The organism is Oceanimonas baumannii (assembly GCF_002245495.1).
Taxonomy (GTDB): Bacteria; Pseudomonadota; Gammaproteobacteria; order Enterobacterales; family Aeromonadaceae; genus Oceanimonas; species Oceanimonas baumannii.
Genome location: NZ_NQJF01000016.1, coordinates 1 through 57671, shown reverse-complemented (window position 1 = coordinate 57671; position 57671 = coordinate 1). Strand labels below are relative to the sequence as shown.

The following is a 57671-nucleotide window of genomic DNA, read 5'->3' as shown; positions in this document are numbered from 1 at the left end:
CGTCGACCAGCTCCAGCTCGCCGCCAATCGGCACGCCGTGGGCAATACGGCTGACCGACACGCCGTGCTGGCGGGCAATATCGGCAATAAAATACGCGGTGGCTTCGCCTTCTACCGTGGGGTTGGTCGCCAGGATAAGTTCATTAAAGGGCTCCGAACTCAGCCAGCGCTCAAGCACATCCAGCCCCAGATCTTCCGGCCCGACCCCGTCAAGGGGAGACAAATGCCCCATCAGCACAAAATAACGCCCCTGATATTGCCCGGTTTGCTCAATGGCCACCACATCGGCGGGACTTTCCACCACACACAGCTGACCACTCAGTGCCCGTTTGGAGCTGGAGCAAATAGCGCATACGTCTTCTTCGGTAAAAGTACGGCACTGGCGACAATGGCCGATGTTATCCAGCGCCTGCTCCAGAACATAAGCCAGTTTACGGCCACCGGCCCGCTGCCGCTCCAGCAAGGCAAAGGCCATGCGCTGAGCCGACTTGGGCCCCACACCAGGCAGTACCTGCAGGTTTTTGATTAATTCATCCAGTAACGGACTGAAACGCATGAAAAGACTCTTGAACGGAAACTGAAGCTGAAACGGTTACTGGGATCCGTACTTCACCCCAGCCGACGCAGATGGGGAATGTTGCCCCCATGTGCCCCCCGGTGAAACAGGGGCTGGTAAACCCCTGTCTCTAAAGGTAAAAAATGCTTAGAACGGCATTTTGAAGCCCGGAGGCAGTTGCATGCCACCGGTGAGCTCGCCCATACGGGTTTTGTTCTGCTCTTCCACCCGGCGCACGGCGTCATTCACAGCTGCAGCCAGCAGATCTTCTACCAGTTCCTTGTCATCTTCCAGCAGGCTGTCGTCCAGCTCTACACGACGCACCGAGTGGCTGCCGGTCATGGTAACCTTGACCAGACCGGCACCGGCCTCACCCACCACTTCCATCTGGGCCAGCTCTTCCTGCAGCTTCTGCATTTTTTCCTGCATCTGCTGGGCCTGTTTCATGATATTGCCAAGTCCGCCTTTACCAAACATAGGTTGTCACTCTTTATTGATGGATTAAATACGTTAACGCTTACTGCACCATGGGCTCGATGCTGTCGGCATCCAGCTCAGCTGCAAAGCGCGAGATAAGGAATTGTACCGCATCATCGGCTTCAATTTCATCTTTGGCACGCGCGCAGGCGGCCTGATACAACTGTTGCTCTACATCCGCCGGGGTTTCTCCCTTTTCTCCCAGCTCCACCCGGACCCCGACTTTCCGGCCCAGGTGATCACTGATCAGCGCTTCGAGCTCCCCCTGTGTTTTTTCATTCAACAGGTGCTTTTGCGCCGGTCTGAGCCACAGTCGCCATTGATCCTCCTGCTGCTCCAGGGTGCTGTGCATGGCCAGTTGACGCAACAGCCCCCCCAGCGGCAACTGAGAAACCAGTTTGGCCCAGTGATCCTCTGCCTGAGGTAACAGCTGAGACGGCTTCAGGGGCTCTGGCTCGTTTTTCCAGCTGGTTTTCGCCGTCGGCACCAGCACAGATTCAGGCACAACCTGGGCGCGGGGCTGAGCCATCACAGAGGGCGTTGGTGCAACCGCCTGCATCGGTGCCTCGGAGGCCGGTGTCACCGGCGCAAATGCCGGTTCGCCATCCTGAGTCCAGGGCGGAGCATCGCTATCATCCCAGCTCATATCCTGATAAGCATCCAGCGGCGGCAACTCGCTTTGCGGCTGTGCGGTGGCTGCCGGTGCCGTCACCGGAGCAACGGGCCGCTGCTCAGGTTTTGCTACCTGCCGGGCTGTTGCCTCAGGTTTCGGGGCCGGTTCAGTGCGTTCCTGACTCAGCAGCCGGTTGCGGGTCTGTAGCAGCCGGCGGATGCGCGCCGCCTGCTCTGCGGCTTCATCCACCAAAGGCTCCGGTGCCGGGGGCATTGGTGGTTCCGGCGCGGTTTCAGGGGCGGCCGTTAGCGGAGACTCTGCACTCTGTTCGGGCATCGCCACCGTGCTACCGGCTTGCCCGGACGCGGCCTCTGGCATTTTGCCCATGCGCTCTGCTTGCTGCCAGATCTGCGCCTGCTCCTGCTCCAGACGGGCAGTTATGTTCTCCTCACTGTCAGCCGGTGCGGTCACCGGCTCCGGCTTTTTTTCATAAGCTGGATCCATCTGACCGGCGCTGCCCGAAACGGACCGGGTCTGCGGCGAAGAAACTGCCGGCTCGGCGGCGGTAACATCCCGGGGTGCAAACGCCAGCGTCCGCAACAGCGTCATCTCCAGTGCCGAACGACCATCGGGCGCAAACGGCAAATCTTTTCGGCCCTGCAGGCAAATCTGATAATACAGCTGTATTTGATCCGGACTGACCAATGGAGCCAGCCGGTTCAGTTCACCGGCGTGAGGCATGCCCTGTGCCGGAACCACCTGTGCCAGTGCCAGCTGATGCCAGAACGCGATCAGCTCTTTGTGAACATGGTCGTAGTCCGGCCCCAGGCTGGCCAGGCCAGCTACCCGGGCCAGCAATGCGGCCCCGTCACCGGCCAAGATGGCTTCCACCAGTGCCAGCAGTTGCTCCCGGTTAAGGCTGCCGAGCATGCGCTCCACCTGTGCCAGCTCAAGCTGTCCATTACCAAATGCCAGCGCCTGATCGGTCAGGCTCAGAGCATCACGCAGACTGCCATCAGCGGCACGGGACAAGGCCGCCGTTGCCTCGGGCTCAAACGCCATTTGCTCCTGCTGCAGAATGTGCTGCAGCTGATGGTCAATCTGGCCTGGCTCCAGGCTTTTAAGATGAAACTGCAAGCAACGGGACAGGATGGTAATAGGCAGCTTTTGCGGGTCCGTGGTGGCCAGCAAAAATTTCACATGAGGGGGCGGCTCTTCCAGGGTTTTCAGCAAGGCGTTAAAACTGTGCCGCGACAGCATGTGCACCTCATCGATGAGATACACCTTAAACCGGCCCCTGGCCGGCTGATATTGCACGTTATCGAGCAACTCACGGGTATCTTCCACCTTGGTGCGACTGGCAGCATCAATTTCAAGCAGATCAACAAAACGCCCCTGCTCTATTTCCAGGCAGCTGTCACAGCGGCCGCAGGGATCGGCAGACACGCCGGTTTCGCAGTTGAGTGCTTTGGCCAACAGCCGGGCAATGGAGGTTTTGCCAACCCCCCGGGTACCACTGAATAAATAAGCATGGTGCAGGCGGCCCTGCTCCAGTGCATTGATAAGGGCGGTCAGCACATGCTGCTGCCCCACTACCTCACTGAAGCGGCGCGGACGCCACTTGCGGGCCAGAACCTGATAACTCATAAGCTCAATGGCCGTCAAATTCAACCAGGCTGGTCACGCGTACACCCAGCTTGTTCAGCCTCTGTATACCTCCCAGCGCCGGCAGGCCGATCACAAAAGCCGCTTCCTGAACTTCACCGCCACAGCGGCGCACCAGTTTGACCGCCGCTTCCACAGTGCCGCCGGTCGCCAGCAAATCGTCAATGATCAACACCTTCTCACCGGGCTCAATAGAGTCGGCATGGATCTGCAGCACATCAGAGCCGTACTCCAGCTGATAAGCCGCTTCCACTACATCACGGGGCAGTTTGTTGGGCTTTCGGGCCGGAATAAAACCCACCCCCAGTGCGGCCGCCACCGGTGCACCGAAAATAAAACCCCGGGCCTCGGTGCCCAGTACTTTGCGTACACCCGAGTGCCGGTAATGCTCGACCAGGGTTTCGATGGTCAGACGAAAAGCCTCCCCGTTTTCTACCAGACCGGTAATATCGCGGAACACGATACCGGGCTTGGGGTAATCGGGAATGGAGACAATACTGTCTGCAATCAGCTTGAGGGTGTCTTGTTTCATGGCGTCTGGCGGCCTCACTGAACCCGGCAGCTGCGGGCATGGCATTGAATTAAGGTGTGAAATCTTAGGGCCTCGTCCGCTCCATTGCAACCATGCTCCGCTCAGGCACTGCCGGCAATCGCCACATCCAGCAGGCCAGCGCCATAAAGGTCAGCACCAGGGCAATACGCACCCACCACAACGGCACCAGATAAACAGAAAATGCAAAACTGGCCGCCATCACAATGAGTGCCCGACGCTTTACACGCGGCCTGAGGCCTCTGTGCTCCTGCCAGTCCTGGATCATGCCGCCAAACCAGGGGTGGTTGACCAGCCAGGCATGCACAGTGTGGGAAGACTTGCCGAAACAGCAGGCAGACAACAGAATAAACGGAGTGGTGGGCAGCACCGGTAAAAAAGCCCCCAAAATGCCGAGCCCTAATGATATGCCGCCAAGCAGGGCAAATAAGAATCGCATTGCACTCTCCTGCCAGTGTTCAGTCCTGTACCGACTATAGCAAAATACGCTTTTAAAAACCCGGGGCGATGCATACCATGGCACTTTTAAACCGGCGCGGTTACACTGCCCGCTTTTACCAAGACGGTCATTGACATGCGCCTTATCCTGGCCCCGATGGAAGGGGTGCTCGACCATTTAATGCGGGACCTGCTGACCCGCCTTAATCCTTATGATTTATGCGTGACCGAGTTTGTGCGGGTGGTCAATATGCGCCTGCCGCCCCGCGTATTTTATCGCTTATGTCCCGAACTGCACCATGGCTGTAACACGCCTGCCGGCACACCGGTTCGCATTCAATTGCTGGGCCAGGACGCAGACTGGCTGGCGGAAAATGCCGAGCAGGCCTGCCGGCTGGGTGCCAACGGGATTGATCTTAACTTTGGCTGCCCGGCCAAGACCGTCAACAAACACCGGGGCGGCGCCGCCCTGCTGGCTGACAGCGAGCAGCTTTACCGTATTGGCCGCGCGGTGCGTGCCGCCGTGCCCGCTCACCTGCCGGTCAGTGCCAAAATTCGTCTGGGGCTGGAAGAACGTAACAGCTATCTGGAAAACAGCCAGGCCCTGGCCGAAGCCGGTATCAATGAACTGACGGTCCATGCCCGCAGTAAAAAAGACGGCTATCGCCCGCCGGCTTACTGGTCGCTGGTAACAGAAATACAACAACGGCTGACCATTCCAGTGGTGATTAACGGCGAGATCTGGCACGCCGATCATGCCACCCAGGCCCGGGCCCAGAGCGGCTGCAGCGACATTATGCTGGGCCGTGGTGCCCTGGCGCTGCCCAATCTGGCTGACACCATTAAAACCGGTGCCGCCCCCATGTCCTGGCAGCAGGTAATTGCACTGTTACTGGATTACTCAGCGCTGGAAGTAGAAGGCAACAAAGCCGTCTATTACCCCAACCGCATCAAGCAGTGGCTGAATTACCTGAAATTACAATACCCCGAAGCCCGGGAGCTGTTCACCGCCATTCGAACCCTTAAACATACAGAGGAAATCCGGCAGGAGCTTGCGCAGCAAGCGCCCCTTCGGGGAGCTGTAAGCGATCAGCGTTAAGCTGTAAGTCGTCCGGCTTGGCCGGTGGTTATTGTGTTATACCCGCAAGTTTTCGGTGGCAAGCAGACAACCCTAAAACTTCCAGCCCCCGCCACTTATCGCTGACGGCTCAAGGCTTATAGCTCCCCGTAGGGGCGGGTTATTGATTTGCATCATGATGATAACAAGTCGCCAATCTTATACTGGCCGACATACTTCACTGAATGGATGTCATCATGAGCAGCAAGACAACCCAAAGCGAGCTGGAACAACGGCTGCTGGCGGTGGCGGACGACTGCCGCCGGAGCTTTTTGCACTCGGTAGGTACACTGGACACCACGCTGGCCGCCCGGCTATCCCGCCTTCCCCCGGATGAATGGGCTGATGATCCCGCCCTGGCTGCCTGGCCACAACTGCAACCACAGCTGAAAAGCCTGCGCCGGGCAGATGCTGCCCTGTGTCAGTGGCAGCTGGGGCTTTATGGCCTGTGCAGCGACTGTGAAGCCGAGCTGAGCCACGCCCAGCTATTGGCCGATCCCTGCCGACAGCGTTGTGATCATTGCGAAGAAAAATATCAAAAGGCACAACATGCCAGCTGGACGCTGTAAGGGATATCGCCGCCAGCCATAAACCCGGTAGCGCCAGTATTTCTGTTACCCCCGCGAAGGAAGGTCACCCCCGCGGAGGCGGGGGCCACAGGCAGACAACGCCAAGCCCTGAGCCCGCGCACTCCCCCTGGATGCCCGCCTGCGCGGGCATGACGATTATTTCTGTATTTCTGTCACCCTCGCAAAAGCGGGGGACAGGGGGCCATAGGCAGACAACGCCAAGCCCTGAGCCCGCGCACTCCACCCCTGGATGCCCGCCTGCTCGGGCATGACAGCTATTTAAGTATTTCTGTCACCCTCGCAAAGGCGGGGGTCCACAGGCAGACAACACCAAGCCCTGAACCCTCGCACTCCGCCCCTGGATGCCCGTCCCCGCCTGCGCGGGGATGACACTCTCGTGCAGACATAAAAAAGCCGGCTTTCGCCGGCTTTTCGCTTCTGTATCAGCTAATTTAGCTAATATTAGAAGTTGTACTGAATACCCAGACCGTAGCGGTCATCACGGTTCAGATCGTCATCGTTGATTTCGTACTCAGCGTACAGCTTGGCTTTGGAGGTCAGGTCATACTGAACACCCAGGGTCCAAGCATCAATGCTGTCGAAGTCGCCAGCGCCTTTCAGGTCAGTTTCTTCATAAGAGTACTGAGCCAGCAGGGTCCAGGCGTCAACGTTGTAGGTACCGGTTACTTCAACGCCGTTGGTTTCAACTTCGTTCGCGTTGTTTTCAAACTGCTGCTGGGTGTAGGCAACGGCAGCGTAGAAACCGTCGAGGGTGTAGTTCACGCCAACGATCCAGGCATCCAGGTCGTAGTCGCCGTTCAGGCCACCCATGTTGCCGTAGTTCTGCTGCTCGTAAGCGGCACCAAAGCCCAGACCCATCGGCAGGGTGTAACCGGCGGCTACTGACCACTGGTTTTCTTTGTTTTCGTTGCCGTCGATTTTGTTGTCGTCAGCAAAGGCGTAGGCAGCGCGCAGGTCCAGACCGTTGTTGGCGTAGCTTACACGGATTTGGTCGTCAACTTTGTCGTCTACCAGGCCCAGTGAGCCGTAAGTAGTCTGAGCGCCAAATACGTTAAAGATATCGTGGTGGTAAACTACCAGCGCATACGGGTCCTGGCTGCGACCGAAGGTCAGCTCGGTGGTGTCCATGAAGCGGAAACCGGCCCAGGCATAACGGGTATCGATGCTGTCGGAACCAGTGGCGTCGTCGGCTTCAGCAGTAACCTGCCATTCCAGCTTACCGATCAGGTCAACATCGTTGTTCAGCATGTACTTAACGTTCACACCCAGACGCGCTTCGCCTTCACCGCCGAAGTCGTTAGACTTCTGGCCATTCTGGAACTTCATTTCACCGGCTTCGTACTGAATGCGGCCGTAGATGTCTACCTGGGCGCCTTCATCGGAGTATACGGTTACGGCGCTGGCGGAGGTCGCGAACAGCGCAGGAATGGTCAGTGCAAGAATCGTTTTTTTCATGATTTTGTATGCCTACTGTAATTAAACACTAAGTCTTTGTTATTCCCTGTGTTAGCAACGCTAGCGTTACTATGCCGAGCAGACTATCACCGGTATTTTGACCTTGCAACAAAATCACGGGAACTTTTTATGACACTTGTGCTCGGTACGCGCGCAAGTGTGATCTGTGCCGGCTTTTCTGAACGGCCTGCCGGCGCTGGTATATAAACGCCCGGCAGATATAATTGCAGCCGCATTTTATACCGGAAACCCCTTATGTCCAGCACCGATTACCGCACTCTGGTGCGTGCCAATTACCGGAAATTAAGCGAGTCAATTCAAGGTTTTAAACCAAGGCGGGAGCAAAACTTCCTGGTGGCGGAAATAGGCAAGGTGCTGCTGGGGCAATACGACTTATCCCGTCGCATTCTGGTGGCCGAAGCCGGCACCGGCATTGGAAAATCGCTGGCCTATTTACAGGCCAGCATTCCCTGGGCCCGGTTAAATAATAAAAAGGTAATTATTTCTACCGCGACCCTGGCATTGCAGGAACAGCTGATAAATAAGGACCTGCCACTTTTTCAGCCACACTGCCAACCTTCTTTTACCTATACCCTGGCCAAAGGCCGGGCTCGCTACTGTTGCCGGCAACGGTTGCAGGATCTTCTCCAGGGCAAAAGCCAGATCGGCATGTTTGATACCGCCGATACACTGACCCCGGCACAACAGAATCAGCTGGCAACACTGTGGCAGGCTCTGGAGCAGAACGACTGGGCCGGTGACCGGGACAGCTGGCCAGAACCTATCGTTGATGCCCTCTGGCAGCAAATTCAGACCGAACGCCACAGCTGCCAGCCTCAATTAGGCCATACCCACTGTCCGTTTCATCAGGCCCGGGCCAGCCTGGATAAAGCCGATGTGATCGTGGTAAACCACGCCCTGCTGCTGGCAGATTTGTCGATGGGCGGCGGCATTATTTTGCCTGAACCGGAAACCTGCATTTACGTGCTGGATGAAGCCCATCATATTGCTCATATTGCCCGGGAGCAGGGATCGGCGCGGCTTTCTTTGCGCAGCGCCCGACGCAACCTGGAACAATTCAACAAACAAGTACCGGCCCTTGCTGCCACACTGAAAGATGAAGGTCAGAGTGCCATTACGCGCAGCCAGCAGGCACTGCAACAGCTGATCCCTTCCTTAACCGAACTCTACAGGCAATTACAGGCCGCACAGCGTGCCGGTGACTTAATACCGGATGACCAGGGGTGTCTGCGCTTTGCTGCCGGCGAGTTGCCCGAACTGCTGAGCCACTCTCTATCTACCCTGAAAGATGAACATAAGCAGCTGGCCCAAGGCCTGACCCGGCTGCAAAATGAGCTGGCTGAAGCGCTGAAACGCCAACCGGGAAACAGCTCGGTTTCCGGGGCCATGGCCGCAGTGAGTCTGCAGCAGCTGCACACCGATGAGGCCCTTGGCCTGTGTGAACTGATGCTGAAAGCCATCGGCCCTGGCCACACGCCACCGGCGCGCTGGCTGGAACAGGGCAAAAATGACATCACCTTATGTGCCACGCCACTCGCTGTGGGACATCTACTGGAACAATGGTGCTGGTCCCGGGCTGCAGCCGTGATCATGGTATCGGCCACCTTTACCGCCCTGAATGACTTCAGCTATTTTCGCCGTGCCGTCGGCCTGCGCCATGATGATGGCAGCCAGTATTTGCGGCTGAACTCCCCCTTTGACTATCCGGGGTCAAAGCTGATTATTCCGCAATTATCCTGTGAACCGCAGGATCCCGGCTTTGATGAGCTGCTGGCAACTGAAATTCCCCGCTGGCTGGAGAATGCAGGGGCCAGTCTGGTCCTGTTTTCTTCCTACCGGCAAATGAATACGGTCGCGGGGACTTTGCGTGACAAAGGTCATTCGCTGCTGGTACAGGGAGAAGCGGGCCGTCAGGCCCTTTTGGAGCTGCACCGCATGAAATGCGATGGCGGCCAGCCCAGCGTACTGTTTGGCACCGGCAGCTTTGCCGAAGGGCTTGATCTACCCGGACACTACCTGACCAATCTGATTATTACCAAGCTGCCCTTTGCGGTGCCAACCTCACCGGTGGAAGAAGCCATGGCCGAATGGATTACACTCAGCGGCGGTAACCCCTTTATGCAGCTCACCGTGCCCGAAGCCTCACGTAAACTGATCCAGGCCTGCGGCAGACTGCTGCGTACCGAAACCGATCAGGGCCGGATTATTGTGCTGGACCGGCGACTGCTTACCCGCCGCTATGGGCCGGCGCTGCTCAGCGCCCTTCCCCCTTTTACCAGGGAAACGTGAGCCTGGGTGGTCTTTGCCAATTGCGTCTGGTTTTAATAGTTGTCACAATTTGCCGGTTTACTGAATAAAAAATTCATTGATAAAACGCCCTCAGGGGCAACAGGCTCAGGAGCCCTGATTTATGAAACTGCGTGTTACTCTTGCCGCTCTGGCCACCGCCAGCCTTTGTTTTGGTGCCACTGCTGCCACCTTTGAAGCACAGCGACCTTATCAGATTTATCTGATTAACGGCGAAAAAACCGCCAATACCATTACCAAAGACATTCATCAGGTTACTCTGAATGAAGGTAAAAACCAGGTGGCCATTGGCTACACCCATGATTACTCCAACCGCTCTGAAGTGCGGGTGCTGAATGGTAACCCCGTTATCATTGAGCTGGATAATGTGCCTGCCGATGCCGAACTGACTATCGACTTTAAAAAACCGCTGAACTATCAACTGGCCCGCCAGTTTTTGCGTGAGCAGGACAGCCGCCTGACCGTGATAGACAAACGCACCGGCCAGGCTGTAGATGCCGAACTGTCCATTATCCCCATGCCCGCCGGCCTGGATACTACCGGTGGCATTCAGGCACACCTGAAGGAAAACCGCCAGGCCTTTAACGGCCGTACCGAAGCCGCCGTGGCTGCCGCCAAAGAGAAGTTCGGCGAGACCGTGGTAGATGCAGATGCCATGGAAATGCTGCAGCATTGGTGGAACGCCGCGGATGCCGACACTCGCCGCGCCTTCCAGATCTGGATGATCCAGCAGCAGTAATAAAGCTATAAGAAAGGCCGGCGTCATTGGATAAATGACGCCGGCCTTTTTTTGTTTCAGAAGCCCGAGCCCGGCTGGGTCAGAAAAGCCAGCTCTTCAGGAGTGGATGGGCGACCAAGAATCGCATTACGGTGGGGGTAACGACCGAAACGGGCAATAATATCCCGGTGCCGGTATTCAAAATCCAGGCTGTCAGCCAACCCCAGCCGTTCAAACAGTGGCATTCCCTGATCATGTACTTTCAGTGACTCACTGTGCATAAAGGGCATATACAAAAACAACCGCTGATAAGGCGTCAGTTCTCGTTCTGCTCCCCCGCTAATGGCCTCCTGCGCCAGTGCCAGCGCCATACCATCGGCGGCAAACGCCTCTGCCCTGCCCCGGTATATATTGCGAGAAAACTGATCCAGCACAATAATTTCGGCCAGCCGCCCAAGGGCCTGCGCACGCCACTCAAATAATTCACCTTTACACGCCTGCGTGTGCAACAGGCCAAAGCGCCGGCCAATATCAGTATCCAGCGCCTTGTCCTTTTGCCACCATTCGGCTGGTTTCAGGCTTTCAAACCAGAAATGCAATACTCCCTGATACATAAGTGCTCCCATCCATCCTTGTTTAGCCGAAGTATAGAAGCACCGCTGCTATCAGAATACCAGATGGGCAACCATGGCAATAACCGGCAGGGTAACCAGGGTACGCATCAGGAAGATGACAAACAGCTCAAGCAGGTTGACCGGTATTTTACTGCCCAGCAACAGGGCCCCGACTTCCGACATGTAAATCAGCTGTGTCACCGACAGCGCAGCAATCACAAAGCGGGTCATGTCGCTTTCTATCGAGCTCGCCAGAATGGCCGGAATAAACATATCGGCAAACCCCACCACTATGGTCTGAGACGCCGCGGCCGCCTCGGGAATACCCAGCAGTTCCAGTAGCGGTACAAAGGGAACGCCCAGCCAGCTGAACAGTGGCGTGGTTTCGGCCACGACCAGCGCAATAGTGCCGAACGCCATCACCACCGGCAGCACCCCCAGCAGCATGTCGAGTGCATTATGCACACCGGCGCGGACAACCTGTCCCAGGCTTTCCACCTTACCGGCCCGGGCCAATGCCAGACTGATACCATGCTTCAGCCGCGAGTAACCTTCAGGTGTCACTTCGGCATCTGCAGGGCGGGATTCACCATTAATAAAGGTGTCTTTTTTCCAGCACAGCGGCGGCAACCGCGGCACAACGATGGCTGCCACCACCCCGGCCAGACAAACGGCACCGTAGAAAGGTAAAAACATGTGTTCCAGCTTCACCTGCGCCAGCACTACCAGGCTGAACGTGATGGATACGGCAGAAAAAGTGGTCCCGATAACGGCCGCTTCCCGTTGTGTATAGTGATGACCTTCATATTGTTTGCTGGTCAGCAAAATACCGACACTGCCGTCCCCCAGCCAGGATGCCATGCAATCTACCGCCGAGCGCCCGGGCAAACGGAACACAGGTCTCATAATGCGGGTCAACAAGGTTCCAACCAGCTCCAGCAAGCCAAAATCAAGCAACAACGGCAATAACAGGCCGGCGAAGATAAATACCGAAAATAACACCGGCAGCAGATCATTCAGCACCAGGCCACCGGTATCGCCGCTGTATAACAGCTCTGGTCCGATCTGAAAGTGCACCAGCAGCACAAACAGTGCCCCCAGCAGGCGGCTGACAAGCCAGACGGGACGCACATTAAACAGTGTATTCAGAAAAGCACTGTTCAGCAGCCAGACTGGTTTCATCAGGCTGCCCAGCAGCGTCAGCAGGGCAGACAATACGATCAGTCCGGTAACTACCGCAGGCAATTGCTCAGCCAGCATTCCCTGCACGCTCTTGGCCAGCACCGCAATCATAATGGTAATGTCCCCCTGCCAGGCAACGGGTGTCATAAACAACAGCAACCCCGCCAGTGATGGCAGTAAGAACATCAACCAGTTACGAATACTACTACTACTCTGGCCCGCCAGCGCTTTTTCCATAAAAACTCCTTGCCTCCCGGCTCTGCCAACGGCAGTTAATGCATAAAAAAACCAAACCAGCGCATAACATCTCACCGAAGATTGCGCATGATGAATGGTTATTTTACAGATAAAGGTTTTGCACGGAAAGAACAAGGCAGAGTATTACACTACCAAATACTCAAAAATCGGGGCAATGTCACATCTCGTTAACTGATTTGTCATAATAGTGAACAACTGCTCAGCGTCGTGTCAGCAAATAACACAGTTCATCAAAATAGCTGCATTCACCCGAGGCTACCCGACGGTGCAGCTCGCCGGCATGCGTTTGCTCCAGAACCTTCAGTTCAAAATACGGCTCGAACAAGGCCCTCACCTCAGCCTCGGCCACCGCAAACGGAGGGGTCTGATCCTGCTTTGAATCGTGATCCACCGTCACCAGCAGCACCCGTCCCCCTGCTGCCATTAAGCCTGCCATCAGCTCAGCATATGCCGGGCGCATATCCGGCGGCAGGGCAATCAGTGCTGCTCTGTCGTAAGCCAGCTTAAAGGTCAGTCCAAGCTGTCCGGCCTTAAAAAAATCCCCTTGATAAAGGCTGAAAGGCCCCTGTTGCCAGCATAAAAGAGGGCCTTCTTCTTTACAGGAAGGCGTTAATCCGGCTTCAGCAAAGAAGTCATTTACCGCGACCGGTGACAATTCAAATCCGGCCACCGCATGCCCCTGCTGCGCCAGCCAGCGCATATCGTGGCTCTTGCCACACAGGGGCACCAGCACTTCATCGCCGGCTTCGGCGTCAGTATGTTGCCAGTACTGTTGCAGGTGCGCATTAATGTCCGCCTGATGAAAGCCAATACGTGCGCTCTGCCAGCGCTCATGCCAGAAATCTGCGTCCATTATTTTCTCCTGAAAACAAAAAACCGGACTATGACAGTCCGGTAGGATCAGTGCAAGATCATGCCCCGGGTTTACTTTCCCGCACTACGGAACTGATTACTGTGGCTGTCATAACGGTAACCAATCATCGCCATCCGTGCTGCCAGCCAGCCACCATCCAGCTCATAGCGTGCCAGCAATGCATCCAGGCTGTCGCATTCAATACGCAGCTTTTCATTGACAATACTCAGCACCATATGAATATCCATGCGTTCCAGTTGCGTTCTGTCCATTACGCCTCCAACACTGTAAATTTATACAGTTAATTATTGACCAATCCGCCTTTGGTGAATACTGTATATATAAACAGTATCGCAACAGGCAGGGCCGTACCATGATGAACTTTTCATTAACCCGCAAGCAGGCACTGATCTCCCGGCAAGACACACTGTCTCCCCGCTGTGCCACACCCGCCATGGCTGTACAGACCGGTGTGCTCGCACGCCTTTCTGCCCTCAGCCGGGCCAACACCGGCTGGATTGTTGTCGCCAATGCCCCGGGCCGGCTGTGCCGCCAGACCATGATTGCCGCCGGCCTTGATCCGGCCCGCATTATCGATGCGCACCGGTTAACAGCCGCCCAGCTGCAGCGGGCACTCAGCAGCCCGGCAATCGCCGCCGTGATCTGCTGGCAAGAGCAAGATGGAACCTTTTTGAGCAGTCGGCAAGCAAACGGACGCCTTTTTGTGATCGGCCCGTCAGCACCTGCCAGCCCGTTGCATTGATATTAAGGTAATAAAAAAACCGGCGCTGCAGCTAAGCAACGCCGGCTCTGGGCCAGGCTTCACCCCGTTACCGGGAGCAAGAAGTAGCAGACAAGATCAGGTTTACGCCAGCTCCCGGCAAACCAGATCCACCATCATTCTGATATGGGCCTGATTATCGTTCAGGGCAGGAATGTAATGATACTGCTCTCCCCCCGCCTTGAGAAAAAGTTCCTGGTTTTGCTCGGCGATCTCTTCGAGCGTCTCCAGGCAGTCGGCAGAAAAGGCCGGGCAAATCACATCCAGCTTTTTAATCCCTTCCTGCGGCAGCTTTTCCATGGTTTTATCGGTGTAGGGCTTTAACCATTCTTCCCGGCCAAAACGGGACTGAAAGGTTGTGCGCCACTGGTGAGGCTCAAGCTCCAGTGCCTGCGCCAGCAACTCGGAGGTACGATGGCATTGCTGACCATAGGGATCCCCCTCATTTTCAAAACGCTTGGGGATACCATGGTAAGAAAGCAGCAGCATGTCGCCACGGCCATGGGCCTCCCAGTGAGCCCGTACTGAATCGGCCAGCGCCTGAATATAGCCGCTGAAGTCATGGTAATCATGCACAAACCGCAGCGCCGGCATCCGCCGCTCTTTTTTCATCAGTCTGGCCCAGCTGTCAAATACCGATGCCGTGGTGCTGACAGAGTATTGCGGATAAAGCGGCAACACTATCACTCTGTCTGTACCTTGCTCTTTAAGCTGCTGCCAGGCCGAACCGATGGACGGTTCGCCATAACTCATACCCAGCGCAACCGGCATATCAATGCCCTCATCCTGCAGTGCCTGCTGTAATGCAGCCTGCTGGCGGCGGCTGACAACCATCAAGGGGGAGCCATCAGGCCACCAGATAGACTGATAGAGCTTGGCAACTTTGGGAGCGCGAAACGGCAGAATAATGCCATGCAATAAGGGACACCACAGCGAGCGGGGTAAATCCACCACCCGGTGATCGTGCAGAAACTGACTGAGAAAAGCCTTTACCGCAGCAGACGTCGGAGCGGAAGGCGTTCCCAGGTTCACCAGTAAAACACCTGTTTTCACCTTGTTACCTGCCTTTTATCAACAACAAAAAGCCGGACCTTAACAGGTCCGGCTTGCACAATAAAAGCTTAAGCCAGAATATCGGTCAGTTCGCGGCTTACCGCTTCTACTGACTGGGTACCATCCACCTTGTGGTGCTGGGTACGGCCAGCTTCAGCTTCTTTCTTGTAATAATCGATGAGCGGTGCAGTCTGCTCATGATAAACCGCCAGACGCTTGCGCACGGTAGCTTCTTCATCATCGGCTCGAATGACCAGCTCTTCGCCGGTCACATCGTCTTTGCCTTCCACTTTGGGCGGGTTGTACACCAGGTGGTAAACCCGGCCAGAGCCCGGGTGCACCCGACGACCACTCATGCGCTTAACGATTTCTTCATCGGGAACGGCAAATTCCAGCACATAATCTACCTCTACACCGACTTCCTTCATGGCGTCAGCCTGAGGAATGGTGCGGGGGAAACCGTCCAGCAAAAAACCCTTGGCGCAATCATCCTGACTGATGCGCTCTTTAACCAGACCAATAATGATGTCATCAGACACCAGCTGGCCATTGTCCATCACTTCCTTGGCCTTGAGGCCCAGCGGAGTGCCGGCCTTGATCGCGGCACGCAGCATGTCGCCGGTCGAGATTTGCGGAATACCGAACTTCTCCATGATGAACTGAGCCTGTGTTCCCTTACCCGCGCCCGGAGCACCCAGCAAAACGATGCGCATAACAGCGTCCTCTTTTTGATTAGTCATTCATAAATTGCGCTCGATTGTGGCATGACACCGGCATAGGAACAAGTAACAGCAAAGACTGTTAGACCTATTGATTATATAAGCAGCAAAAAAACCCGGCTCAGGGCCGGGTTTGCTACTAACAGAAGTCAGCTGTTATCAGTCAAGCAGCAGGCGGTTAACCCGGGCCACGAAGGCAGCGGGGTCTTTCAAGCCTCCTTGCTCGGCAAGCTGAGCCTGCTCCAGCAGAAGTTTGGACCATTCGTTAAACTGCTCACCCTCGCCCAGGCTTTCCAGCTTTTTCACCAGGCTGTGCTCGGGATTCAGCTCCAGAACGTATTTCTGCTCCGGTACCGGCTGACCGGCGGCACGCATCAGCTTGATCATCTGGGTACTCATGTCGTGCTCACCGGCCACCACACAAGACGGGGTGCTGGTCAGACGATGGGTCAGACGCACTTCCTTCACTTCGTCACCCAGCGCCGTCTGTACCCGCTCCAGCAATGGCTTCAGCGCTTCTTTGGCTTCTTCCTGGGCTTTTTTGGTTTCTTCGTCATCCAGCTCGCCCAGATCCAGCTCGCCTTTGGTCACGGAGACAAATTGTTTGTCCTGGAAGTCGCTCAGGTGGTTCATCAGCCACTCGTCCACCCGCTCCCACATCAGCAGCACTTCAATGCCCTTCTTGCGGAAGATTTCCAGGTGCGGGCTGTGGCTGGCGGCGGCATAACTGTCGGCGGTGATATAGTAGATCTTGTCCTGACCTTCCTTCATCCGCTCAAGGTAATCGCTCAGCGACACGGTCTGAGCGTCAGAGTCGTTATGGGTGCTGGCAAAACGCAGCAGACCGGCAATTTGTTCCCGGTTGCCGTAGTCTTCCGCCGGGCCTTCTTTCAGCACGTTACCGAACTCTTTCCAGAAACCCTGGTATTTGTCGGCATCGTTTTTGGCCATTTGCTCCAGCATGCTCAGTACCCGCTTGGTGCAGGCCTTGCGCAGCTGCGCGGTAACTTTATTGTCCTGCAGAATTTCACGAGACACGTTCAGCGGCAGATCGTTGGAGTCGAGTACCCCTTTTACAAAGCGCAGATAGGTGGGCATAAACTGCTCGGCGTCATCCATAATGAACACCCGCTGTACATACAGCTTAAGACCGTGACTCTGCTCGCGGTTATACAAATCAAACGGGGCCTTGGCAGGCACATAGAGCAGGCTGGTATATTCCTGATTGCCTTCTACCTTGTTATGGCTCCAGGCCAGGGCATCCTGCCAGTCGTGAGAAATATGCTTGTAAAACTCCTGATATTCCTCATCACTGATGTCCCCTTTGGCACGGGTCCAGAGCGCGGTGGCCTTGTTCACCTGCTCCCACTCGCCGTCGGTGGCGGCAGCGGTAACATTACCTTCTTCGTCGGTCTGCTCCGGCTCACCGTCTTTCCACATTTCCACGGCAATGCTGATGTGATCCGAGTATTTCCCGATAATGCTGCGCAGACGCCAGTCATCGAGAAACTCTTCTTCCCCTTCGCGCAGATGCAAAATCACATCGGTACCACGGCCGGTTTTTTCAATATCGGCCACGGTAAAGCTGCCATCACCATCGGACTCCCAACGAACTCCCCGGTTGCTGTCTTCTCCGGCAGCACGGGTTTCCACAGTAACCTTGTCAGCCACAATAAAGGCGGAGTAGAAGCCCACACCGAACTGGCCAATCAGCTGGGAATCTTTGGCCTGATCGCCGGACAGCTGACTGAAAAAGGCCTTGGTGCCCGACTTGGCAATAGTACCCAGGTGTTCAATCACATCATCACGGCTCATGCCGATGCCGTTATCAGAAATGGTCAGGGTTTTATTGTCTTTATCGATTACCAGGCGTACCCGCAGGTTGCCATCGTTTTCGAACAGCTCACTGTTGGACAGTGCCTTGAAACGGAGTTTGTCGGCCGCATCGGCGGCGTTCGACACCAGTTCACGCAGAAATACCTCTTTATTGGAATAGAGGCTGTGCGCCATCAGGCTGAGCAGCTGTTTAACTTCGGTTTGAAAACCATGAGTTTCGGTGTGCACGGCTTCGGTCATCTTGATGTTCCTTGCTTGGGTTAACCTACAGCCAGAAAGATGGGGGTGCCGTACCGGATTTCAAGCCCCGGAACAGAAAAAGGGGCCGAATGCCGACCCCTTTTCATCAGATGCCCACGGCGAACTTAAGAGCAAACAGCACCGCCAGGGCCCAGACTACAGGGCTGACTTCACTGGCACGACCAGACAACACCTTGACGCCCACAAAACTGATAAAACCAAAAGCAATGCCGTGGGCAATGGAAAAGGTGAAAGGCATCATCACCAGTACCACCACAGCGGGCACGGCTTCTGTGATGTCATCCCAGTGCAACAGCGCCAGCTGAGCCATCATCAGCACCGCCACATATACCAGTGCACCGGCGGTCGCATAGGCAGGTACCATGCCCGCCAGCGGAGAAAACAACAGCGCGGCAATAAACATCAGGCCAGTCACCACCGCCGTCAGACCACTGCGACCGCCCACGGCCACGCCGGCGGCGCTTTCCACATAAGAAGTGGTGGTGGACGTGCCCAGAACAGAGCCGGCAATGGAAGCACTGCTGTCGGCCAGCAATGCACGGCTCAGGCGTGGCAGCCGGCCTTGTTCGTCCAGTAGTCTGGCACGCTGGGCCACAGCAATCAGAGTGCCGGAAGTATCAAACAGGTCTACAAACAGAAAGGCAAAAATAACCGACAACATACCCACATTAAAGGCACCGGCAATATCGAGTTGCATCAAGGTAGGCATAATAGAAGGCGGTGCCGAAACAATGCCTTGATATTCCACGTCACCAAAAGCCAGCCCCAGGCCGGTGATCGCCAGAATACCGATCATCACGGCACCACGCATGCCCCGGGCAGCCATGCCGATAATCAGGAAAAAACCGAGCACCGCCAGCCCTGCCTGCAGACCGGTAATATCCCCCAGGCCAACCAGCGTGGCAGGATGATCCACAATAATACCGGCACTTTTCAAGCCTACCAGCGCCAGAAACAGGCCTATGCCGGCGGCAATGCCCAGTTTGAGCGGCGCAGGGATCGCGTTGATGATCCACTCCCGCACCTTGAACAGACTGAGCAACACAAACAAACAGCCGGAGAAAAACACCGCACCCAGCGCACTTTGCCAGCTGTAGCCCTCGGTCAGCACGACCGTATACGTGAAAAAGGCATTCAGCCCCATGCCGGGTGCCAGGGCAATGGGATAATTGGCCGCCAGCCCCATGATAAAACAACCAAACGCCGCCGCCAGACAAGTGGCCACAAACACGGCACCATAATCCATGCCCGCTTCCGACAGAATGGCCGGATTCACGAAAATGATATAAGCCATGGTCAGGAAAGTAGTCACACCCGCCACCACTTCCTGACGTACATTGGTGTTGAGTTCTTTGAGCCGGAAATATTGTTCAAGCATGAGGAAACAACTCTAAAGGGGGGGAAGCCAAAATTATCGGTTCAATTGGCTCTTTTGGCAACGCAGGCAAGATTTACCGGCATGAAAAGCAAAGCGTGGAGAGGCGCGCTACGGCATGATACCTATGTGCCCTTCGAGCGCTTATTATTCATTTTTCATACTCATGTTTCGTCAGCGAAAGTTAGGCATAGATAAAATGAACAGGAAGCAGAAAGCCATGCCTGAATGCAGGCAGCAGTAGAAAATTGGAATTCATGGTATTTCCTCGCTGCCTGATTAAAAGCAATGTCAGATCGCTGCCAGCAGACCAACACCCGCTACAGCAAAACCAAATACTCGCAACAGAACATCGTGCCAATGGCGGGCGGCAAGCCAGCCAACTCCATGTAACAGGCCGCTAGTTAGCACAAAGCCACTGATAAACGACACCACCGAGCCGGATGCTGGGGCTTCCAGACCATGAGCATTGCCATGAAACAATCCAAACAAGGCACATAGCAGTACCAAACCGTTGCCCGTATTAACCATACTTGCAGCAAGCAGGCCACCCAACACCACCATGGAAGCCAGTATCACCGGCTCTACCACCGGCAGAGCCAGGCCAGCTATGCCCAGCGCAGCCCCCGCTACCATGGCCACCACAAAGGCCAGCGGCAGTCGCCAGCCCGCCTGACTTTTGCCAGCCATGGCCAGCATGCCCACGGCCATCATGGCCAACAGATGATCCCACCCCGTCACGGGGTGCAGCAGGCCGGCGGTAAGACTGGCCTCACCATGGCCGGGGTGAGCAAAGGCGGCGACCGGAGCTAAGGCGGCCAGGGCGGTCAGGGTCTTGTTCATGCGGTTTCTCCGGTAGTGACAACATCGTCGGGCAGCGCACGCAGCATGCCTTCCTTTTCAATAAAACGAATGATCTCGAGCAGGCCGTCGCCCCGCATCAGGTTGGTAAACACGAAAGGCCGATCGCCGCGCATGCGTTTGGCATCACGGTCCATCACCTCCAGCGACGCGTTTACCATAGGTGCCAGATCGGTCTTGTTGATAATCAACAAGTCCGACTTGGTAATACCGGGGCCACCCTTGCGGGGGATCTTGTCGCCGGCACAAACATCAATCACATACAGGGTCAAATCCGACAACTCGGGGCTGAAGGTGGCGGACAGGTTATCGCCACCGCTTTCCACCAGCACCAGCTCGAGGCCGGGGTGGCGCTGTTGCAGGGTGTCAATGGCTGCCAGGTTCATGGAGGCGTCTTCGCGAATGGCGGTATGTGGGCAGCCACCGGTTTCCACACCCAAAATACGGTCTTCTTCCAGGGCCTGATGGCGCAGCAGGAACTCGGCGTCTTCCTTGGTGTAAATGTCATTAGTGACCACCGCCAGATCATAGTGCTGGCGCAGGGCCGCACACAGCTGGCGCAGCAGCGCCGTCTTGCCGGAGCCCACCGGGCCCCCTACTCCAACTCGCAAACATTGTGTCGTCATATTGTTAACTCCGGAACAAACGGGAATATTGGGTTTCATGCAGGGCACTGGCCTGCACCTGACCGGGCAGCCCCAGCCCCAGCTGGTCGTCATCAAGGCTGGTGGCCAGGGCCAGTGCTCGAATTAACTCCGGCTTTAGCGCCAGCAGCAGCCGCTGGATCGAGGTCTGCCCCAGTGGCAGGGTCTTGGCGGCCACCGCCAGCTGGTTTTCCAGCCAGCTCCAGGCAAAGCCGAGGGCAGCGGTGTAAGCACTCAGCCCCCAGCTTTGCGCCGCCAGGGCCCACACGCTCATCAGTGCCGGCGGCTCAGGCAGTCCGTTCACCTCAATTCCTTGCCCTTTCAGCAATCGCACCAGGGCCAAGGCCTGCTGTTCGTCTTCAAACAACAGCTCCCGGGTTTCACGGCTGGCACGTATAAAGTCACTCCAATAGGCCACCACCTCGTTCTGACCGGCCTTTTGTGCGTCGTACAGCCGCAGCAATACCGGTAGATCGAGATAGGCCAGCCCCTGCAGCATGGTGAGCAGCCAGTGTTTGAGCTGGGCGTCATTCTTGACCCAGCCCAGCTCAATGGCCGACTCGAGCCCGGCGGACCAGGCAAAGCCACCAATGGGCAACGAGGGGCTGGCGAGCTGCAACAGACCCAGCAGTTCGTTGTCAGTGGTCATGATGATGACCGCCCAGGCCGTGGTAGGCTCCGGACTCGGGATTGAACGGGGCGCTTTCACGCTCAAGGCGCAGCCCCAGATGTTCGGCCAGATGCTCCAGCACATGATCCGGCGCAAAGCGCAGCCAGCGTTCGCCAATTTCCAGCGTGACGTGGCGGTTGCCCAAGTGATAGCAGGCCCGGGCAAAGCCGGGCCAGTCAGGCGCATGGGCGGTGATCACCGGCTCCACTCCGACGCGCACCTCAAACACCCGGCCGCATTCACTGACCAGCCTGTCGCCGTTCATCAACACCTTGCCCCGCTCCAGAAACAGGCCGAGCTCCACGCCACCGTCGCTGACGGCTCGCAGCCGGCCCTTCTGCCGTAACTCAAAGGTCAGGGTCAGGGTGTCCTGAGCCGGTTCATCGGTCTGGCCCAGATTTTGGGTGATTCTCAACATCAGTTTCCTCCGGATTTGAATCTTACTTTTCGCGCATCCGTTGCCTCCGGCCCTGGATTCCCGCCTTCGCGGGAATGACGTTCCTTTGCAGAAATGACGCGATAGCCAAAAACAACATCAGTCCTCTTAAAACAGGGAATACAGCTGGGCCAGGGGCAATACCGTGGCCGGCTCGCAGGTCAGCAGCTCGCCGTCACACAACACCTCGTAGGTTTGCGCATCCACCTCGATTTTGGGCGTGGCGCTGTTGTGGATCATGCTGGCCTTGGTGATGTCGCGGGTATGCTCGCAGGCCACCAGCCGGCGTTTAAGGCCGAGCTTGCCGGGCAGGTCATGGGCCAGCGCCGCCTTGCTGACAAAGGTCAGGCTGCCGGCGGCGGCCGCATTCCCCAGGGCACCGTACATGGGCCGGTAATGCACCGGCTGGGGTGTGGGAATGGAGCCGTTCACATCACCCATGGGGGCATAGGCAATGGCGCCGCCCTTGATGATCAAGGCCGGTTTGATGCCGAAAAACGCCGGGCTCCACAGCACCAAATCCGCCAGTTTGCCGGTTTCTACCGAGCCCACCTCATGGGCCACGCCATGGGCAATGGCCGGGTTGATGGTGTATTTGGCGATATAGCGCTTGACCCGAAAGTTGTCGGCACCGGCAATGGGCTCTTCCGGCAAAGGGCCGCGTTGCACCTTCATTTTGTGCGCCGTTTGCCAGGTACGACAGACCACCTCGCCCACCCGGCCCATGGCTTGGCTGTCGGAAGACATCATCGAAATCACCCCCAGATCCTGCAGAATATCTTCAGCGGCAATGGTTTCCTTACGGATGCGCGAATCGGCAAAAGCCACGTCTTCGGGAATGGCCGGATCCAGGTGGTGACACACCATCAGCATGTCTAAGTGTTCGTCCACCGTGTTAATGGTGTAGGGACGGGTCGGGTTGGTGGACGACGGCAGCACATTGAGCAGGCCGCAGGCGGTAAGAATATCGGGCGCATGACCACCGCCGGCCCCTTCGGTATGAAAGGTGTGAATGGTGCGCCCCTTGAAGGCACCCAGCGTATCTTCCACAAAGCCCGACTCGTTGAGGGTGTCTGAATGAATGGCGATCTGTACGTCATACTCTTCCGCCACCGACAGGCAACAGTCGATGGCCGCCGGCGTGGCGCCCCAGTCTTCGTGGATCTTGAGCCCCATGGCGCCCGCTTCCAGCTGCTCGCGCAGCGCCTCGGGCTGGCTGGCGCAACCCTTGCCGAGAAAACCAAAGTTCATCGGCAGGCCGTCAGTCGCCTGCAGCATGCGGCCAATGTGCCACTCCCCCGGGGTGCAGGTGGTGGCCTTGGAGCCGGTCGCCGGCCCGGTGCCGCCGCCGATCATGGTGGTCATGCCCGAGCACAGGGCTTCTTCGGTCTGCTGGGGACAGATGTAGTGAATGTGGGTATCCACACCACCGGCAGTCAGAATATGGCCCTCGCCGGCAATCACCTCGGTGCCCGGCCCCACGTTGATGGTAATGCCATCCTGTATGTCCGGGTTGCCGGCCTTGCCGATGGCATGAATGCGGCCGTCCTTCAGGGCCACATCGGCCTTGATAATGCCCCAATGGTCCACAATCAGGACATTGGTGATCACGGTATCCACGCTGTCGGCGCGCACCGCCTGGCTCTGGCCCATGCCGTCGCGGATCACCTTGCCGCCGCCGAACTTGACCTCTTCCCCGTACAGGGTGAGATCCTGCTCCACTTCTATCCACAGCTCGGTGTCGGCCAGGCGCACCCTGTCGCCAGTGGTGGGGCCAAACATGTCGGCATAGGCCTCGCGGCTGATCCTGCTCATTGCTGCTCTCCTTCAAGCGGGCCCATCACATCGCCGCGACATCCATACACATGGCCCCGGCCCCCCATGGCCACCAGGGTGACGGTGCGATGCTGGCCGGGCTCAAAGCGCACCGCGGTGCCGGCAGAAATGTCGAGACGAAAGCCGCGGGCCCGGACTCGGTCAAACACCAGCGCCGGATTCACCTCGGCAAAGTGATAATGAGAACCCACCTGAATGGGTCGGTCACCGGTGTTGGCCACGGTAATGGGTCGCCGCTCGCGACCGACGTTCAATTCAATGTCGCCGGCGGCCAGTTGCAGTTCTCCGGGGATCATGGCTGCTCCTTACTGAATGGGATCATGCAGGGTCACCAGCTTGGTGCCGTCGGGAAAGGTGGCTTCAACCTGCACCTCCCGCACCAATGCGGGCACCCCGTCCATCACCTGCTCCCGAGTCAGCCAGGTACGGCCTTCTCCCATCAGCTCGGCCACGGTGCGCCCGTCCCGAGCCCCTTCCATCACCGCCGCCGACAGGTAGGCCACCGTCTCGGGGTAGTTGAGCCGCAGGCCCCGGGCCAGCCGGCGCTCGGCCAGCAGGGCGGCGGTAAACAGCAGCAGCTTGTCTTTTTCTCTTGGACTGAGCTCCATCTTGAATACTCCACTTACAAAAATTCAGGTAAACCAGATTCGGGGAAAGCAGGCCGGACGCCTCAGCACCACTGGTCGGATCAATTCCCAGGCCTGCCACATGCCGGCGCGGCAAACCGTCATGTCGTTGCCGAGAAAGCGAACCAGCAGCACCCCCAGCCGCTCGGTAACCGCAAAACCATCGGGCAGCGCCTGCCGCAGCCTGGTTATCAGCTCATCATCAAGCCCGGGCCCCGCCGCCACCAGGGTGCCAAACACACAATGGCCGTTAAGACCCGCCCGCCCCAGGTGCGCCTCGTCGCCGGCGTTCAGTTGCAGGCGCTCGTTCAACAGCAAACGGCCGTCTCGCCACAGTTGCAGTCGCTGACTCAGGCTGCCGGCATCAAACCAGTGTTCACCGGCGGGGCGACCCAGACATACCAGCTCCCAGCCAATAAAACGGGCCTGCGGCGCCAGCTCGATATGCAGGTCAAGCCCGGCGTTGGCGCCCCGGTAAATGATGGTTTCCTGCGGCAGCCATTCCAGCTCGGCGTGTTGGTCCAGCCGCAGCGTCACCCGTTGGCCCTGGGCCACACCGGCGCTGTCCTGACGGTACACCTTGCCTGCAGAGGGAGTGGTCAGCAGGCTCTGGCTATGGGGCTCTGCCTTAACCGCTATGTACAGACGATCTCCCGATACCAGGCCACCAGGCGGGTGCAGCAGGTAAAGATGGCAGGGTTTTCCTTCAGGATAAAACGGCCGCTGAATACGCAGCGGACCGCTGAAAGCCATATGCTTTACTTGCGTATGGCGAGGGCCACAGAACAGCTCCAGTTTGAGGTTCGCCGGCCAGTTGCGTTCCACACCATAGCCGGCAGCAGGAAAAGGCAAGGCTTCATAGCACTGATACATAAGCTGGCTCGCGCCGTTATAAGTAACAGAGCTAACTGCATTAATCGGGCCAAAAATAAAAAGTCATTTAAAACAATAAATTAAAAGTTTCAGGTGAAGTTTCGACCAACCAAGACCAGTTTCAGTCAGACCCTCTTCACCAAATCGGCACAGCATCCCGGGCAGAGGCACCAGTCTGGTGCAATATATTTAAAAAATAGTGGCACTCGCTGTTATTCCAAAAGACGCACGCTGATGTGGCATACCACCTTGATTGGGATCAAATGACATATAAAAACAGCACCTATACTCAGGTTGGCCTCTGCCAAAGTACTGCGGCTCGCCAATGAGTCCCTGTAAAAACAATCAAGGTACCCACCATGAAAAACACACCCACCGACGGTACACACACCAAAGGACGGGAATGGTTATCACTGCTGTTCATTACGCTGGTGTTCTTTCCCGTACTCAGCATTGTTTGTGTTGGCGGTTACGGCTTTGCGGTATGGATGCTGCAGCTGATTTTCGGTCCTCCCGGTCACGGTTAACCCGCCACCTGTTAATAACGATTAGAGTAAAGCGAGCAGAACCATGAAAAACCTTATTTGCAAACTCTGGAATACGCTCAGGCGGCCTGCCGTTCATCTTAGCCTGGGCGCTGTGACCCTGGTGAGCTTTGTGGCCGGTATCATTTTCTGGGGTGGCTTCAATACCGCTTTGGAAGCCACCAACACCGAGCAGTTTTGTATCAGCTGCCACGAAATGCAAAATAACGTCTATCAGGAACTACAAGGGACCGTGCACTGGTCCAACCGCTCAGGCGTACGAGCCACCTGCCCCGACTGTCATGTGCCCCACGACTGGACCGACAAGATTGCCCGCAAGATGCAGGCAAGCAAAGAAGTCTGGGGCAAAGTGTTCGGCACTATCGACACCCGGGAAAAATTTCTGGAGAAACGGCTGGAGCTGGCTCAGCACGAATGGGCACGGTTTTCCGCTAACGGCTCGCTGGAATGCCGTAACTGTCATGATTACAACAGCATGAACTGGGAGGTAATGTCCGACAAGGCCAAACGCTTTATGAAACCCGCCGCCGAGCGCAATCAGAGTTGTATTGACTGCCACAAAGGCATTGCTCACCAGTTGCCCGAACAAATGGTCTTTAAGGACCCGGCACTGGATCAGCTGGAACAGCGCGCTCAGAGCCTGAGCCCGGATGAAGGCTCAAGTTATTACACCGTCAAGGCCATCACCCTTTATCTGGACGAGGAACGAACCCAGCCAGCTGGCGAACTGGAAGCGGCCAGCCCGGTGACGTTGCTGGAGCAAAACGGCAACAGCGTGAAACTGCTGGTCCCCGCCTGGCGCAAGACCCGGGGCTTTGGCCGGGTACTTTATGAAGACTTTGGCATGAACATCACCAGCCTGGTACTGGAAAAGGAGATCGCCCAGGATAACGCTCTGGTCAAGGTGCAGGATGAAGCAAAAGTGGATGAACTGACCGGCCTGCCCTGGGAACCGGTAGAGATCGCACTGTGGGCTGAACAAGGTGCACTGTTGCCGGAAGCGGAAGACATCTGGAGCTACGCCCGGGATACCTACCGTACGGCCTGTAGTGTCTGTCATGCCCAACCCGCCGAGGCACATTTTGATGCCAATACCTGGCCTGGCATGTTTGCGGGCATGGTGGGCTTTACCAATATGGATGCCGATACCCAGGCTCTGGTACTGAAATATCTGCAGAAACATTCGTCCGATTACGCCGATGGCGCGCATTAAGGGGAGAACAGCAATGGCAATTTCAAGAAGACGTTTTCTTCAGGGAATGGCGGCAGGCTCAGCTGCGGCTTTGATCGGACCCGGCCTACTGATTCGCACCGCTGGAGCCGCCGTCACCGCAGAAGGCAGCTGGAAAATGGCCGGCTCTCACTGGGGTGCGTTCAAGGCACTGATAAAGGGCGGCGTAGTAACTGAGGTCAAACCCTTTGAGTTGGATCAGCATCCCACCGATATGTTAAATGGTATCAGAGGACTGATTTACAACCCCTCACGCATTCGTTACCCCATGGTGCGCCTTGACTGGCTGAAGAACCGCCACAAGAGTGATACCAGCCAGCGTGGCGACAACCGCTTTGTCCGGATCACCTGGGACGAGGCTCTGGATTTGTTTTATGAAGAGCTGGAGCGCATTCAGACTCAGTATGGCCCCTGGGCACTGTACGCCGGCGCTACCGGCTGGCGCCAGACCGGCCAGTTCCACAGTTGCGGCAGTCATATGCAACGGGGAATTAACCTGCACGGTAATTTTGTCAACAAGGTTGGCGACTATTCTACCGGTGCCGGTCAGGTGATCATGCCCTATGTACTGGGGTCTACTGAAGTGTACGATCAGGGCACCTCGTGGCCACTCATTCTGGAGAACACCAAAACACTTATTCTGTGGGCCAATGACCCCTTCAAGAACCTGCAGGTAGGCTGGAACTGCGAAACCCATCAGTCTTACGGCTACCTGGCACAGCTGAAAGAAAAGGTCGCCAGCGGTAACATCAGGGTTATCTGTGTGGATCCGGTGCGTTCCAAGACCCAGCAATATCTGAACTGCGAGCACCGGTATATTCATCCGCAGACCGACGTGGCTTTTATCCTGGGACTGGCCCATACCCTCTACACCGAAAAGCTGCACGACGAACAATTCCTCGGAACCTATACCCTGGGCTTTGAACCTTTCCGGGACTACTTGCTGGGTAAAACCGAAGACATGGTCGAGAAGACACCGGAATGGGCCGCTTCCATCTGCGGCATAGAAGCAGGTGCCATTCGTGACTTTGCCCGCCTGCTGGCCTCGGGCCGTACACAATTGATGTTTGGCTGGGCCATTCAACGTCAGCAACACGGTGAACAGCCTTACTGGGCTGGCGCTGCCTTGGCCGCCATGCTGGGCCAGATTGGTCTGCCCGGCGGCGGTATCAGCTATGCCCATCACTACAGCTCCATCGGTGTGCCGGGCACCAGTGCCAGCGCTCCCGGGGGCTTTCCCCGTAACCTGGATCCGGGTAAAACACCGGTGCACGACAACAACGACTTTAACGGTGCCAGCCGTATCATTCCGGTGGCCCGCTGGATTGACTGCCTGTTGGAGCCCGGCGGCAAGATCCAGTATAACGGCGGTGAAGTCACCTACCCCGACATAAAAATGTGTGTGTTCAGCGGCTGTAATCCCTGGCACCACCACCAGGATCACAACCGCATGAAGCAGGCATTCCGTAAACTCGAGACCGTGGTGACCATCGATTACTCCTGGAATGCAACCTGCCGCTTCTCGGATCTGGTCCTGCCCGCCTGCACCCAGTTTGAACGTAACGATATCGACATTTACGGCTCTTACGTAAAACGCGGCCTGCTGGCGATGCACAAACTGGTAGATCCGCTGTTCCACTCTCGCAGCGACTTCGACATTTTCACCGACCTGTGCCGCCGCTATGGTCGTCATGAGGAATACACTCAAGGGAAAGACGAGCGCCAGTGGCTCGAGCAACTCTATAACGAATGCCGAGAGGCCAACAAAGACAACTACCCGATGCCGGAATTCGATGAATTCTGGAAAACCGGCTACGTCGACTTTGGCGAGGGTAAAAACTGGGTACGCCATGCTGATTTCAGAGAAGATCCTGAGGTGAACGCCGTGGGCACCCCCTCTGGATTTATCGAAATAAGCAGCCGGAAAATTGGCAGCTACGGCTATGACGACTGCAAATCTCACCCCATGTGGATGGAGAAGGCAGAGCGTTCTCACGGCGGTCCGGGATCAGACAAACACCCACTATGGCTGCAGTCAGTGCATCCTGATCAGCGTCTGCACTCTCAGATGTGTGAGTCGGACGAATATCGCGCCACCTACGCAGTGCAGGGACGGGAGCCCATTTATATCAGCCCGGCGGACGCTGCTGCCCGCGGCATTGCCGACGGCGACCTGGTGCGTGTATTTAACGACAGGGGACAATTGCTGGCTGGTGCACGTATCTCGGAGCTCTATCCCAGTGGTGTAGTGCGTATTCATGAAGGAGCCTGGTATGGCCCTGTTGATGCCAGCATCGGAGCACTGGATACGTATGGTGATCCCAATACCCTGACAATGGATGTGGGCACCTCAAAACTGGCCCAGGCTCCCAGTGCCAATACCTGCCTGGTAGAGATAGAAAAATTTACCGGCGTAGTGCCGGCAGTCTCTTCCTTTGGCGGACCAGAATTAGTGGAGATTTAATGACACAATCGATGAAGACAGACACTGCCCTGCCCATTTTCTCACACGAGTACTGGCAGCGACAGGCCGTGTTGTGCCAATGGTTTGCCAACCTGCTCATCAAAGAGCTGGACGAACCCGCCCTTACAGCTTACCGGGCCGGCGACGCCGCACCTCTGCTTGGCTGGTTGAGTGAAGATGGCCTTGGCCAAGAGGCAGAAGCATTGCAGTCTGCCATTGCCGGATTCACCCTGCTTGAGCACCCCCGGCTAGAGCTCGCGGCGGACTTCGCCACGCTATTTCTGAGTGATGCCCGCCACAGCGCCGCCCCCTATGCATCATGCTACTTGGGTGAACGAGGCAGTTTTATGAAAGAACCAGCGCAACGCATGGCTGAGCGCCTGCGTAATGCCGGTGTCATCCTGCCCGCCGATGTTAACGAGCCTGCTGATCATCTGGCTGTCATGCTGGATTATCTGGCCGGCGCTTATCGCCAGCTGAGCGAACAGCCTCTTACAGCTCAAAGTGAGCCCTTGACGGGTATCAGTCAGTTTCTGCAGGAAGAACTATGCAGCTGGCTGCCAGCCTTCAGTCAGCGCTGTCTGCAAACTCCCGTGGTCAGCCCCTTTTACCCCACTCTTACTCAACTGATTAACAACTTTTGCCGGCAACGTCTGCAGGAAGCCAACAGAGACTGAAGCAAGCCACCTTTAACAGCATGGACCAAAAAGGATCATGCTATCCCATCATAAAAAAGACCCCGCACAGCGGGGTCAAAAGCACACGATTAACAACGGTGAAATAATCAGGACTCTGTGGCTGACGTTGGTTCTGCGGCAGGTGTTGCAATGGGTTTCATCAGCAGGGTGTAGCCCACCACACTGATTACCAGGCCCACAAAGAACGCCATGTCCATGAATACCAGGCTGCATACAAAGGACACGCCGTATACCAGGAAGGCGCGCAGGTTATAGTTGTTCTGGTATACAAAGGGCCCCTTGGGATCATAGAAGTCTTCCACCCGGATGCGACCACGGCGCAAAAGATAGAAATCGGCCAGCATGATGCCTGCAACCGGCCCCAGCAGACCGGAGGTGATCACGCTGAACCACAGCAGATTGTCGGCAAACAGCCAGGGCATCATCAGCAGACCAATAATGCCGGAGATGGACACCCCTTGGGCGAAGGTCATGCGCGGGAACACGTTCATCAGGATCAGCGCCGACGGCATCAGGTTGGCCACAGTGTTGGTAGACCACTGGGCAAAGGCGATGGTCAGCATGCTCAGGATCAGCACGATGGGTGAACTCATGGAGTTCAGCACAATTTCAATCGGATCCCAGGTACCGGTGAGAATACCGCCAATCATGCCCACCATCAAAATGCCGGAGCCAATGATGATCAGGCCGCTCAACTGGGCAATAAACGGTTTGCGGTTACGCACGAAGAAGTTCTTACTGCTGTGATCCCGGGAGGTTTCCAGCTTGCGGGTCAGATCCGGACTGTTCAGGCCCATGGTGATCCAGATACCGGCAATGGCCATCACCGCAAACCAGAAAGAGCCGTTGTCCAGAGAAGGGGCCGCCAGCACATCGCTGATAGTGGCGTTGTTGGTTTGCAGCAGCCAGAAGGTCACCAGGCCGATCAGAATGGTCAGCGCCGGAATGGCCACCCAGTCAAACTTGGCCATGGCTTTCATACCGTAAATGGCATTAACCACCTGCAGCACCCCGAAGATCAGGATAAGAATGGTGGTATTGGAGTAGCCGACCCACATTTCCAGCACCTTGCCGATGGCAACAGCCGCCACCCAGGTCTGGAAACCGAACCAGAAGCAAGCTGGAATGGCACGGAAGGCGGCCGGTATCTTGGCACCCTTGTAGCCGAAGCAGCCCCGGATGTAGACGGTAAAGGGAATGCCATAACGAATACCGATATCACCGGCCATGATCAGAATGGTGGTAACGATGGCATACGCCACCAGGATAGCGCCGATAATGGTCCAGGGGGACAGGCCCGGATACAACTGGGCCCCCATGGTAAAGGCCCCCATATTGATAGTCATGCCCGCCCAGAGCATGGTGAAATCCCAGATATTGATATCCCTGTCCTTCTCGGTGGACGGCATCAGCTCCGGGTTGTTCATTTCATGTACAGCCATTGGACACTCCCTGTTAACTGCTTAATAAAGGATGTTACAAACCATGAATTAATTTGTAATTAATCATGAAAACCAAGATACACAAAGTAACACCAAAATCGTTAACAACATTAGCAATTAAATGATCACAAAACAAAAGTGTGACATAGGTCACGCCAAGAGTTTATGGATAAAAAACACTCAGCAAAGGCTGAAAAAAGGATAATGCATACTCAAATGACAGGAAAAATCAGCATTTCAATAGGTTAAACACCAAAATTGTTAACGGTAAACCGAAAATTAAATAGTAATAATCGTTAACAAATATGCAGAGTCACTGACTTTATACTACTCACCGCCCCTAACTTAGCCGGACTACAGCATGCCTGTAGCCAGAAAGAAGGAAAAATGGCCTGACGGCTGAGTGCCAGAAGATGCTGGAAGCATCCCTGCAGGAAACGGCTTACGGGAAGGAAGTGTTTATGCCGGAGGGTGTTACCCGAAAGAAAGTAAACGATGGGAAGAGACGCGCCTTTTGGCTTACATCAGGTACATTAACCTGACCAGTCTCGGAAGAATAGTCTAACCGGTGGGCGCGGAGTGCCGTACCTGCCAGTTTTTGGTTAGCCAGTCTGCAACCTGACAGGAAAGAATAGGCCTGGCCAGCAAGTATCCCTGACCATGAGCACAGCCCAGTTGCTGCAGCCGGTCTCTTTGTTCAGGCAATTCGATCCCTTCAGCCGTTACCGCCATGTCGAGGCTGTCTGCCAGACGAATAATGGCATCCACCAGATCGGCCGCACGTTGATCCGTCGTCAGATCCGAGACAAAAGATTTGTCAATTTTCAGTTTATTAACCGGTAACTGGCGCAGATGGCTGAATGATGAATAACCGGTACCAAAGTCATCCAGCGCAATTTCCACTCCCAGCTGGCGCAAAGCATGCAGATTATCCACCGAGCTTGCGGTATCCCACAAACTGGTGTCTTCCGTGATCTCCAGTACCAATGAAGAAGGCGGCAGCCCAACACGCTGTAAAATCGCTTTTACTGTACTAGCCAGCTCTCCGCTCATAAAGATTTCCGGGCTGATATTGATGTTTATTTTGAGGAATTCATACCCTTGCCGGTGCCAGCCACGTAGTTGCTGACACGCGGACGATAATACCCACTGATTGAGTAAATGCGCCAGTCCATGGTGTTCGGCCACGGCAATAATTTCCAGCGGACTGATCTGTCCATGTTCCTGAGAATTCCAGCGCAGTAAGGCCTCAAAAGATTCAATACTGCCATCTTTAAGACAGAAAATCGGCTGATATGCCAGATCTAATTCATCGTTTTCAATGGCTAGCTGTAAGGCCACAGCCAGCTTCTGACTGCGCAGCCGTCGTTCATCCATGCCTGATTCAAATAACTGCACCGATAGCCTGGGGTTATGCTTGGCATAATACATGGCAGTATCAGCATGGCTTAACAGTTCGGCCATGGTGGTGCCATGCTCAGGATACAGACTGGTGCCAATGCAGGCCCGGGGAGACAGGCAGCCATCAGGCAGCCTGATTTCTCCCGACAGCGCCTGCAATATACGCTCTGGAGAGCGCCGGGCATCTTCGCGCCTGAGGTAAGGTTGAATGACCACAAACTCGTCCCCTCCCAGGCGGGCCACATGGCCCTGACCATTGAGGGCAACTCGCAACCGGGAAGCCACAACTTTGAGCACCCTGTCACCCACATCATGCCCCAGGCTGTCGTTAATTGCCTTGAAGCCGTTAAGGTCCACCATATGTATGGCCAGCATGGTGCCACGGCGCTCAGCCTGGGTCAGCGAACGCGCCATCATCTGGTAGAAATTCATGCGATTGGGCAGGCCGGTGAGCATATCATGGTACGCCATATAGCGATTATGCCGGTTTTCCCGGATCACCAGCCAAAGCATCAGCATGCCGCTGAGCAAGAGCCCTCCCAGATAAATGGTGGAGCGCAGACGAATATCACCAATAATGTCGAGCTGCTGCCAGACACTGTTGCCGGCAAAATTTTCTACATTGATCTCACGCACACGTTGCAGGTAGGGGCTCAACTCTTGCTGTAGTGCCAGCACCTCTGCCCTGCTGTCCGAATCAAGCTGATAGATACGGTCTTCCCAGCGTGCCAGTTGCTCAAGAAACTGCTGTAACATTAGCGAGACTCCGGGCTGTTCACGCACCGGTCGACTTTCATCCCCGGAGAGCAGGATCTCCAGGCGGCTCCACAGCAATTCAAAACGCAGCTGCACATAGTGTGCATCCTGAGTTCCTGCCAGCAACGCAGTCAGTGCGTGATCAAACTTGAGCACTTCGCTTTCCAGCTCCGAGCTGGACCAGCCCACCGTTTTAATGGTGGCCGATACATAGCGCACCACATCCAGGTCACGGTTATAGCTGTACAGCGAGCTGGCACTGAACAACAAAGCGGCAATGGTGAGCACCACCATTTTAATGGTGTTCACCGTCACCGAATATCCAGTGTTTTAAGTTGCCACGCCAGTAACTCATGATAACGTTTGGTGTCGTAACTTTTATTATCGGACAGTGGCAGCATCAGCCAGATTGGTCCTTTATCCCGAATTTTCATGGTTTCTCCATCCATACGGGTGGCCAGCAGCAAGGGATGCTGACTGGCAACCTCAATATCGATATCAACATGATAGTCGTTCAGCGCGACAACCCGGACCGTTTTTCCTTCTGCTCCCACATATTTCAGCAATTCACTGAGCAATACGCCGCTGAACAGATGCTTTCGCTCGGTCCAGGGGGTATCCGTGCTAAAAGACTGCTGAGGCAGCTTATCCAGCATACTGAGATCGAACAGCGCCTTCTCATCACTGTTGGTACGATGGATTTCTCCGGTGACGGTCAGCACAACAGGATGTTGCGGAGAAAGCAGAGGCTCTGCTGCACTGGCCGGAAACACAGCAACACCTGCCAGCATCAGCCAAGGCATAATGCCGCCCAAAAAATAAGCCAACTTAGCGCGCATAACGGAATCCTTTCACAAAAGCAGACTCAAAAGAGTATAGAGCAGCAAAACTGCCGGCACCCGTTTGAGTGTTGCAAAAATTAAAGAAGGACCAAAAACAAGTTGATAATAAATATTTAAAATGAACTGTAATGGCCCCAACTATGTGACAACTCTTGTCTCACCCTGCACTGGACGATACCAGCGGTACCATCCTGAGTAACCGTTAGTCCATTCCTGTCCCCAGGTCCACTTTTCACCAAAGAAATAGCCTGACACAACAAAAGCTGACTTTGCGGCAGATGAGCGTTAGATCAACATGGCGATTATTGCAGCCGGTTAAGGGTCACGCCGGTGTCATTCAGTGGACTCAGTAGCGGACGCTGGTCCCGGACATATTCCACAAAGGCGCTGGCATCAGTGTTGCATTTCACTCCCCGAGTCCGGCAATTCAGCGGTTGATTAATATAATGCACCTGAATAGCACCACCACCGGTTTTATCCAGACGCGCTACCGGGAACGCCGTTAACTTGCCATCCACCCAGGCCAGATCAATCCGGTCAGTCAGCACCTGCTGGGTCTTAAACAGAGTATTCCAGCCATCGTTGCCTGACGCGCTGTAACCGTTCATCACCACAGTATAGCTGGCATTGGCATCCACCTTTTCCCAGCCATCAGCCTTGCGTACTTCCAGCGAGCGCAGAAAACCGGCCCCTTTACGAGTTTCATCAAATTCAAAACGAAGCCCGGCGGCGTACGGGAAACGGCCAGTATGCGCCCCCTCCGGTAACGAGGCGTTGATGGTTTCGAGCAGCAAAGCGGCAATCTGACGACCGGTCAGCGATACCATACTCAGAGGATTGGCAAACGGCAGCAGCTCAAGAGAGACATGGCCTTCCTTCAGCTCCCCCGGCTCAACAGCAGCACGCACCGAACCCGCATTCACCAGGGCAATGTCTGCCTTGCGGCCGGTCACCGCCTGCACCGCGGGCGTGTTAACCCAATAAAGCTGGCTGGCTGCCACCAGGGGGGCGACGTCCGACTGAGCGCCATCACGCCCGGGCAGACGACGATGGCCGAGGGCGGCGGGCACATGACCAATCACCTTGCCGTATGCGGCATTCAGCACGGGGCGATACTGTTCGTCAATATGCCGGCGCAGCGCCTCATCTTCCTTGATCACCGTAATACGTTCGTCGCTGGCAATCAGCTCATTCAGCCCCTGCTGCTGTGCCTCACTGACCCTGTGTTGTTCACCACGGCGAATATCACGATAAAAAACGCCGTCGGTCAGCAGGGTATTACCTCCTTCACAACGGCTCACCCGACCGTCAGGCGTAAAGGTGACCGTGACCTTACCTATGGCCTGGGCATATTGACCAGCCTGCACCACACAGGTTTTGGCCCGGCCGTCAGGATTGCTAAACAGCTGTGCATAAGCCGGCTGCTTGCCCATCCCCAGATCAGAAAAGTCTCCCAGCAGGCTGTGCGAATGTCCGCCCACAATGACATCAATCCCGTTCACACCTGCCGCCAGACGCTGATCCCGCTCCAGCCCCAGATGGGTAACTGCCACTATATGTTGAACGCCCTGTGCACGCAGTGTATCTACGGTGCGCTGGGCTGCGGCCACTTCCTGCTCAAACCTGAGTCTGCCGGTCTCGGCAACCATCTCGGGCATGTCCTCCAGCACCAGGCCGATTACCGCAACCACCGCATCACCGCCGGCGTCTTCCATGCTCTCCAGGCGTTCCTTATTGTGACCATCAAAGGCATACAACACATAAGGATAAAGGTTCTCCGCCCCTTTCAGGGCCGGTTCGCGGCGGGTATCCAGGTTGGCAGCGACCAGCGGAAAATTCACACTCTGAATAAACGTCGCCAGGTGCTGTTGGCCAAGATCAAATTCATGGTTACCAAGTACCATGGCATCAAGCCCCAGCCGGCTGAGAATATCTGCATTCATGGCGCCTTGGTTCAGTTTAAAATAACCAGTGCCCTGCCAAGCATCTCCGCCGTGTACAAACAATAACGGCTGCTTGTTCTGCCGGGCCTGCTCACGCAGTACATTGGCCTGGGACAGCAGCCGCGGATGCCCGCCCAGACGGGTGTAAAGCTGATGGCCATCCAGCATAAGCGGAGCATCACTGGCATCAAAGTGTGAATGGGTATCGTTAATATGCGCCAGCGTCAGGGTAAAAGGCATATCCGGCTGCTGACTGGCGCAGCCGGATACCGCCAGCGCCAGCGCGCCGGTCAGCAATGGTTTATTCATTCGCAATTATGCTCCGTTAACGTTATTGTTCCGGGTGTGCTCAGCTGGTAAACACCACGGTTTTTCCGTTGTGCAGAAACACCCGTTGTTCAATATGGTATTGCACCGCACGAGACAGGGTAATGCACTCAATGTCTTTGCCCTTGGCGATCAACTGCTCTGGATAGTGGCTGTGATCCACCACCTCCACCCCCTGAGTGATGATGGGGCCTTCATCCAGATCATTGTTAATGTAATGCGCGGTTGCTCCCACCAGTTTCACCCCCTTGTCATAGGCCTGGTGATACGAGTTGGCCCCCTTGAAGCCGGGTAGCAAGGAGTGATGAATATTGATGGCCCGACCGTTAAGCTCCGCACTCAGGGCAGGACTCAGCATTTGCATGTAGCGGGCCAGGACGACCAGATCAGCATCACACTCTTTAATGATGCCAAGCACCTGGGCTTCCTGCTGCTCACGGTTATCATCATCGACCGGCAGATGATAATAAGGAATATGATGCCAATCGGCCAGCCGCTGCAAATCAGGGTGATTGGAGATAATGGCCGGAATTTCCATCGCCAGCTGACCGGTACGGTAGCGGTACAGCAGATCGTTAAGGCAGTGATCCAGGCGCGAGACCATCACCACCACATTAGGCCGGTAATGACTGGCGGTCAGTTGCCACTGCATATTGAAACCGTCGGCCCGGGGGGCAAAGCCGTTACCAAAGGCTGCCTCATCAAAAGGCTGGCCGGCCGGCGGACGGAATTCGGCACGAATGAAAAAGTGGCGACTCAGCACATCATCAAAGGTCTGCATCTCTACCACATAACAACCCTGCTCTCGCAGATAACGGGTTACTACATCAACGGTGCCCAGATTCCCCGGACAATGAGCGGTGAGATAGTAGGTGTCTTTTGGCATGGCCACGGATGTTCTCCCGGTTGCTGAATAACATGTCGCCTGGCGGCGGCGTTATTGTGCGGTAAAGCCGGGCGATACGCCAGCAGAGGAAAGACGCGTCAGACCAGCTTTTTTTCCATAATAAAACGGGTAAAGGTCTGCCCGGCCTTACACACTTCCTGCTGTTCGGTCAGCACAAAGCCCCGCTGCTCAAACATGGGCCGCGACAATACACTGGCATCAGTGCCAAGACAGGCCACACCTCGCCGGCGGGCTTCCTGTTCTATTTCTTCACACAAACGGCCGGCCAGGCCCCTTCCCGAGTGCTGTTCCAGCACATACACCAGGGCCAGATAGTGATCGGGATTCAAGGTGGCAAAGGCCACCGGAATATGATGCAACGTCATCACCCGGGTATAACCACTGCGGATCAGACGGCTGAAATTATCCCGGTAAAGGTAAGGAAACGCAGCCCATACCTGTACTTGTTCGTCGCTGTAGCCTCGACGCCCCTGCCCCATCACTGCATCGTGATAGATCAGCTCCAGGCTGCTGAAATCGGTTTCCTGGTAGTCTCTGCTTAAGTACATGACAACTCCGAATACAAACCCATCACCCTAATTTGCGTTTGCAAGGCTGCCCCTGCTGTCGCCGTTATCATAACAAAGCCACATCGGAGGATCTGCGCCTCCGGCCGGATTTACGTTATTCTATCTGCTTTCAATTATTTATCGATTCGATAAGCTGTTGCCTATCAGTCACACGGGAAAATATCATGCTCAAAACCTCACTCGCAGCCAGCCTGCTCACCGCCGCTCTGGTTGGCGGCTGTGCCAGTCATGCCAGCCCCTCGCAGCAGGCTGCTCCCGCCGCCGCACCGGCAAAACCCTCTCAGGCCGAACAACACAACTTTATTGCCTGGCGCGACGACTTCCGCCGCCGGGCCCTGGCCAACGGCATTCGTGCCGAGGTGTTTGATACCGCGTTTAACAATATCGACCTGAATCAGCAGGTAATAAAACTGGATCGGGGTCAGGCAGAATTTACCCGCCAAATCTGGGAATACCTGGACACCGCCGTGTCCGCCACCCGGGTCAGCACCGGCCAGAGCAAGCATAAAGCACTGGCGGACACCCTGGCGCAAATTGAGCAACGCTATGGTGTGGAAGCAGAGGTAGTGTTATCCATCTGGGGAATGGAAACCAACTATGGCAGCTACCGCGGCAAGACACCCACCATTGAAGGCCTGGCAACCCTCGCCTTTGAAGGTCGCCGCCGTGCTTTTGCCGAAACCCAGCTGATGGCGGCGCTGCAGATTCTGCAGGACGGTGATGTCAGCGTAAACGACATGCGTGGCTCCTGGGCCGGTGCCATGGGGCATACCCAGTTTATGCCTACCAGTTACCTGGAATATGCTCAGGATTTTAACGGTGATGGCAAACGCAATATCTGGAGCGAGGATCCTGCCGATGCGCTGGCCTCGGCGGCCAATTACCTGTCCCGCTTTGGCTGGCAGGCAGGCATGCCCTGGGGGCTGGAAGTGACACTGCCGGACACGTTTGATTACACCCAGGCAGATCAAAAAAACCGTCAGCCAGTAGCCTACTGGCAGCAGCGTGGCATTACCCAGGTCAACGGCCAGGCCCTGCCCGATATTGGCAAGGCTGCCGTGCTGGTTCCGGCAGGAGCCAATGGCCCGGCATTTGTCGTGTTTAACAACTTTTATGTGATCAAGCGTTATAACAATGCAACCTCCTATGCCATGGGGGTAGGACACCTTGCCGACCGAATTGCCGGTGGTGCCGAATTCAGTCGGCCCTGGCCCCGCCACGAGCGCGCCCTCAGCCGTACTGAAAAACGGGAACTGCAACAGCGCCTCACCCAACAAGGGTTTAATACCAAGGGCGCGGACGGGGTAATTGGTCCCAATACCATGACCGCCATCCGGGCCTGGCAGCAGGCCAAGGGGCTGACCGCCGATGGCTACGCCAGTGCCAGCCTGCTGGAACGCTTGCGATAACCCCAACCGGCAGAGCCTGATGCCAGGTCCAGCTTGACAAGCGGTCAAAGATTCTGCAAAAACCGGTCTTGACCGCTATTTTTCATAAGCCATAACCAAACGGATTAACAGCACAGTGAATGGTGCTGTTACCATTTTCTCTTTCCCTCTATTTTCTGAAACGTGGAGTCCCCATGCTGACCGTGCTCGTCAACCTGGCGATCTTTGTACTGCTGATGCTGGTGCTGGGCAAACTCGCCCGCCGGGGTCAGTCTCTTTCCCGTCAGGTGCTTACCGGCCTGGTATTCGGTGTGGCTGCCGGCTTTGCCATGCAGTTGTTCTACAGCGCCGACACCATCGCCCGCACACTGGAATGGGTGAATGTTGTCGGCGGCGGTTATGTACGCCTGCTGCAGATGATTGTGATCCCGCTGGTGCTGGTGTCCATTCTGGGCGCGGTAGCCCGGCTGCACAATGCCACCTCCCTGGGCAAAATCAGCGTCATGACGCTGGGTATATTGCTGTTCACCACCGCCATTTCGGCGCTGGTGGGTGCCTTTGTTACCTATGCCTTTGGCCTGAGTGCTGCCGATCTGGTGCAAGGTGCCCGTGAACTGGCCCGTGCCGAACACCTGGAAGCGACTGTAGCCAGCGTGACCAATCTGTCTGTGCCTCAGCTGCTGGTGTCCTTTATTCCCCGCAACCCCTTTGCCGATATGACCGGAGCCAGCCCCACTTCTATTATTGGCGTGGTGATCTTCGCCGTGTTCCTGGGGCTGGCGGTACTGACCCTGCTTAAAGATGAGCCGGAACTGGGCAAACGCGTGCTCGGTGGTATTGAAGCCCTGCAGGCCCTGATTATGCGCCTGGTGCGGCTGGTGATGAAGCTGACCCCCTTTGGCGTGATGGCGCTGATGACCAAGGTCATTGCCGGCTCCAATCTGCAGGATGTACTGAGCCTGGCCGGTTTCCTGGTGGCTTCTTACCTGGCCATTGCCATCATGTTTGTTATCCATGGTGTACTGCTGACCCTGGCCGGAGTGAATGCCAAGCGCTTTTTCACCAAGGTATGGCCGGTACTGGCATTTGCCTTTACCAGCCGCTCCAGTGCCGCCACCATTCCTCTGAATGTACAGGCACAGACCCAGAAGCTGGGCGTGCCCGAGAGCATTGCCAACTTCTCGGCCTCCTTTGGTGCCACCATTGGCCAAAATGGTTGTGCCGGTATTTATCCGGCCATGCTGGCCGTCATGATTGCCCCCACCATGGGCATTAACGTGCTGGATCCGCTGTGGCTGGCGACGCTGACAGGGGTCATCACCCTGGCTTCATTCGGTGTGGCGGGAGTCGGCGGTGGTGCCACCTTTGCTGCCCTGATCGTGCTGCCGATTATGGGCATGCCGGTCGCGCTGGCCGCTTTGCTTATCTCCATTGAACCGCTGATAGACATGGCCCGCACCGCCCTCAATGTAAATGGCTCCATGACCGCCGGTACCATCAGCAGCAAACTGCTGGGACAGACCGACGACGCCGTGTTTGCCGCCGACAATGATAGCGACAAAACACCGGTCGTGGCCTGAACACCCGGCAGCCGCTCGGATGACTGACACACTTTCGTCTTCTCTGTTGTCACTCCCGCGACCGCGGGAGTCTAGTGCAATATGTCATGGACCCCCGCCTCCGCGGGGGTGACGGGGGTTTTGCAGAGATAACCATTTGATTAAAAAAAGCGCCGGCAGGCGCTTTTTTTACCCCGATTAACGGCTGAGTGGCAGCCAGCCGCCTATCAGCATGAACAGAGCACCACAGCTACGGTTAAAGCCCCGTCCACAGCGGGTAAGCCAGCCCGACACCCGGCCGGCAAAGCCGGCAATAAAGCACTCGGTCAGACATTCCACCAGCGCAAAGGTGAACGCCATCACCAGAAATTGCCCCCACAGGCCGGCGGCAGGATCAATAAACTGTGGTAAAAATGCAGCAAAGAACAAAATGGCTTTGGGATTGGCAAACGCCGATAACATGCCCTGCCGGGCCATGGTCCAGCTGCTGGCATGCCCGCTAATGGTACCCACACCACCGCCGGGAGCCGGTGAACGCCATACCTGAATACCCAGCCAGATCAGATACATACCGCCCAGTATTTTCATCACCAGTAACAGCTCAGACGCCAGTGTCAGCAACGAGGCAATGCCAAACATCGACAGCCCCACCACGCCAATAAAGCCGGCCGCCCCGCCGGCAATGGTGGCCAGCGTTCGTCCCGGCCCGTAAAGCGCACCGTGAGTCAGTGCCAGCAAGCTGTTGGGGCCCGGAGTCAGCGATAATCCGACACAGGCAGCCAGATAAACCAGCCAGGTATCAAAGGTCATAAAACGTTCCGTGTACATACAAAGGGACTTCTTTCTATCAGATTTGGCCATATCCGTCACCGCCCAAAGGTGACTCTGGTAATATGGCCACCGCCTTCTTCTCCTGCTCAGTACAAGGACACTGCCATGCTGTGGATCCCCTTTACCCTGTTTGCCGCTTTTATGCAGGCCTGGCGCAATGCCTTTCAGAAACAGTTAAGCCAGCATGCCGGTGCGGCGGCGGTGACCCTGGCTCGATTTGTGCTGGCCTGGCCTCTGGCCGGCCTCTATCTCTGGCTGCTGTATCACTGGCAACCGGCACAGACACTGCCCGCCTTCACCGCGACCTTTGCCGTGCTGATCGTGGCCGCCGCCGTCAGCCAGATTGTGGCCACGGCCCTGATGGTCCGGCTGTTTCAGCTGCGTAACTATGCCGTGGGTGTCGGGCTGGCCAAGAGCGAAGCCGTGCTGGCTGCGGCACTGGGGGTTTTCTTTTTCAGCGCACCGCTCACTTTCCTCGGCTGGCTGGGTGTTATCATCGGCGGGATCGCGGTATGGCTGCTGAGCGGTCTGCGCCGGGCCGCAGGCCAGGCGGTGCCGGCCAGCACGCTGATGACCGGGCTGGGCAGCGGGCTGGCCTTTGCGCTGACCTCGCTGTGGGTGCGGGAAGCCAGCCTGGAGCTGGGAATGGCCTTTCCGTTTGGTGCCGCTTGGGTACTACTGCTGGTGATCAGCCTGCAGACCCTGCTGATGGTTGGCTGGTTGGGGCTGCGTAATCCGCAGGCGCTGGTCTCGCTATGGCAACGCCCGGGGCTGACAGTGCTGATCAGCCTGACCAGTTGTCTGGGTTCCATTGGCTGGTTTACTGCCATGAGCCTGGAAAGCGTGGCCCTGGTTAAAACCCTGGGCCAGGTGGAAGTCTTATTTACCCTGATGATCTCGGTCTGGTATTTTCGGGAACGTCTGAGCCAGCGGGATCACGGCGGCCTGGTGTTAATTGTTATCGCCGCCGTGTGTGTAATGTGGGCCTGAATGATCAGCTGCCGTGACTGCCCGGAGCCTGATGATGGGCACTCTGCCGAAAGGGATAGCGGCGGAATGCCAGCATTTTGCGCACCCCTTCCAGGATCAGCAATGCCACCGCGGTCCAGATGGCGATAAAGGTAACCCACTCTTTACCGACGATGGTTTCACCCAATACCAGCGACACCACCACCAGCAGCACCGGCTCCACATAACCCAGCAAGCCGAACAGGCTGAACGGCAGCCGCCGGCTGGCAAGAATATAGCAGGCCAGTGCCAGTGCACTGATCATGCCAAGCCCCAGCACCAGCAGGTAAAGCAATGGCCGTTCATCAAAAGCAGCCATGGGTGAGTCGGTGGCAAACACAAACCAGGCCGCTACCGGCAGCATCAGCAGCATATCGCACCAGAGCCCGCCCAGGTTGTCGTTACCCAGCCAACGACGCCAGACAAAGTAAAGCGGGTAGCCAATCGCCACGACCATCGTTTCCCAGGAAACCCCGCCGGCATGCCACAGTTCATTCCCTACCCCCAGGGCCGCACAGGCAACGGCCAGCCATTGCAGCCGGGTGGGACGTTCCTGATACAAAAAACGCCCTACCAGTACCAATACCAGCGGCATCATAAAATATCCCAACGATACTGCCAGACCACGGCCATTTATGGGGGCCCACATAAAGATCCACAGTTGCACCGCCATCAGTGCAGAAGAAAGCGGCAGACCAATCCACATTACCGGGCGGGTTTTCAACTGAGTAAACAACGCGGTTACCAGCCGCCAGTCACCGCTGTACAGCAGAAACAGGCCCAGGCAGGGCATGGTCAGCAACATGCGCCAGCCAAATACCACTTCGCCATTCATGGGCGTCATCAGGCTGGCATAATAATACAGCAGCGCAAATAACACCGATGAAAACACCGATAATGCAACCCCTCTGGCCACTCACTATTCTCCTTTTTGCGGATAGTACGCTCTAAAATTCGCGCGAAGCTTATCAGTTTTAAGATGAAATAATGAGCTAATTTAAAAAATAAAAGCAGACATATTTGTTACTTACAATGGCTATTAACAGCAGACCTTTATGGTTAACATCCAATTTACGAAAATATTCATCAAATCACGTTATCGCCTTTCTGGAGGCTCCGTATGTTCCGTATTTTATATGCCTGGCCGCTGTTGCTGCTGACCGCCTGTGTCGGGGCCGATGACGCCCGTTTAATGCTGGATCCTGTCGGCAGCCTGTCTTCTGCTCTGCAGGAAAGCTCGGGGCTGGTAGCGCTGAAGTCAGGGTTTATAAGCCATAACGACAGTGGCCATGATGCCGAATTATTTATCCTTGATGAGCGCGGCGACACCCTCCATCGGGTACCGGTTGCGGCCCATAACCGGGACTGGGAAGATATCGCCCGCCACGACAATACCCTTTATATTGCCGACACCGGCAATAATGGCGGCAAACGCCGGGATCTACGCGTGCTGGCCCTGAAGCTGAAACCGGACAACACACCGCCAGAAGAGCCGCATGTGTTACCAGTGCGCTACCGGGAGCAACACAACTTCACTCCTCCTCCTCATCAGCACAACTTTGACGCCGAGGCACTGACGCAGGTAAATGGCGAACTGTGGTTGCTGACCAAACGCTGGCTGGATCAACAAAGTGCCATTTATCGTCTGCCCCCCGATGGCGATTCGTCCCCCCTAACCCAGTGGCAACGGCTGAATACACAAATGCTGGTGACCGGAGCCGATTTTGATGCCGGCACGCAAACCCTGTTGCTGGTGGGCTACAGCCGTAGTCTGTTTAACCGCCAGGCATTTGTCTGGCTTTACCCGGTACAAAACAACCGGGTAACTGAACAGGCGGGACGACGCTTTCGTCTGAATGAAACCGGTCAGTTTGAAGCCATTACACTGGGCGCAGACGGTCATTTATACTTTACCCGGGAAGGCTCGGCTCCCCGGTTATTCCGCAGCCGACAGCCGTTAACAACGTTAATATCGGGTTAAGGATGCACTGTCATATTTTCTTCATAACAGTGCCATATAGTGGTTGTATCTGGCTAATTTTAACATTCCTTCAATGATCCTCGCCTCTCACCCCGACAATCAGATTACAGATCTGATCGCCCAAAACCGGCTACGCCCCTTATTCCAGCCCATTATGGATATACGGGCCCGCCGTATTCTGGGACACGAAGCGCTGATCCGAGGCCCTGCAGGCCACCCTCTGGAGATGCCTGCCGCCCTGTTTGCGCAAGCGCGTCAGCTCAACCAGCTGTCGGAACTGGATCTGGCCTGCCGCAAGGCTGCCCTGCTACGTTTTCGTGAGCTCAACCCCGGTGGCTGTCTGTTTATCAACGTCAACCCCAATGTGCTGCTCGATCACCAGCACCCGAGAGGCTGCACCCGCCAACTGGCGGAAATGCTGGATATCGCGCCGGAGCAAATTGTGATTGAGTTATCCGAACAGGATGCGGTACAGGATACGCCCGGCCTTAAAAAAGCGCTCAGGCATTACCGGCAGTTGGGCTTCAGGGTCGCCATTGACGATCTGGGTGCCGGCTACTCCGGACTTAAACTCTGGTCTGAACTTCAGCCGGACTTTGTAAAAATTGACCGCCATTTTGTTCAGCAGCTGGAGCAGGATCCAGTTAAACGGGCATTTGTACAAAGCATTGTGGAGCTGGCCCGCAGCATGGGCTCAACGGTGATTGCCGAGGGCATTGAAACCCGGGCCGAGCTGGATCAGCTGCAAGCCATGGGCATTTATTACTGTCAGGGCTACTGGCTCGGACGGCCCGCCGAAGAACCGCAGTCCTCGGTCCCCGCTTATATTCCGGTCAGCAACTGCCGCACGCTGCCCCGGTATCAGGATACGGTAGAAAGCCTGACCCGCTCTGCCATGGCCATGGACGTCCATGATCTCCTGGACGACGCCTTTGAACACCTGCGGGCCGATAGCCGGCTACATTCCATCCCGGTGCTCGCACAGGGCATGCCGGTCGGCATGCTGCATCGTGCCCGGGTAATGGAGCTGTATTCCACACCGTTTGGCCGGGCACTTTACGCCAACAAGCCCGTGACCCGGGCCATGGACAGGCAGCCCGTCATCGTAGACAGCCACACCATTCTGGAGCAGGTCAGCCACCTTGTCACCGATGATGACAGCGTCAACGTCCGTCAACACTTTATTGTGACCCACAATGGCCATTACCATGGCCTGGGCTCGGTACGCTGCCTGTTACGAACCATTACCGAACAACGGTTACTGCACGCCCGCTATGCCAATCCCCTGACCCAGTTGCCAGGAAATGTCCCTATCTACCGGGAAATTGATGAGGCGTTACAACGAAAGCAACATTTCCATGTCGCCTATTTCGATCTGAACCACTTCAAACCCTATAACGATGTCTACGGATATGCGCAGGGAGACAAGGTACTGCAATGGGTGGCCGGGATGATGCAGCAGATCATCGGCGATGCCGATCAGTTTCTGGGTCACGTCGGGGGCGATGACTTTGTCGCGGTATTTGACGAAGGATGCGACTGGCAGGCACTCTGTGATGAGATCATCCGTCGCTTTGATAACGAGATTACCGGGTTTTACCGTCCTGAAGACCGGCTGCGCCGGGGCATGACGGCTCCGTCCCGTAACGGAGAGCTGCAACATTATCCGTTGCTGGGCATTGCAATTGGCGTGGTGCGTCCGGATCCATCACGCTGCCATTCACACGATGATGTGGCCCTGCTCGCCAGCAGTGCCAAGTATGAAGCCAAACAGCACGACCACAGCCATTGCTGCTTCCGTCACTAAGGCGGCCCGCTAACACACCTCGCTAAAAAAATGCCGGGCATTGCCCGGCATTTGGCTAGTGGCAAGCAGCGTCAGAATGCCGCTTTAAAAATACCCACAACTTCTTCATGCGTTGGCTGTACCGGGTTGGTCAGGCCACAGGCATCTTTCATCGCATTGCTGGCCAGCTCGGCAAAGTCTTCTTCTTTTACCTTGAGCTCGTTCAGACCGGCAGGAATACCCACCTTACGGGCCAGAGCTTCAATGGCCTCAATACAGCGCTCGGCACCCTGCTCCGCAGTCAGGCTCTGAACATCTTCACCCAGCGCCGCTGCAATCTCACTCAGGCGCGTGGCAGCCACCCGGCTGTTAAAGCGCTGCACATGGGGCAGCAACACAGCGTTACATACACCATGAGGCAGATCATAGAAACCACCCAGCTGGTGCGCCATGGCATGTACATAGCCCAGGGAGGCGTTATTAAAGGCCATGCCAGCCAGCAGCTGAGCATAAGCCATATTATTACGGGCCTCCATATCAGCACCGTTAGCCACGGCATTGGCCAGGTTCTGGCTTATCAGGGTAACGGCCTTGATGGCACAGGCATCAGTGATGGGGTTTGCTGCCGTGGAGACATAGGCTTCCACAGCGTGGGTCAGCGCATCCATACCGGTAGCGGCGGTGAGCGAAGCCGGCATATTCTTCATCAGGAAGGGGTCGTTGACCGACAGCACTGGGGTAACATGCTTGTCGACAATGGCCATTTTAATGTGGGTGTTTTCGTCGGTGATAATGCAGAAACGGGTAATTTCAGACGCGGTACCGGCGGTGGTATTGATGGACACCAGCGGCAACTGAGGCTTGGCAGACTTGTCGACGCCTTCATAGTCCCGGATGTCGCCACCGTTACTCGCCACCAGCGCAATGGCCTTGGCACAGTCATGCGGCGAGCCGCCACCCAGTGAAATGACAAAGTCACACTGGTTCTGAGTAAGAATCGCCAGACCTGCTTCCACGTTACCGGTGGTGGGGTTGGCCTGGACGCCATCAAAAATGCTGGCCTGAATGTCCTTAACTGCCAGCGCCTGCTGCAACTGACCGGCGTAGCCCAGTTCTACCAGTGGTTTGTCGGTCACGATCAGGGCATGACGAAAGCCTGAATCGCTGATCTGATTAACGGCCTGATCCAGGGCACCTTCACCAATCACGTTAACCGAAGGCATAAAAAATGTTGCTGTGCTCATAATCTTGCTCCTGCTGAGGCATTAACCTCATTGATTGTTGGTATTTAACGTCATGACGGCACCGCCCATACGGTGCCGGTGTGTCGATCAGAAGAAACCCAGCGGATTGCTGCTGTAGCTGACCAGCATACACTTGGTAAGCTGATAGTGATCCAGCATCATTTTGTGAGTTTCCCGGCCAATGCCCGATTTTTTATAACCACCAAAGGCAGCGTGTGCCGGGTAAGCATGGTAGCAGTTCATCCATACCCGTCCGGCCTGAATGCCCCGGGCCACCCGGTAGGCACGGTTAACATCCCGGGTCCAGACGCCGGCACCCAGACCAAACTCGGTGTCGTTGGCAATTGCCAGAGCCTCGGCTTCATCCTTAAAGGTGGTCACCCCTACCGCCGGTCCAAAAATTTCTTCCTGGAATACCCGCATATTATTGCGCCCCTGGAAAATGGTCGGCTGGATATAGAAGCCGTTTTCCAGTCCGCTGATGGAGTTGGCCTGGCCACCCAACAGCATTTGCGCCCCTTCGGAACGGCCAATTTCCATATAACCGAGAATTCGGTCGAATTGCTCCCGGGACGCCTGGGCTCCTACCTGGGTCTCGGTGTCGAGCGGGTTACCCTGCTTGATCTCCTTGGCACGGGCCAGCACCCGCTCCATAAACTCGTCGTAAATGCTTTCCTGTACCAGCGCGCGGGACGGACAGGTGCACACCTCACCCTGGTTAAAGAAGGTAAGCAGCATGCCTTCAATGCATTTGTCCACAAACTCGGGCTCATGGCGCAGCACATCTTCAAAGAAGATATTGGGCGACTTGCCACCCAGCTCCACGGTTGAGGGGATCAGACGTTCGGCAGCGGCCTTGAGTACATGCTGACCGACCGGGGTAGAGCCGGTAAAGGCCAGCTTGGTAATGCCGGGATGACGCAGAATGGCCTCACCTGCTTCCGGACCCAGACCGTTCACCACGTTGATCACGCCGGGCGGCAGCAAGTCACCAATCAGCTCCATCAGCACCAAAATGGATGCCGGGGTCTGCTCGGCAGGCTTGAGCACGGTACAGCAACCTGCAGCCAGCACGGGAGCCAGCTTCCAGGCAGCCATCAGCAAGGGGAAGTTCCAGGGAATAATCTGCCCTACCACACCCACCGGCTCACGGAAGTGATAAACAGCGGTGCTGCCATCCAGCTCAGCAGCACTGCCTTCCTGTGCCCGAATGGCACCGGCAAAATAGCGGAAGTGATCCACCACCAGAGGGATATCGGCCGCCAGGGTCTCCCGTACCGCCTTGCCGTTATCCCAGGTTTCTGCCACCGCCAGCATCTCTTTGTTCTGCTCAATGCGATCGGCAATACGTAACATCAGGTTCGAGCGCTCTGCCGGCGGCGTGGTTCCCCAGGTGGCAAACGCCTGAGTTGCAGCGTTAACGGCCAGATCAACGTCGGCTTCGTCGGAGCGCGGCACTTCACAGAATACGGCACCGTTTACCGGTGAAGTATTCTCCATATAACGGCCCTTGAGCGGGGCAGTCCATTCGCCGCCAATATAGTTCTGGTAACGGGGCTTGAAGTTAACGACGGCACCGGGCTGTCCGGGTTGCTGATAGATCATATTGCTCTCCTTGCGGATTGTGTTCAGACACTGTGTACATTGCAAGGCCGGTGCCAGATTTACATTTTCATAACAAAACCATGCATAAACCTTATGCCACAGGGCATTGCAGGTTACACTGAGCACAGACAGCGCCCGCACAGGGCTTGCTGGCTGTAGTGAAAGTGTACGGGTGTTCAACAAAAGTGTTCAATTTCCGGACAGGCGAAGATCATGACCATGCAATTTCTTACCTCGGGTGTGCAGCCCGGCGAGCTGCTGACCCGCTCCTGGCAACGTAGTCAGAGTTTTGGACTACAACCTCACCATCAGGCCGACCCCGACTGCCTGAGCCCGGCCGATCTGCGCCGGCAACAGCAGCGGCATCATCATCTGTTGAGCCTGCTGGAAAAAGCCATGCCGTTGTTTGAACAATGGCAGCAAGGCCGGCATTGCCGGCTGCTGTTTGCCGATGCCGACGGCACTATTTTGCTGAGCACCGGCGACAACCGCTTTGGTGACCGGGCACGCCGGCTGGCACTGGCCACCGGGGCCCGCTGGCATGAACAAAGCATGGGGACCAATGCCATTGGCACGGCACTGTCCGAACAACAGGAAGTTTCCATCCTGGGCGAGCAGCATTACATTCATGCCAACCGGGCGATCAGCTGCAGCGCCAGCCCGGTATTTTCTCCTGTAGGCGAGCTGCTGGGCGTCATTGATATATCCAGCGAGGCCGGCGCACACAGCAACGACATGTTGATGACAGCACGGCTGATGGCGCTGACCATGGAAAATGCGCTGGTCAGTGAACAACGGGATGCCTGCTGGCTGCTGAACCTGGCCAATGATGCCGCCGGCCTGCAACAACCCTGGTCCGCCCTGATTGCCCTGCGGGAAGACGGCCGTTTGCTGGGAGCCAACCGTCGTGCCCGCCAATGGCTGCCCAAGCTCGACCCGAGCGCATTGCTGGAGCAGTTGCGTCAGGGGGAGCTGACGCCCTGGGGGGATGGCATGGCGCTGTTAAGCCGCCGGTGCACACCGGCCCGGCCGGCTCGTCCGGTCGCGCAGTCTGCCTCCGATACCGCGCCACTCAAGTTGCTTAATCATGGTGTGCCGCTGCTGCTGCAAGGCGAGACCGGTACCGGCAAAGATCACCTGGTACGCCGGCTGCACCGGCAAAGCCAGCGTGCACAGGGACCGTTAATTGCCGTCAACTGTGGTGCCCTGCCCGCCGAGCTGATTGAAGCCGAGCTGTTTGGCCATGCATCCGGTGCCTTTACCGGCAGCCACAAAGAAGGCCGAACTGGCTATATTCGTGCGGCTCACAACGGCATTTTGTTTCTGGATGAAATCGGTGAACTGCCGCTGGCCTCCCAGACCCGCCTGCTGCGCGTACTACAGGAAAAAGCCGTGGTGCCGCTGGGCTGCCATCAGCCCGTACCGGTGGACTTCTGTGTGATTGCCGCCAGTCACCGCGATTTGAGCGCCATGGTGGCAGAAGGCACATTCAGAGAAGATCTGTATTTTCGGTTAAATGGCTATAAACAAACCCTGATGCCCCTGCGGGAGTATGAACGGCCGGCATTTGAAAGCCTGACCGGACAACTGCTGCAGGAACTGCACGGCGAGCAGGCCCGGCTGGCTTCGGGCCTGATGGAGCAGCTCTTTGCCTGCCCCTGGCCAGGCAATATTCGCCAGCTCCGGCAAGTGCTGGAAGTGGCCGGCATTCTGGCCGACGGCGGCCTGATTGAGACTCACCACCTGCCGGAACTGCCGGCTGCTCCGTTAACAGCAAAGCAGGATGCGGATCTGAAAACCGCGACTGAACAACGTATAAAAGAAGTGCTGGACGACTGTAACGGCAATGTCAGCAAGGCCGCACGGCGGCTGAACATCAGTCGTACTACCCTGTATGCCCGGCTTAAAGGGCGCTGAGCGCTCACTCCCTGCTGCCGGACAGAGTAAGGCTGGCCGCTTCCGGTGTCGGTAAGCAGGCCAGCAACATAGGCGGACAGAATCCTGTCAGAAGTGTGCCGCAATGTAAAAAACGGCGGAGCGCTGACTAAATATCTTCATCGCGGGAGTATTTGGCAAACTCCCGGGAAATATCCGCGTACAGCTCCACCGCCCAGCGCGGCAAATTCGCCGCAAAGCCATCCAGCGGCTGCTGACGGGGATCGTGCGGAGCAATCACCACCGAGGTATTTTCAACCCCAATCTGGCTGACCAGCACAAACAGCTCTTCAATGGCAATATCGCCTACCGCCAGGCACCCCACTGATTCGGCCTTACCGTGAATATAAATATCACCACCGGGATCGGTCCGACCTTCCTTGGCGGCACGCATCAGATCGTAGGAGTTGGGATAGTTCAGCCGCATGGACAGGTGAAAACGGCTGTTAGGATTCAGGTGGGTAATTCGATAAATGCCTTCGGGAACCTGCTTGTCCCCTTCCCGCAATTTGGGTCCGGGGCCGCCACTGGCCTTGCGTACCGGGTAACTGCGAATAAAGCGAAAGTCGCCCTGATCATTACGGGCCCACAGCTCAAGGGCTTTTTCTTCCTTGGTGGCCAGCAAAACAATGTCTTTGGGCGGGTAACTGACATCAGCACGCATAAAATACGGCTTCATTCGAACCTCTGCCAGCGCGCCATAAGACGCCACGACATTCTCAATTGAGCCATGGTTATAGCTGAATGCACTGCCAGACATAAGTAAAGTAGTTAAAAACAGGCTTGGCGCGACGAAACCGGACATAAGGCGCATAAATAACAGTTAACTCTTGGTCACTTCCTGCTTCAATAATAGCCTGAGCCGTAACCGGTTGTAACCACTCAAGCACAATTTCATACTGTAGTGTGCTGTCGCGCCGGCGAGCGATCACATTTACCAACAAGAACAAGGGTGTATGCCGCCCAACAACCGGAGGTTTCTTCATGTTTTCATTATTCCGGCTCTTGCCCGTGCTGCTGCTGACCGGCTGTGCCCAGATGCCGCAGCTGCTTGAGCGGGAGACCCCGGCTCCCGTTAACGAGCACAGCCCGGGGGTAAGCATCACTCAAGACAAACCACCCCGGCTGGCGGCGCTCACCTACTATACCGGCACTGCCTACCATAGGGAGCGAGCCAGTGCCTGCGCGGAAAAACTGATACAGCCGGACGCAGCCGGCGAGCCGGTCATTCGTTTTACCGGTCGCGATATGCTGAATGCCGCCGGCATGGTCAGTCACACCACCCGGTTATACGGCATGCTGCCGGTAAGGGATCGCATCCGTTTTGAGCTGACGCTGCTGGAAAAGGTATCGGGTACTACTTACGGCTTTCGCCGGATTGAACTTTCCCGCTTTGATCGGCTCGGCCTTAACAGCCATGGATTTAGCGCCCTGCCTCCCTCCGGCAGTAAAACCCAGCTGGTGTACCAACGACTGCAACAACTATATCGGGAAATGGATCACTGTATTCAGGGAGAAACAGCCCCATAACAAGCAAAAGCTCTTACTAAAATCAAACACTTATAAGGCATAAAAAATAGCCGCGAGCCAAAAGCTTGCTGCCATTCTTCATAGCTGGTGCAGGGTAATCGAGCTGAGCTTTATGGTTCTTTCCTGATGGTCGGAGCATAACGAACGTGAAGTGGCCGAGAATTCGCCAGAGCGCCAGAATCAACCCAATGGCCAGCCGGTGAAAGTTGACAAGAGAAATAACAGCACCTGAAGCTCAAAAAACACTTTTAAAGCATGCCCGGCACTGATCAAATAACGCACTGAAAATGCTCTGTTATAATGCACATACCTTTTCAATTGAGGCTTCATATCTGATGCTCAAGCAACTGTGGAACCGTATGCTGAAGAGTCTGATGTTCTCAGAGCACAGCGAACCTTCTGAGGCCACGCCAGCTCCGGACAAGCTGACATTAATGCTGAATGCCATTCCAGATCTGATGTTTGAAATAGACGCTGATGGCCGCCATTATGACTTCCGGGCGCTGCGTCCCGAGTTGCTGGTTGCTTCTCCAGAGGAAATAATTGGGCGTACAATTTCAGAGATGATGCCGCGTGAAGCCGCAGAAGCACTCCTGCTTGCGCTTAAAGAGGCAAGCGTTAAAGGTTACGCCAAAGGAACCCAAGTCGAATTACCAACCTCTGATGGTATACATTGGTTTGAAGTATCCATAGCAAAACAAGAGCAGGTTGAAGGTGAAGAGCCACGGTTTATCGCTCTGTCCAGGGATATAACAGATCGCAAACACAAGCAGCTTGAAATAGAAAGGCTCGCATACACTGACGCACTGACACGCTTACCGAATCGTATTTTGTTTGAAAAGCGCCTGAGACTGACTCTGGCGTCATGTGAACAAACCGGATTGCATGCCGCATTATTATTCTTGGATCTGGACGATTTTAAGCAACTGAATGATGGTAAGGGACACGATATTGGTGACGCCATGCTTGCCGCATTTGCTAAGCGCCTGCGCGCTTCTGTGCGCTCTCAGGATCTGGTGGCCCGCTGGGGGGGTGACGAGTTCGCCGTTATCATTGAAGCATTGGATTCAGACCGTGAAACGGCCACAGCCCAGGCCGACCGAATTTGCCGGCAACTGGTCAGTAAACTGGAAGCCCCCTACTGCCTTAAAGATGACACGCACAACTGCCATGTCAGTATCGGCGCATCTGTTTTCAACCATGAAAAAGGTGATATTGAAACGCTTCTTAAACAGGCCGACAGAGCCATGTACGGTGCGAAAGAAAAAGAGGGTAGTCATTACCATTTTTCACTGGATAGTACCTGACCGTGGAATCTATGCCCGTTGCGAATCTGCCACCAGGCCCCCACCACCGACCGGCTCCTGCTTGGCACGGGTCACGGCATCGCGAAATGCCTCGTAGCAATCCTTGAACAACCTGCCCCGCCGCCGGGGCAGCGAGGCGAACAGCTCGGGGGAAATGGGAATGGTGCGGTTGCGCTTGCCCTTGGTCTTGATGAACGACACCCGGTAAGGCGAGAGCTGCGACTGGGTGAGCGTTTCCGCCTCCGACCAGCGGGCGCCGGTGGCCAGGCAAATGCGCACCACATGGTAAAGGTCTTGGTTCTGGCTCTCCTTGCAGGTATCCAGCAGCCGGACAATCTCTTCCTGGTACAGGAACGCCAGCTCCGACTCGCTCACCTTGTAGGTACGAATGCCGTCCAGCGGGTTGGCGCCGTCCCACTCCCCCAGCCGCTTCAGCTCGTTGAACACCGCCCGCAGGTAAGCGTGCTCCCGGTTCACCGTGGTGGGTGTAACCGGCCGGGTGTTCTCATCGCCGGCCAGCCGGCGCTCCCGGTAGCTGGCGAAGTCTTTCGCCGTGAAGGCGGTGGCCACCGGATCACCCAGGGCATTCACCAGATGATTGAGCTTCGACAACCGACTGGTGCCGTCGGTCAGGCTCTGGCCGTGCAGGCCATACCAGCGATTAACCAGATCGCTCAGCCGCCGTTCTTCCTGCTCGTCGGCCTCGTTCTGCCAGGGCTTGTCTGCCGAGAGCAGGTGCCGTTCAAAGGCCATGGCCTCGCCCTTGGTGGTGAACAGCCGGCGGATCCGCCGACCGTCCCGCCCTTCCGGGAACACCTGAGCCTGCCACTTGCCTGAAGGTAACTTTTTTACTGCCATATCATGTGCGGGTTATTGCAGAATACTGGCATTATATACAGTAAAGTGAATAGTAGATCATGTATAAAATCGAGTAAAAGATACAGCTACATTTCTACCCCTGCACAAAAATCACTCTTGGTGAGACATGGTGCATGTAGCTCCCCCCCAAGAAGATCTTAAAAGTAAAATATATAGAATTAGCTCCTCATCATTTAAGTAAATGACACTGTGACAGAACCTTTCTCTATTTTTTTTCCAACTTACCAAAAATGTTATTAACTATTTTAGGGATATCAATCTCGAAACACTTACCTTTGTAAGATGTTATTTTCACTCCGTCAAATGGCTCCCAATAATTCTTTATATCCCCTCTTAACCTATTAGATTTTAACTTTAACTCTCTATCTTCTAATAGTGAAATTTCTTTTTCTTTAAGAGATATAACAGCCCTTGAAAGTTCGAGTTGAGACTTCAAATGATTCACTACTGAGCTTAACTGTTGATATCGAACTTGTGACTCAAGATCGTCTCTACAGGAAATTAAATTAACGTTATCTTTATCAGGAATAGATAAATATGCACTTAATGCAGTCGTGATATTACCCAATGCCATTTCTTTGTTTTCAGGATAAAACATCAAGTAGGTAACATCCGCTTTATCACTTATTGATAGATCACCTGAAATCCCCAAATCTTCAAGGAATTGTCCAAAGTATGTTAGGTACTGCAAAAATGATGATTTGTATTCTTTGGGGAATCTAAACTGAGAAATAAACGCATCCTCATCATTAAAACCTAACAATACAATGTTGTGACATGAACTCAGAAATTTACAAGCTTCGTCGATTGAATCCTTCAACACCAAATCTTGAGGTAAGAAAAATGATATTATTAAAAACCCTCCCTCACCTGATTCGTCGAGCACCATTTCAACATCATATTTATCATGCCTTCTCACTTCCTTTTCAAACCCCTTAAGGAAGTGTTTCAAATTTACCCTTTCATCCCAATTTGAATTTATATAATCAGTTGAAATCTTACAGAATGTTTTATTTTCTTTCCTTCCCACCTCCATGCAAAAGATGTGAGGGTACAAAGAATGGGAATAAGATGCGTTAATACACACATCATCAGGAATAGCACTCCCCTGAAGAAATTGCACCTCAGAAAAATCGAACTCATCATCCATCGGCTCAAAAACATAGCGACACCCGGAATATCCATACCCATCCTCTGAAACCAACCCTTCAAGGCATTTCTGACCAAAAAAAAGCTTTGGGACATTTTCTTGAACTGAAAGTGTAATATCCATTTCTTATAAAACCAAAAAAGTGTGAACTAACTATTTAATGTGCAAGACACTATTTATTACGATAACTTACTGCACAAAGAGGATTTTTAAGTCAATTTTTAATTTTCACTCACTGAATATTGAAAAGATTTTATACTTCCACACCAATAATATCTCAACGACGGTAATGTATCTTTTCAATATCAGGGACAATAGAGCCGGAGCAGAATGCTTTATTTACCGTCGAGATTAAATCAAATATTTGCCTTTCGATCTCATCAAAGTCATTCCTGGGGTGAAACCCCAACTTTATACCAAAGAAATTTATTTTTTTAGAAATTCTTTCTTGATGCTCTTTGTATCTATATGATCCTTCCTTGGCATTTTGTGCCTGACCATTTGATCTAGATATTTCATCATTTATTCCTATCATCGCCATTACATATTCACCAGAAATATCCATGGAACCAGTTCTAGAACTATGAAATATCAAGTTATACCACCTAAACATATCCACCGAGGATATATTAAGCATATTTCTTTTACCGACCTCAAACGTCACATAATCTTGAAATATTTTAAAGTGAGATATGTGGTTATTAAGCGCATTAGTTTGAGCAACGTTGAGATAATTACTAACAGCAACAACTATCCCACCAACGGTCGCTATTGAAACAAGTAAGGACAAGGTCTCTTTAAAAATAGTAAGAGCTGCACTTAACTCCTTCCCAGGGCAAGATTACGAAAGCCCCAGCCCTGACAGGACTTGCGACAGGTAAGCGGTATTTCGACTTGCCCGTTTTTGTTTACGTTTGATACCAGCCTTGAAGCTGGTATCACTGTTCAGGGCATTGAA

53 protein-coding genes and 1 pseudogene (1 of these 54 running past the window's edge) are annotated in these 57671 nt (G+C 55.4%); 17 read left to right on the top strand and 37 right to left on the bottom strand.

From position 1 onward, the window contains the following. The 5 genes from recR to B6S09_RS16345 all read right to left on the bottom strand — a co-directional run. Nucleotides 1-556 carry the 5' portion of a recombination mediator RecR gene (recR, locus tag B6S09_RS16365; RefSeq protein WP_094279568.1) on the bottom strand. 50 nt of this gene lie to the left of the window's left edge, so only the first 556 of its 606 coding nucleotides appear in the window; its start codon is at nucleotides 554-556; its stop codon lies beyond the left edge, outside the window. 147 nt (nucleotides 557-703) lie between these two features. Then, a complete protein-coding gene (locus B6S09_RS16360; protein ID WP_094279567.1) occupies nucleotides 704-1033 on the bottom strand; it encodes a YbaB/EbfC family nucleoid-associated protein in 330 nt (109 codons plus the stop codon). Between the two features lie 40 nt (nucleotides 1034-1073). Further along, on the bottom strand, nucleotides 1074-3293 hold the full coding sequence (gene dnaX / locus B6S09_RS16355; RefSeq protein ID WP_094279566.1) for a DNA polymerase III subunit gamma/tau: 2220 nt from the start codon (nucleotides 3291-3293) through the stop codon (nucleotides 1074-1076). Between the two features lie 4 nt (nucleotides 3294-3297). Continuing rightward, the gene (gene apt / locus B6S09_RS16350; protein WP_094279565.1) at nucleotides 3298-3843 is read right to left on the bottom strand and encodes an adenine phosphoribosyltransferase; all 546 of its coding nucleotides are present in this window, start codon (nucleotides 3841-3843) and stop codon (nucleotides 3298-3300) included. Between the two features lie 64 nt (nucleotides 3844-3907). Beyond that, nucleotides 3908-4300: a YbaN family protein gene (locus B6S09_RS16345; RefSeq protein ID WP_094279564.1), complete on the bottom strand. Its 393-nt coding sequence runs from the start codon at nucleotides 4298-4300 to the stop codon at nucleotides 3908-3910. A gap of 135 nt (nucleotides 4301-4435) precedes the next feature. Here B6S09_RS16345 and B6S09_RS16340 point away from each other — a divergent pair, with 135 nt between their 5' ends. Then, nucleotides 4436-5398, top strand: coding sequence for a tRNA-dihydrouridine synthase (locus tag B6S09_RS16340; protein ID WP_094279563.1), 963 nt, complete (start codon nucleotides 4436-4438; stop codon nucleotides 5396-5398). Nucleotides 5399-5613: 215 nt separating this feature from the next. Continuing rightward, on the top strand, nucleotides 5614-5985 hold the full coding sequence (locus tag B6S09_RS16335) for a transcriptional regulator, TraR/DksA family protein (RefSeq protein WP_094279562.1): 372 nt from the start codon (nucleotides 5614-5616) through the stop codon (nucleotides 5983-5985). A 462-nt stretch (nucleotides 5986-6447) separates the two neighbouring features. Here the strand turns inward: B6S09_RS16335 and B6S09_RS16330 are convergent, their stop codons facing one another. Beyond that, nucleotides 6448-7461 (bottom strand): porin, encoded by a 1014-nt coding sequence (locus B6S09_RS16330; RefSeq protein WP_094279561.1) that lies wholly within the window; start codon nucleotides 7459-7461, stop codon nucleotides 6448-6450. 255 nt (nucleotides 7462-7716) lie between these two features. Here B6S09_RS16330 and dinG point away from each other — a divergent pair, with 255 nt between their 5' ends. Both dinG and B6S09_RS16320 read left to right on the top strand, forming a co-directional pair. Then, complete coding sequence (gene dinG, locus B6S09_RS16325) at nucleotides 7717-9771, top strand: ATP-dependent DNA helicase DinG (RefSeq protein ID WP_094279560.1); 2055 nt, start codon at nucleotides 7717-7719, stop codon at nucleotides 9769-9771. A gap of 121 nt (nucleotides 9772-9892) precedes the next feature. After that, entirely contained in the window at nucleotides 9893-10528 is a 636-nt protein-coding gene (locus tag B6S09_RS16320) for a YccT family protein (protein ID WP_094279559.1), read from the top strand. A gap of 56 nt (nucleotides 10529-10584) precedes the next feature. On the opposite strand, the gene B6S09_RS16315 is transcribed toward B6S09_RS16320, so the two are convergent. The 4 genes from B6S09_RS16315 to B6S09_RS16300 all read right to left on the bottom strand — a co-directional run bounded on the left by B6S09_RS16315 (nucleotide 10585) and on the right by B6S09_RS16300 (nucleotide 13686). Further along, complete coding sequence (locus B6S09_RS16315) at nucleotides 10585-11133, bottom strand: DUF924 family protein (RefSeq protein ID WP_243832890.1); 549 nt, start codon at nucleotides 11131-11133, stop codon at nucleotides 10585-10587. Nucleotides 11134-11172: 39 nt separating this feature from the next. After that, nucleotides 11173-12540 (bottom strand): YjiH family protein, encoded by a 1368-nt coding sequence (locus tag B6S09_RS16310; protein WP_094279557.1) that lies wholly within the window; start codon nucleotides 12538-12540, stop codon nucleotides 11173-11175. Between the two features lie 220 nt (nucleotides 12541-12760). Continuing rightward, a complete protein-coding gene (locus B6S09_RS16305) occupies nucleotides 12761-13414 on the bottom strand; it encodes a thiopurine S-methyltransferase (protein WP_094279556.1) in 654 nt (217 codons plus the stop codon). 71 nt (nucleotides 13415-13485) lie between these two features. Beyond that, nucleotides 13486-13686: a DUF4250 domain-containing protein gene (locus tag B6S09_RS16300; protein ID WP_094279555.1), complete on the bottom strand. Its 201-nt coding sequence runs from the start codon at nucleotides 13684-13686 to the stop codon at nucleotides 13486-13488. A gap of 101 nt (nucleotides 13687-13787) precedes the next feature. On the opposite strand from B6S09_RS16300, the gene B6S09_RS16295 reads away from it, so the two are divergent. Then, a complete protein-coding gene (locus tag B6S09_RS16295) occupies nucleotides 13788-14177 on the top strand; it encodes a cell division inhibitor (protein WP_094279554.1) in 390 nt (129 codons plus the stop codon). A gap of 102 nt (nucleotides 14178-14279) precedes the next feature. Here the strand turns inward: B6S09_RS16295 and hemH are convergent, their stop codons facing one another. The 12 genes from hemH to B6S09_RS16235 form a co-directional block, all read right to left on the bottom strand. Beyond that, nucleotides 14280-15248 (bottom strand): ferrochelatase, encoded by a 969-nt coding sequence (hemH, locus tag B6S09_RS16290; protein WP_094279553.1) that lies wholly within the window; start codon nucleotides 15246-15248, stop codon nucleotides 14280-14282. A 68-nt stretch (nucleotides 15249-15316) separates the two neighbouring features. After that, entirely contained in the window at nucleotides 15317-15961 is a 645-nt protein-coding gene (gene adk, locus B6S09_RS16285) for an adenylate kinase (RefSeq protein ID WP_094279552.1), read from the bottom strand. 165 nt (nucleotides 15962-16126) lie between these two features. Then, nucleotides 16127-18043, bottom strand: a complete 1917-nt coding sequence (gene htpG / locus B6S09_RS16280; RefSeq protein ID WP_094279551.1) for a molecular chaperone HtpG — start codon at nucleotides 18041-18043, stop codon at nucleotides 16127-16129. A 106-nt stretch (nucleotides 18044-18149) separates the two neighbouring features. Then, entirely contained in the window at nucleotides 18150-19442 is a 1293-nt protein-coding gene (locus tag B6S09_RS16275; protein WP_094279550.1) for an NCS2 family permease, read from the bottom strand. A 288-nt stretch (nucleotides 19443-19730) separates the two neighbouring features. Next, on the bottom strand, nucleotides 19731-20282 hold the full coding sequence (locus B6S09_RS16270) for a HupE/UreJ family protein (protein WP_094279549.1): 552 nt from the start codon (nucleotides 20280-20282) through the stop codon (nucleotides 19731-19733). After that, nucleotides 20279-20926 carry an urease accessory protein UreG gene (gene ureG, locus B6S09_RS16265; RefSeq protein ID WP_094279548.1) on the bottom strand — a complete coding sequence of 216 codons (648 nt, stop codon included), beginning with the start codon at nucleotides 20924-20926 and terminating at the stop codon, nucleotides 20279-20281. Before ureG ends, B6S09_RS16270 begins: the two co-directional genes overlap by 4 nt. Nucleotides 20927-20930: 4 nt before the next feature. Then, a complete protein-coding gene (locus B6S09_RS16260; protein WP_094279547.1) occupies nucleotides 20931-21593 on the bottom strand; it encodes an urease accessory protein UreF in 663 nt (220 codons plus the stop codon). Further along, nucleotides 21583-22032: an urease accessory protein UreE gene (ureE, locus tag B6S09_RS16255; protein ID WP_094279546.1), complete on the bottom strand. Its 450-nt coding sequence runs from the start codon at nucleotides 22030-22032 to the stop codon at nucleotides 21583-21585. The genes B6S09_RS16260 and ureE overlap by 11 nt, the downstream gene beginning before the upstream one ends. A gap of 126 nt (nucleotides 22033-22158) precedes the next feature. Beyond that, nucleotides 22159-23865 carry an urease subunit alpha gene (ureC, locus tag B6S09_RS16250; protein WP_094279545.1) on the bottom strand — a complete coding sequence of 569 codons (1707 nt, stop codon included), beginning with the start codon at nucleotides 23863-23865 and terminating at the stop codon, nucleotides 22159-22161. Next, a complete protein-coding gene (locus B6S09_RS16245; protein ID WP_094279544.1) occupies nucleotides 23862-24182 on the bottom strand; it encodes an urease subunit beta in 321 nt (106 codons plus the stop codon). Before B6S09_RS16245 ends, ureC begins: the two co-directional genes overlap by 4 nt. A gap of 9 nt (nucleotides 24183-24191) precedes the next feature. After that, nucleotides 24192-24494: an urease subunit gamma gene (locus B6S09_RS16240; protein WP_014292256.1), complete on the bottom strand. Its 303-nt coding sequence runs from the start codon at nucleotides 24492-24494 to the stop codon at nucleotides 24192-24194. A gap of 24 nt (nucleotides 24495-24518) precedes the next feature. Continuing rightward, the gene (locus tag B6S09_RS16235) at nucleotides 24519-25385 is read right to left on the bottom strand and encodes an urease accessory protein UreD (protein WP_094279543.1); all 867 of its coding nucleotides are present in this window, start codon (nucleotides 25383-25385) and stop codon (nucleotides 24519-24521) included. A 359-nt stretch (nucleotides 25386-25744) separates the two neighbouring features. Here B6S09_RS16235 and B6S09_RS16230 point away from each other — a divergent pair, with 359 nt between their 5' ends. Genes B6S09_RS16230 through torD form a run of 4 tightly spaced genes read left to right on the top strand, consistent with a single transcriptional unit; the run spans nucleotide 25745 to nucleotide 30302 of the window. After that, on the top strand, nucleotides 25745-25912 hold the full coding sequence (locus tag B6S09_RS16230; RefSeq protein ID WP_094279542.1) for a periplasmic nitrate reductase, NapE protein: 168 nt from the start codon (nucleotides 25745-25747) through the stop codon (nucleotides 25910-25912). Nucleotides 25913-25955: 43 nt separating this feature from the next. After that, complete coding sequence (torC, locus tag B6S09_RS16225) at nucleotides 25956-27143, top strand: pentaheme c-type cytochrome TorC (RefSeq protein ID WP_094279541.1); 1188 nt, start codon at nucleotides 25956-25958, stop codon at nucleotides 27141-27143. Between the two features lie 13 nt (nucleotides 27144-27156). Beyond that, entirely contained in the window at nucleotides 27157-29625 is a 2469-nt protein-coding gene (torA, locus tag B6S09_RS16220; RefSeq protein WP_094279540.1) for a trimethylamine-N-oxide reductase TorA, read from the top strand. Between the two features lie 11 nt (nucleotides 29626-29636). Beyond that, nucleotides 29637-30302, top strand: a complete 666-nt coding sequence (torD, locus tag B6S09_RS16215) for a molecular chaperone TorD (protein WP_243832891.1) — start codon at nucleotides 29637-29639, stop codon at nucleotides 30300-30302. A gap of 107 nt (nucleotides 30303-30409) precedes the next feature. Here torD and B6S09_RS16210 read toward each other — a convergent pair whose 3' ends face one another. From B6S09_RS16210 to B6S09_RS16185, 6 genes are all read right to left on the bottom strand, one after another. Then, on the bottom strand, nucleotides 30410-31765 hold the full coding sequence (locus B6S09_RS16210; protein ID WP_094279538.1) for a cytosine permease: 1356 nt from the start codon (nucleotides 31763-31765) through the stop codon (nucleotides 30410-30412). Nucleotides 31766-32326: 561 nt separating this feature from the next. Then, nucleotides 32327-34231, bottom strand: coding sequence for a putative bifunctional diguanylate cyclase/phosphodiesterase (locus B6S09_RS16205; protein ID WP_243832892.1), 1905 nt, complete (start codon nucleotides 34229-34231; stop codon nucleotides 32327-32329). Nucleotides 34232-34233: 2 nt separating this feature from the next. Continuing rightward, nucleotides 34234-34761 carry a putative pterin-binding protein gene (locus tag B6S09_RS16200; protein WP_094279537.1) on the bottom strand — a complete coding sequence of 176 codons (528 nt, stop codon included), beginning with the start codon at nucleotides 34759-34761 and terminating at the stop codon, nucleotides 34234-34236. A 305-nt stretch (nucleotides 34762-35066) separates the two neighbouring features. Next, nucleotides 35067-37016 carry a bifunctional metallophosphatase/5'-nucleotidase gene (locus B6S09_RS16195; RefSeq protein WP_094279536.1) on the bottom strand — a complete coding sequence of 650 codons (1950 nt, stop codon included), beginning with the start codon at nucleotides 37014-37016 and terminating at the stop codon, nucleotides 35067-35069. Between the two features lie 40 nt (nucleotides 37017-37056). After that, the gene (gene purU / locus B6S09_RS16190; protein ID WP_243832900.1) at nucleotides 37057-37920 is read right to left on the bottom strand and encodes a formyltetrahydrofolate deformylase; all 864 of its coding nucleotides are present in this window, start codon (nucleotides 37918-37920) and stop codon (nucleotides 37057-37059) included. 98 nt (nucleotides 37921-38018) lie between these two features. Beyond that, nucleotides 38019-38489, bottom strand: a complete 471-nt coding sequence (locus B6S09_RS16185; protein ID WP_094279534.1) for a GNAT family N-acetyltransferase — start codon at nucleotides 38487-38489, stop codon at nucleotides 38019-38021. Nucleotides 38490-38674: 185 nt separating this feature from the next. Between B6S09_RS16185 and B6S09_RS16180 the strand changes: the two genes are divergently transcribed. Together B6S09_RS16180 and B6S09_RS16175 are read left to right on the top strand one after the other, a co-directional pair. Beyond that, complete coding sequence (locus B6S09_RS16180) at nucleotides 38675-39919, top strand: lytic murein transglycosylase (RefSeq protein WP_094279533.1); 1245 nt, start codon at nucleotides 38675-38677, stop codon at nucleotides 39917-39919. A gap of 173 nt (nucleotides 39920-40092) precedes the next feature. Next, a complete protein-coding gene (locus tag B6S09_RS16175) occupies nucleotides 40093-41478 on the top strand; it encodes an L-cystine transporter (RefSeq protein WP_094279532.1) in 1386 nt (461 codons plus the stop codon). Nucleotides 41479-41655: 177 nt separating this feature from the next. Here the strand turns inward: B6S09_RS16175 and B6S09_RS16170 are convergent, their stop codons facing one another. Then, nucleotides 41656-42267: a LysE family translocator gene (locus tag B6S09_RS16170; RefSeq protein ID WP_094279531.1), complete on the bottom strand. Its 612-nt coding sequence runs from the start codon at nucleotides 42265-42267 to the stop codon at nucleotides 41656-41658. Nucleotides 42268-42393: 126 nt separating this feature from the next. On the opposite strand from B6S09_RS16170, the gene B6S09_RS16165 reads away from it, so the two are divergent. Further along, complete coding sequence (locus tag B6S09_RS16165; protein WP_094279530.1) at nucleotides 42394-43278, top strand: DMT family transporter; 885 nt, start codon at nucleotides 42394-42396, stop codon at nucleotides 43276-43278. 4 nt (nucleotides 43279-43282) lie between these two features. On the opposite strand, the gene rarD is transcribed toward B6S09_RS16165, so the two are convergent. Then, nucleotides 43283-44212 (bottom strand): EamA family transporter RarD, encoded by a 930-nt coding sequence (gene rarD / locus B6S09_RS16160; RefSeq protein ID WP_094279529.1) that lies wholly within the window; start codon nucleotides 44210-44212, stop codon nucleotides 43283-43285. Between the two features lie 204 nt (nucleotides 44213-44416). On the opposite strand from rarD, the gene B6S09_RS16155 reads away from it, so the two are divergent. Both B6S09_RS16155 and B6S09_RS16150 read left to right on the top strand, forming a co-directional pair. Continuing rightward, entirely contained in the window at nucleotides 44417-45277 is an 861-nt protein-coding gene (locus B6S09_RS16155) for a hypothetical protein (protein ID WP_094279528.1), read from the top strand. Between the two features lie 73 nt (nucleotides 45278-45350). Further along, nucleotides 45351-47084 (top strand): GGDEF domain-containing protein, encoded by a 1734-nt coding sequence (locus B6S09_RS16150; RefSeq protein ID WP_094279527.1) that lies wholly within the window; start codon nucleotides 45351-45353, stop codon nucleotides 47082-47084. A 71-nt stretch (nucleotides 47085-47155) separates the two neighbouring features. Here the strand turns inward: B6S09_RS16150 and yiaY are convergent, their stop codons facing one another. Together yiaY and exaC are read right to left on the bottom strand one after the other, a co-directional pair. After that, on the bottom strand, nucleotides 47156-48307 hold the full coding sequence (gene yiaY / locus B6S09_RS16145; protein ID WP_094279526.1) for an L-threonine dehydrogenase: 1152 nt from the start codon (nucleotides 48305-48307) through the stop codon (nucleotides 47156-47158). 87 nt (nucleotides 48308-48394) lie between these two features. Beyond that, a complete protein-coding gene (gene exaC / locus B6S09_RS16140; RefSeq protein WP_094279585.1) occupies nucleotides 48395-49912 on the bottom strand; it encodes an acetaldehyde dehydrogenase ExaC in 1518 nt (505 codons plus the stop codon). Nucleotides 49913-50125: 213 nt separating this feature from the next. Between exaC and B6S09_RS16135 the strand changes: the two genes are divergently transcribed. Beyond that, nucleotides 50126-51829 carry a sigma-54-dependent Fis family transcriptional regulator gene (locus B6S09_RS16135; protein WP_094279525.1) on the top strand — a complete coding sequence of 568 codons (1704 nt, stop codon included), beginning with the start codon at nucleotides 50126-50128 and terminating at the stop codon, nucleotides 51827-51829. A 127-nt stretch (nucleotides 51830-51956) separates the two neighbouring features. Here the strand turns inward: B6S09_RS16135 and B6S09_RS16130 are convergent, their stop codons facing one another. Together B6S09_RS16130 and B6S09_RS16125 are read right to left on the bottom strand one after the other, a co-directional pair. Then, entirely contained in the window at nucleotides 51957-52526 is a 570-nt protein-coding gene (locus tag B6S09_RS16130; RefSeq protein WP_243832895.1) for a L,D-transpeptidase family protein, read from the bottom strand. A 55-nt stretch (nucleotides 52527-52581) separates the two neighbouring features. Beyond that, nucleotides 52582-52833: a hypothetical protein gene (locus B6S09_RS16125; RefSeq protein WP_094279523.1), complete on the bottom strand. Its 252-nt coding sequence runs from the start codon at nucleotides 52831-52833 to the stop codon at nucleotides 52582-52584. Here B6S09_RS16125 and B6S09_RS16120 point away from each other — a divergent pair. After that, nucleotides 52832-53377 carry a hypothetical protein gene (locus B6S09_RS16120; protein ID WP_094279522.1) on the top strand — a complete coding sequence of 182 codons (546 nt, stop codon included), beginning with the start codon at nucleotides 52832-52834 and terminating at the stop codon, nucleotides 53375-53377. The two genes, B6S09_RS16125 and B6S09_RS16120, sit on opposite strands and share 2 nt — an antisense overlap. Before the next feature lie 335 nt (nucleotides 53378-53712). Then, complete coding sequence (locus tag B6S09_RS16115; protein WP_166670361.1) at nucleotides 53713-54684, top strand: sensor domain-containing diguanylate cyclase; 972 nt, start codon at nucleotides 53713-53715, stop codon at nucleotides 54682-54684. Between the two features lie 9 nt (nucleotides 54685-54693). Here B6S09_RS16115 and B6S09_RS16110 read toward each other — a convergent pair whose 3' ends face one another. From B6S09_RS16110 to B6S09_RS16100, 3 genes and pseudogenes are all read right to left on the bottom strand, one after another. After that, nucleotides 54694-55542, bottom strand: a complete 849-nt coding sequence (locus tag B6S09_RS16110) for a phage integrase (protein WP_243832897.1) — start codon at nucleotides 55540-55542, stop codon at nucleotides 54694-54696. A gap of 226 nt (nucleotides 55543-55768) precedes the next feature. Beyond that, a complete protein-coding gene (locus B6S09_RS16105) occupies nucleotides 55769-56836 on the bottom strand; it encodes a hypothetical protein (protein WP_134114013.1) in 1068 nt (355 codons plus the stop codon). A gap of 154 nt (nucleotides 56837-56990) precedes the next feature. Beyond that, nucleotides 56991-57530: pseudogene (locus tag B6S09_RS16100) on the bottom strand (retron Ec48 family effector membrane protein); the annotation flags it as partial. Nucleotides 57531-57671: the final 141 nt, after the last annotated feature.

Excerpts from the sequence above, each read along its gene's own strand:
- B6S09_RS16360 (WP_094279567.1), bottom strand. The coding sequence starts at position 1,033 with ATGTTTGGTAAAGGCGGACTTGGCAATATCATGAAACAGGCCCAGCAG.
- dnaX (WP_094279566.1), bottom strand. The coding sequence starts at position 3,293 with ATGAGTTATCAGGTTCTGGCCCGCAAGTGGCGTCCGCGCCGCTTCAGT.
- apt (WP_094279565.1), bottom strand. The coding sequence starts at position 3,843 with ATGAAACAAGACACCCTCAAGCTGATTGCAGACAGTATTGTCTCCATT.
- B6S09_RS16345 (WP_094279564.1), bottom strand. The coding sequence starts at position 4,300 with ATGCGATTCTTATTTGCCCTGCTTGGCGGCATATCATTAGGGCTCGGC.
- B6S09_RS16340 (WP_094279563.1), top strand. The coding sequence starts at position 4,436 with ATGCGCCTTATCCTGGCCCCGATGGAAGGGGTGCTCGACCATTTAATG.
- B6S09_RS16335 (WP_094279562.1), top strand. The coding sequence starts at position 5,614 with ATGAGCAGCAAGACAACCCAAAGCGAGCTGGAACAACGGCTGCTGGCG.
- B6S09_RS16330 (WP_094279561.1), bottom strand. The coding sequence starts at position 7,461 with ATGAAAAAAACGATTCTTGCACTGACCATTCCTGCGCTGTTCGCGACC.
- dinG (WP_094279560.1), top strand. The coding sequence starts at position 7,717 with ATGTCCAGCACCGATTACCGCACTCTGGTGCGTGCCAATTACCGGAAA.
- B6S09_RS16320 (WP_094279559.1), top strand. The coding sequence starts at position 9,893 with ATGAAACTGCGTGTTACTCTTGCCGCTCTGGCCACCGCCAGCCTTTGT.
- B6S09_RS16315 (WP_243832890.1), bottom strand. The coding sequence starts at position 11,133 with ATGGGAGCACTTATGTATCAGGGAGTATTGCATTTCTGGTTTGAAAGC.
- B6S09_RS16310 (WP_094279557.1), bottom strand. The coding sequence starts at position 12,540 with ATGGAAAAAGCGCTGGCGGGCCAGAGTAGTAGTAGTATTCGTAACTGG.
- B6S09_RS16305 (WP_094279556.1), bottom strand. The coding sequence starts at position 13,414 with ATGGACGCAGATTTCTGGCATGAGCGCTGGCAGAGCGCACGTATTGGC.
- B6S09_RS16300 (WP_094279555.1), bottom strand. The coding sequence starts at position 13,686 with ATGGACAGAACGCAACTGGAACGCATGGATATTCATATGGTGCTGAGT.
- B6S09_RS16295 (WP_094279554.1), top strand. The coding sequence starts at position 13,788 with ATGATGAACTTTTCATTAACCCGCAAGCAGGCACTGATCTCCCGGCAA.
- adk (WP_094279552.1), bottom strand. The coding sequence starts at position 15,961 with ATGCGCATCGTTTTGCTGGGTGCTCCGGGCGCGGGTAAGGGAACACAG.
- htpG (WP_094279551.1), bottom strand. The coding sequence starts at position 18,043 with ATGACCGAAGCCGTGCACACCGAAACTCATGGTTTTCAAACCGAAGTT.
- B6S09_RS16275 (WP_094279550.1), bottom strand. The coding sequence starts at position 19,442 with ATGCTTGAACAATATTTCCGGCTCAAAGAACTCAACACCAATGTACGT.
- B6S09_RS16270 (WP_094279549.1), bottom strand. The coding sequence starts at position 20,282 with ATGAACAAGACCCTGACCGCCCTGGCCGCCTTAGCTCCGGTCGCCGCC.
- ureG (WP_094279548.1), bottom strand. The coding sequence starts at position 20,926 with ATGACGACACAATGTTTGCGAGTTGGAGTAGGGGGCCCGGTGGGCTCC.
- B6S09_RS16260 (WP_094279547.1), bottom strand. The coding sequence starts at position 21,593 with ATGACCACTGACAACGAACTGCTGGGTCTGTTGCAGCTCGCCAGCCCC.
- ureE (WP_094279546.1), bottom strand. The coding sequence starts at position 22,032 with ATGTTGAGAATCACCCAAAATCTGGGCCAGACCGATGAACCGGCTCAG.
- ureC (WP_094279545.1), bottom strand. The coding sequence starts at position 23,865 with ATGAGCAGGATCAGCCGCGAGGCCTATGCCGACATGTTTGGCCCCACC.
- B6S09_RS16245 (WP_094279544.1), bottom strand. The coding sequence starts at position 24,182 with ATGATCCCCGGAGAACTGCAACTGGCCGCCGGCGACATTGAATTGAAC.
- B6S09_RS16240 (WP_014292256.1), bottom strand. The coding sequence starts at position 24,494 with ATGGAGCTCAGTCCAAGAGAAAAAGACAAGCTGCTGCTGTTTACCGCC.
- B6S09_RS16235 (WP_094279543.1), bottom strand. The coding sequence starts at position 25,385 with ATGTATCAGTGCTATGAAGCCTTGCCTTTTCCTGCTGCCGGCTATGGT.
- B6S09_RS16230 (WP_094279542.1), top strand. The coding sequence starts at position 25,745 with ATGAAAAACACACCCACCGACGGTACACACACCAAAGGACGGGAATGG.
- torC (WP_094279541.1), top strand. The coding sequence starts at position 25,956 with ATGAAAAACCTTATTTGCAAACTCTGGAATACGCTCAGGCGGCCTGCC.
- torA (WP_094279540.1), top strand. The coding sequence starts at position 27,157 with ATGGCAATTTCAAGAAGACGTTTTCTTCAGGGAATGGCGGCAGGCTCA.
- torD (WP_243832891.1), top strand. The coding sequence starts at position 29,637 with ATGAAGACAGACACTGCCCTGCCCATTTTCTCACACGAGTACTGGCAG.
- B6S09_RS16210 (WP_094279538.1), bottom strand. The coding sequence starts at position 31,765 with ATGGCTGTACATGAAATGAACAACCCGGAGCTGATGCCGTCCACCGAG.
- B6S09_RS16200 (WP_094279537.1), bottom strand. The coding sequence starts at position 34,761 with ATGCGCGCTAAGTTGGCTTATTTTTTGGGCGGCATTATGCCTTGGCTG.
- B6S09_RS16195 (WP_094279536.1), bottom strand. The coding sequence starts at position 37,016 with ATGAATAAACCATTGCTGACCGGCGCGCTGGCGCTGGCGGTATCCGGC.
- purU (WP_243832900.1), bottom strand. The coding sequence starts at position 37,920 with ATGCCAAAAGACACCTACTATCTCACCGCTCATTGTCCGGGGAATCTG.
- B6S09_RS16185 (WP_094279534.1), bottom strand. The coding sequence starts at position 38,489 with ATGTACTTAAGCAGAGACTACCAGGAAACCGATTTCAGCAGCCTGGAG.
- B6S09_RS16180 (WP_094279533.1), top strand. The coding sequence starts at position 38,675 with ATGCTCAAAACCTCACTCGCAGCCAGCCTGCTCACCGCCGCTCTGGTT.
- B6S09_RS16175 (WP_094279532.1), top strand. The coding sequence starts at position 40,093 with ATGCTGACCGTGCTCGTCAACCTGGCGATCTTTGTACTGCTGATGCTG.
- B6S09_RS16170 (WP_094279531.1), bottom strand. The coding sequence starts at position 42,267 with ATGACCTTTGATACCTGGCTGGTTTATCTGGCTGCCTGTGTCGGATTA.
- B6S09_RS16165 (WP_094279530.1), top strand. The coding sequence starts at position 42,394 with ATGCTGTGGATCCCCTTTACCCTGTTTGCCGCTTTTATGCAGGCCTGG.
- B6S09_RS16155 (WP_094279528.1), top strand. The coding sequence starts at position 44,417 with ATGTTCCGTATTTTATATGCCTGGCCGCTGTTGCTGCTGACCGCCTGT.
- B6S09_RS16150 (WP_094279527.1), top strand. The coding sequence starts at position 45,351 with ATGATCCTCGCCTCTCACCCCGACAATCAGATTACAGATCTGATCGCC.
- yiaY (WP_094279526.1), bottom strand. The coding sequence starts at position 48,307 with ATGAGCACAGCAACATTTTTTATGCCTTCGGTTAACGTGATTGGTGAA.
- exaC (WP_094279585.1), bottom strand. The coding sequence starts at position 49,912 with ATGATCTATCAGCAACCCGGACAGCCCGGTGCCGTCGTTAACTTCAAG.
- B6S09_RS16135 (WP_094279525.1), top strand. The coding sequence starts at position 50,126 with ATGACCATGCAATTTCTTACCTCGGGTGTGCAGCCCGGCGAGCTGCTG.
- B6S09_RS16130 (WP_243832895.1), bottom strand. The coding sequence starts at position 52,526 with ATGAAGCCGTATTTTATGCGTGCTGATGTCAGTTACCCGCCCAAAGAC.
- B6S09_RS16120 (WP_094279522.1), top strand. The coding sequence starts at position 52,832 with ATGTTTTCATTATTCCGGCTCTTGCCCGTGCTGCTGCTGACCGGCTGT.
- B6S09_RS16125 (WP_094279523.1), bottom strand. The coding sequence starts at position 52,833 with ATGAAGAAACCTCCGGTTGTTGGGCGGCATACACCCTTGTTCTTGTTG.
- B6S09_RS16115 (WP_166670361.1), top strand. The coding sequence starts at position 53,713 with ATGCTCAAGCAACTGTGGAACCGTATGCTGAAGAGTCTGATGTTCTCA.
- B6S09_RS16110 (WP_243832897.1), bottom strand. The coding sequence starts at position 55,542 with ATGGCAGTAAAAAAGTTACCTTCAGGCAAGTGGCAGGCTCAGGTGTTC.
- B6S09_RS16105 (WP_134114013.1), bottom strand. The coding sequence starts at position 56,836 with ATGGATATTACACTTTCAGTTCAAGAAAATGTCCCAAAGCTTTTTTTT.